Source organism: Pseudomonas sp. Colony2 (assembly GCF_019382755.1).
Classification (GTDB): domain Bacteria; phylum Pseudomonadota; class Gammaproteobacteria; order Pseudomonadales; family Pseudomonadaceae; genus Aquipseudomonas.
Map to the genome: position 1 here is coordinate 5,656,578 of NZ_CP080030.1, position 57,671 is coordinate 5,714,248.

Sequence of the window (57,671 nt, forward strand, 5' to 3'; positions counted from 1 at the left end):
GGCCTTCTTTGGGGCGCGGCATCTTGTCGAATACGGTTGGACGGCCTTCCGGGTCGTCACGGGTGCAGATTTCGCCATCAGGCTTGTTGTACATGATGACGCGGCGCACCGATTCGGCGGCCTCTTCACGCTTGATGACCTTGCCATCAATGGTGATGGCATCGTGCAGGTCGACGCGCTGGCCAAGGGTGGCTTCAACGCCGTTGACCTTGATGCGCTTCTGGGTGATCCAGGCTTCTACGTCGCGGCGCGAGCCTACGCCGATACGGGCGAGGACTTTCTGCAGTTTTTCGCCTGCGGGGCCGATTTCCTGGGTGTCGTTCTGGTCTTGGTCACTCATCTTAAGCACCTCCCGGTGTGTCGATTCAGGCTTGGCCTGAAGATAGTAAAAGCTGGGCTTTTGGCGAACGCATCGCCAAAGGGTCGCGAATCATACGCTCATGGCGCGCGTTGCGCATCAGAGACTAGTCGATAAGTGCAGGCTCATTTGCCTTTCCGCCGACCGGTGGCACCCAGCGCCAGCAGGCGCAGCTCGGCTTCGGCGAGTACCGTGCGCTTGTCGACCTTGTCGAGTTTCTTCCAGGCACGGATCTCGCGCTTGCTGCGCCCGCAGCCCACGCAGATGTCATCGGTGAATTTGCAAATGCTGATGCAGGGGTCTTTGGTGGAGCTCATTCGAATTCTCCTTGCTGGCGACAATCCAAATGTGGGAGCGGGCTTGCTCGCGAATGCAGTGTGTCAGTCGCCGGATGCTTGGCTGACCCACCGCATTCGCGAGCAAGCCCGCTCCCACATTTTGTTCTGCGTCAGTCTTCGAATTGGCGGCGTTCGTTTTCGATGGCTTCGGCCAGGGCGCGGGCTTCGTCTTCTTCGTCGCTCAGCGGCGGTTGTTCGAGCGCTGCGACGGCGGCCAGCAGTTTGGCACGGGCTTCGGCGACGCCGAGGATGTCCTCCTCGGGTTCAGGCTCGGGCTCATCTTCAACTTCGACTGGCAGCTCAACCTCAACGTTCAGTTGCAGCGCAGGCTCCTGCTCACCGTCACTGGCCGCACCATCACGCAGCAAGTCATCGAAGTCAGTCTTGATGCCCTGCTCCATGTCATCCAGTTCCAGCAACAATGTGTGGAAACTGGTTTCGTCCTTCGGCTCTTCCGGCTCGGCGCTGGCGTCGGCCAGCTCCTGCAACCCGGCGGGCACCGGTGCGTCGTCGAAATCCAGGACCGGGTCCGGCTCCATCTCCCGCAGCTCGGCCAGCGGCGGCAAGTCGTCGAGGTTTTTCAGGTTGAAGTGGTCGAGGAACACCTTGGTAGTGGCAAACATCGCCGGCTTGCCGGGCACGTCGCGGTAGCCAACGATCCTGATCCACTCCCGCTCCAGCAACGTCTTGACGATATGGCTGTTGACCGCGACGCCGCGCACGTCTTCGATCTCGCCCCGGGTGATCGGCTGGCGATAGGCGATCAGCGCCATGGTTTCCAGCATCGCGCGGGAATAGCGCTGCGGGCGTTCTTCCCACAGGCGGCCGACCCACGGCGAAAACTTCTCGCGAATTTGCAGGCGATACCCGGAAGCCACTTCCCGCAGCTCGAAGGCACGGCCGTCGCAGGACTTGCGCAGAATCTCCAGGGCCTTCTTGAACACCGGCGGCTCAGGGCGCTCGGCTTCTTCAAACAGTTCGAACAGGCGCTCCAGGGATTGCGGCTTGCCCGAGGCCAGGAGAAAGGCTTCCAGCAGCGGAGCCAGTTCGCGGGGTTCAGTCAGATTCATCGATTCAGCTCTTTATTCGGCTCGCGCCCGCACGTGGATAGCCGCAAAAGGCTCATTCTGGACCAGCTCGACCAAGGATTCCTTGACCAGCTCAAGGATCGCCATAAAGGTCACGACTACCCCCAGGCGCCCTTCTTCCTTGGTAAACAGCTCGACAAACGGCACAAACCCGCCGCCCTTGAGGCGATCCAGCACATCACTCATGCGCTCGCGGGTGGACAGTGCCTCGCGGCTGACCTGGTGGCTTTCAAACATATCGCCACGGCGCAGTACTTCGGCCATGGACATCAGCAACTCTTCCAGGCTCACGTCCGGCAGCAGCTTGCGCGCCCGGGCTTCCGGGGCGTCGAGCTTGGGCACCACCACATCGCGGCCGACCCGGCTCAAACCGTCGATGCCTTCGGCCGCGGCCTTGAAGCGCTCGTACTCCTGCAGGCGGCGGATCAGTTCGGCGCGGGGGTCATCCTCTTCCGCCTCGATAGTCTCCGAGCGCGGCAGCAGCATGCGTGACTTGATTTCCGCGAGCATCGCGGCCATCACCAGGTATTCGGCGGCCAGTTCCAGGCGCACGGTCTGCATCAGTTCGACGTAGCCCATGTACTGGCGGGTGATTTCCGCCACCGGGATGTCGAGGATATTGATGTTCTGCTTGCGGATCAGGTACAGCAGCAAGTCCAGCGGACCTTCGAAGGCTTCGAGGAAGACTTCCAGCGCATCCGGCGGGATGTACAGGTCCAGCGGCATTTCCATCACGGCCTGGCCGTAGACCATGGCAAATGGCAGTTCCTGCTGGGCGCCCGCCTGGCTGTCGACGGCTTCCACGGCCGACATTCAGGCCTCAACCATGAACGGTGCCGGGTCGCCACACCCTACGCGCACCACTTCCGGCTCGCCGTCGGCCAGGTTGATCACGGTAGAGGCCTTGTTGCCGCCGTAGCCGCCGTCGATGATCAGGTCGACGTGTTTTTCCAGCAGCCGGCGCATTTCATAAGGGTCGTACAACGGCTCTTCTTCCCCCGGCAGGATCAGTGACACACTCATCAGCGGCTCACCGAGTTCGGCCAGCAGCGCCAGGGCGATCGGGTGTTCCGGCACCCGCAGGCCGATGGTGCGCTTCTTCGGGTGCAGCAGCAGGCGCGGCACTTCGCGGGTGGCGTTGAGGATGAAGGTGTAGGGCCCCGGCGTGTGCGCCTTGAGCAGGCGGAAGGTGCCGGTGTCGACCTTGGCGAACAGCCCCAGCTGGGACAGGTCGCTGCAAATCAGTGCGAAGTTGTGGTTCTTGTCCAGGTCACGCAGGCGTCTTACGCGCTCGACCGCATTCTTGTCGCCGATCTGGCAACCGATGGCGTAGGACGAATCCGTGGGGTAGATCACCACGCCACCGGCACGAATGATCTCCACGGCCTGTTTGATCAGGCGCGCCTGCGGGTTTTCCGGATGAATCTGGAAGAATTGACTCACGTGTTCTACCTGTTCAGACGGTGGCAATAATGGGGTCATGTTTGAAGCGACACCAAAGGGGCGGCAAATCTTCCGGAACGGCGCGGTACTCGCCAATCTCGGACCAGCCGCCGGGGCCATGAAAATCACTGCCGGCGCTGACCAGCAGACCAAATTCGCGGGCAAGAATCGCCAGGCTGCCTACCTGCTCGGCGGGTTGATGCCCGTTGACCACTTCGATTGCGTGGCCGCCCGCTCCAATATAGTCGCCAATCAGCTTGCGACGCTTGCTGCGGGTGAAATCGTAATGCCACGGATGCGCCAGGCTGACCCAGGCACCTGCTGCCCGCAGTGTGCCAACGGTGTCTTCCAAGGTTGGCCAGTGTTGCTTGACGTCCCCCAGCTTGCCGGCACCCAGCCATTTGCGGAACGCTTCGGCGCGATCCTTTACAAAACCTTCACGCACCATCCAGTCGGCAAAGTGCGGGCGGGCCGGGGCGTTGCCGCTGTCACCCAGTTCCTGCTGGATGGCGCGGGCGCCTTCCAGGCCGTTGGGCATGCCCTTGAGGGCCAGCTTGCGGCTTATTTCTTCGGACCGCAGCCAGCGGCCATCGTGCAATTTGGCGATGGCCTCCACCAGCGGCGGCGCGTTGACGTCGAAACCGTAGCCCAATACGTGGATGGTTGCGCCGCCCCAGGTGCAGGACAATTCAACTCCGTTGACCAGTTGCATGCCCAACGCATGCGCCGCCTCGCGGGCCTCTGCCAGGCCTTCGAGGGTGTCGTGGTCGGTCAACGACAGGACTCGCACGCCTTTTTCAAACGCACGCGCAACCAGGACCGCGGGCGCCAGGGCGCCGTCGGAGGCTGTGCTATGGCAGTGCAAATCAACATTCACGGGAGTGTGTAACCTCAAGTCAGCTGGCGCTTTCGCTACCAAGGATGTTTGTTATTATGCCGCCACATCCAGCTTCTGGCTCTTACTGTGAAACAATTCATCGACTTCATCCCGCTGTTGCTGTTTTTCATCGTTTACAAAACCGACCCTCGCGTTATCGATCTTGCCGGCCACGAGCTGACCCTCGGCGGCATCTACAGCGCCACGGCGGTGCTGATCATCAGCTCCGTGGTGGTCTACGGCGCGCTCTTCATCTCCCAGCGCAAGCTGGAAAAAAGCCAGTGGCTGACCCTGGTCGCCTGCCTTGTGTTCGGCAGCCTGACACTGGCCTTCCACAGCGAAACCTTCCTTAAATGGAAAGCCCCGGTGGTCAACTGGCTGTTCGCCCTGGCCTTTATCGGCAGCCACTTCATCGGTGATCGCCTGCTGATCAAGCGGATCATGGGCCACGCGCTGACCTTGCCAGACCCGGTGTGGACCCGCCTGAACATCGCCTGGATCGTGTTTTTCCTGTTCTGCGGCGCCGCCAACCTGTTCGTCGCCTTTACCTTCCAGAGCTACTGGGTGGACTTTAAGGTGTTCGGCAGCCTGGGCATGACCGTGCTGTTCCTGGTCGGCCAGGGTATCTACCTGTCGCGCCACCTGCATGACACCGACCCTACCACGCCGAAAACCGAGGACTGACATGCTCTACGCCATCATTTCCACCGACGTCGCCAACTCCCTGGAAAAACGCCTGTCCGTACGCCCGGCCCACGTCGAGCGCCTGAAACAGCTGCAAGCCGAAGGCCGCCTGGTACTGGCCGGCCCGCATCCTGCGGTAGACAGCAACGACCCGGGAGACGCCGGCTTCACCGGTAGCCTGGTGGTTGTCGAGTTCGCCTCCCTGGCGGCGGCACAAGCCTGGGCCGATGCTGATCCGTATGTAGCGGCCGGCGTGTACGCCCAGGTGCTGGTCAAACCGTTCAAGCAAGTCCTGCCTTGATTCGTTGCGCGCTGAACCAAATGGCTTCAGCGCACTCCTAAACGCTCATTATTCCCGGTAACCTGCCGACAACGTTCTGAATATTCGTGTGGAATCAGGAGTTCCGATGCGCTTACGTCAGTTGTGTCTGTTGGCAGTGTTAATGATCGGGGCTACGGCCCACGCTGAAGAAACCTCGAACACCGGCAGTTCCACGCCCCTGTCCTTGAGTGCCGGCAGCCAGATCACCGATTTGCAGCAACGTTTGAAAGAAAGCGAACGCCAGCGCGATGAGCTGAGCAAGCAATTGCAAAGTGCTGACGCCACGCGGGAAAGTACCCAACTGAGTAAACTGCGCCAGGAGAACCAACGCCTGGTCCAGCAACTCAAAGAAGCACAGGGCAGTGCCTTGCCACGCTGGCTTACCGAGCAACAACAATGGTTCGTGACCGGCGGGGCAGTCGCACTGATCGCCCTGTTATGCGGGATCTTCGCCAGTGGCGGGCACCGGCGCCGTCGACAATGGCTAAATTGAGTGAGTCATGAGCGAGCTGTTACTGATAGATGATGACCAGGAGCTCTGTGAGCTGCTGACCAGTTGGTTGAGCCAGGAAGGTTTCCAGGTGCGCGCCTGCCATGACGGCTTGAGCGCCCGCAAGGCATTGGCCGAAGCCGCCCCGGCGGCCGTGGTGCTCGACGTGATGCTGCCCGACGGCAGCGGCCTGGAGCTGCTCAAGCAATTGCGCAGCGACCACCCGGAACTGCCGGTGCTGATGCTCTCGGCCAGGGGCGAACCCCTGGACCGGATCCTCGGCCTGGAACTGGGCGCCGACGACTACCTGGCCAAACCCTGCGATCCTCGTGAACTGACCGCGCGCCTGCGCGCCGTGCTGCGCCGCAGCCACCCGGCCGCCGTGTCCACTCAGCTGGAGCTGGGCGACCTGTGCTTCAGCCCGGTGCGTGGCGTGGTCACTATCGATGAACAGGAATTTGCCCTGACCGTGTCCGAAAGCCGCCTGCTGGAAGCCTTGCTGCGTCAGCCCGGCGAGCCGCTGGACAAGCAGGAACTGGCGCAAATCGCCCTGGGCCGCAAGCTGACCCTGTATGACCGCAGCCTGGACATGCACGTCAGCAACCTGCGCAAGAAGATCGGCCCGCACCCGGATGGCCGGCCACGGATCGTGGCGCTGCGTAGCCGCGGCTATTACTACAGCCTCTAGCCCGCGTAGCAGCTGTCGAGCCTCGGCGAGGCTGCGACAGCATCGCCGAGGTACATGTTTCAGACCGCAGCGCCTGCCTCGCAGCCTCGCCAAGGCTCGACAGTTGCTACGGTCGCCAATAGTTTTGTCAGCCCCGCCCAAAATCCTCTTTACCCAAGCTTTACCGTCCCCTGACTGCCGCTGACCTTGATCTCCGTAATCTACTCACATCCGGACTCACCGGAATAGAGACAGGAGAATCACCATGCGCAAGACCCTTATCGCTTTGATGTTCGCTGCTGCCCTGCCAACCGTTGCCATGGCCGCTGCGCCAGAAGGCCCAGGCCCGATGGGCGGTCCTGAAGGCCACATGATGGGTGGCCCAGGTCACGGCGGTGAACACGGCATGCGGGGCAAAGGTGGCCCTTTCAGCCAGCTGGACCTGAGCCCTGAACAGCGCCAGCAGATCGGCAAGTTGATGGGCCAGCAATGGCACGCTCGCAAAGAGTTGGTGCGCAAGTACCTGGACAAACTGCCAGCCGCTGATCAGAAAGCCATGAAAGACGAAATGGCGGCCGCCAAGCAGAAAACCCAGACCGACATCCGTGCCGTGCTGAAACCCGATCAACAGAAGAAATTCGACGAGATCGTGAAGAAACAAGCCGAGCGCCGCGCCGAGTGGAAGGAATTCCAGGCCTGGAAAGCCCAGCAGCCGCAAAAAGCGCAATAATGATCTAGCTTCACTCCCAGCCCAGTGGCCACCGCCGCTGGGCTTTTCCTGTTTGAGGATTTCTTGTGCGTTCATTGTTCTGGCGCGTCCTTGCCAGCTTCTGGCTGGCCATCGCCCTGGTTGCCGGGTTGTCGATCCTGCTTGGGCATATGCTCAACCAGGACGCCTGGATTCTCAGCCGCCACCCCGGGCTCAATAACCTCGCGCAGGAATGGACGCAGCTTTACGAGGCCCAGGGCGAGGACGCCGCCCAGGAGCTGCTGCAGCAGCGCAAGCGTCAGTACCACATTGACGTGCAAGTGCTTAACGAAAGCGGCGAGCCTGTGGTGCGCGGCACTTTCCCGCGCCGCGCCGCCGCCCTCGAAGCCCGGCAAAACGACAGCCAGGACCGCCACCTGCCCTGGCGCCGGCTGACCGCCGAGTACACCAGCGAAAAAACCGGCGACACCTACCTGCTGATCTACCGCATTCCCCACCCGGAACTGGACGCCTGGCACCGCAGCAGCCTGCTCTGGCCGTTGAGTGCCCTGGCGATTGCGCTGGTGGTGCTGACCCTGTTCAGCCTGTTGGTGACGTTGTCCATCACCCGCCCCCTCAGCCGCCTGCGCGGCGCAGTGCACGACCTGGGCCAGACCACCTATCAGCAGAACAGTCTGGCGCGGCTGGCCAACCGTCGCGACGAATTCGGCGTGCTCGCGACCGACTTCAACCGCATGGGCGCCCGCCTGCAAAGCCTGATCGGCAGCCAGCGCCAGTTGCTGCGGGATGTGTCCCATGAACTGCGCTCGCCCCTGGCCCGCCTGCGGATCGCCCTGGCCCTGGCAGAACGGGCCACGCCCGAAGCGCGGGAAAAACTCTGGCCGCGCCTGACCCGCGAATGCGACCGCCTGGAAGCGCTGATCAGCGAAATCCTGGTACTCGCCCGGGTGGACGCTGATAACGCCAGTGCCGAAGACATCGACCTCAACCCGTTGCTCCGGACCCTGCAAAAAGACGCCTTGCTCGGCGCGCCGGACCAACCCGTGCAGCTGGATGCCGAGGCCGGGCTGCACCTCAAGGGCTGGCCGACCATGATCGAACGCGCGGTGGATAACCTGCTGCGCAACGCCCAACGCTTCAACCCGCCCGGCCAACCGATTGAAATGGAAGCCAGACGCCAGGGCGAACGCATTGTGATCAGTGTGCGCGACCACGGCCCCGGCGTGGATGCCGAACACCTGAGCCAACTCGGCGAGCCGTTTTACCGCGCCCCGGGGCAAACCGCCCAGGGCCATGGCCTGGGCCTGGCCATTGCGCGGCGCGCCGCAGAGCGCCATGGCGGCAGCCTGATCCTGGCCAATCATCAAGGCGGCGGCTTTATCGCCAGCGTGGACCTGCCGCTGGAGCCTGGGGTTGTCATTCAACCCTGATGATCTTCTATGATGGTCCTTCTCATTAGGAGGGCCTTTGATGACTGATCTGCTCACCCCCATCCAGGAAGCACTCGATTTACCCGTCACCCCACTGGCCGTAACCGAGGTCGGCGCCCTGCCCTCGACCTTTGCCGTCACCGAACTGGCCAGCGCCAGCATCGGTGCCGCAGGCCAGGCGGTCGCCCAGTTGCTGTTGCAGCAAACCGGGCGCCAGCCCTCGGTGACCGTGGACCGGCGCCTCGCCTCGTTCTGGTTCTCCTCCTCGCTGCGCCCCGACGGCTGGACCACCCCGCCGCTGTGGGACCCGATTGCCGGCGACTACGCCTGCACCGATGGCTGGATTCGCCTGCACACCAATGCACCGCATCACCGTGCCGCCGCCGAGCGCGTACTCGGGCAGGTCGCTGATCGTGACGCGATGGCCGCGAAGGTTGCGCCATGGACCGCTGCCGAGCTGGAACAGGCGATCGTCGAAGCCAACGGCTGTGCGGCGCAGATGCGTTCGTGGCAAGACTGGCAAGTTCATCCACAAGGCTTGGCGGTCAGTCAGGAACCGCTGGTCCATCGCCAGACCTTTGCAGCCCTCAGCGACAAACCCTGGCTGGGCTCGGTGGCAAGGCCGCTGGCGGGCATCAAGGTGCTGGACCTGACGCGCGTATTGGCCGGCCCCACCGCCAGCCGTTTTCTCGCAGGCCTCGGCGCCGATGTACTGCGCATCGACTCCCCTGACTGGAACGAACCCGGCGTGGTGCCGGAAATGACCCTGGGCAAACGTTGCGCCCGCCTGGACCTGAAAAACCCCGACGACCGCCTGATCTTCGAAAACCTGCTCAAGGACACCGACATTCTGCTGCACGGCTACCGCGCCGATGCACTGGAACAGTTGGGCTACGGTGAGGCTGCGCTGCAAGCCCTCGCGCCTGGCCTGATCGACGCCAGCCTCAACGCTTACGGCTGGAGCGGCCCGTGGCGCAATCGCCGGGGGTTCGACAGCCTGGTGCAGATGAGCACCGGGATTGCCGAGGCTGGCAGGCAGTGGAAAAACTCGGACAAACCGGTGCCGCTGCCGTTGCAGGCGCTGGACCACGCCACCGGGTATTTGATGGCGGCCAGTGCGATTCAGGCGTTGAGTGAACGCTTGAAATCCGGCCGCGGCGGTTCGGCACTGTTGTCCCTAGCGCGCACGGCAAAGCTGTTGGTGGACGCAGGACAAGTCCCTGAACAACTACCGCTGCGGGCCGAAGAACCGGGTGATCAAGGCTTGGTGGTGGAGCAAACCGCCTGGGGCCCGGCCCACCGCTTGCTGCCCCCGGTGACCATCAGCGGGACACCGTTGCAGTGGGACTTGCCCGCCGGGGAATTGGGCTCACACCGCCCTCAGTGGTGACCGAAGATCCTGTGGCGAGGGAGCTTGCTCCCGCTGGACTGCGCAGCAGGCCCCAGCTTTTGGGTCAATGGGGCCGCTTCGCGCCCCAGCGGGAGCAAGCTCCCTCACCACAGGTATGCAGAATCAATCCGCGCGGCTCAGTGATGTCCACAAATGCTGCGCCGCATAGGCTCTAAGCGGTCGCCAGGCCTCAGCCCGCGCCAGCAACTGGCGCGGGCTCACCGGCCCGCCTTCCAGCGCCACCAGCGCATTGATCAAACCGATATCCCCCGAGGCAAACGCATCCTGCTCGCGCATCTGGCGCATGGCGATGTACTGCGCCGTCCAGTCACCAATCCCGGGTAATGCGACCAACCGCGCCACGCCTTCCTTCAGGTTCGCCTTCGCCTGGAAAATCTGCGGGTCATCCAGCAACGCCTGGGCCACGCCCGACAAGGTACGCCCGCGACTTTTCGGCATGCCGAGGGTTGCCAAATCCGCGGCTGCCAGCACCTCGGCCGAAGGAAACACATGGGTCACACCGGCATGGGGCGTCACCAGCGGCGTGCCGTACTGCGCCACCAGCTTGCCCGCCAGCTTGATCGCCGCCACCACGGTAATCTGCTGGCCCAACACCGCGCGGATCGCCAACTCCAGCCCATCCCAGGTTCCCGGCACCCGCAAGCCAGGACGCGCCGCCACCAAGCTCGCCATCAAGGGATCATTCGCCAATTGCCGGTTGATCCGCTTCGGGTCAGCCGACAGGTCAAACATGTCCCGTAACCGCCGCTCAATTTCCGGCAACGCAGCCGGGTCAGGAAAATCCACCGTCACCTCAAGCCAATCCCCGGCCCCGGGCGACACACTGAGCCAACCCTGCTGACCGTCGACACTGATACTGCGCGAGTAAACGCCAGCGTCCACCGTCTCCATCCCGCTGATCGCCCGCGCCGACAAAAAGCCCAACATCGCCGCCCAGTCATACGGCGCCTGATACGCCAGCTGCATTCTCACAACGACAATACCCCGCTGTACAACCCATACGCCGCCAGGCTCGCCCCGGCGATCACGCAGGCGAAAATGCCTTTTTCCAGATGGGTAAACAAGGGCTGGCCCTGCTCGCGCTTGGCCAGGGCAAACAGGATCACGCCCGGTGCATACAGCAGCGCCGACAGCAGCAAGTACTTCAGGCCACCGGCGTAGAGCAGCCACACCGCATAGGCCAGGGCGATCAGGCTCACCAGCAGGTCCTTGGTGCGTTCGCCATGGGCGCCTTCGTAGGTTTCACCGCGGCCGCTCAACAGCACCGCATACGCCGCCGACCACAGATAGGGCACGAGGATCATCGACGACGCCAGGTAGATCAGGGTGGTGTAGGTACTTTCCGAAAACAGCGTGATCACCAGGAACAGCTGGATCATCACATTGGTCAGCCACAGCGCATTGACCGGCACCTGATTGACGTTTTCCTTTTTCAGGAACGCCGGCATGGTCTTGTCATGGGCGGTGGCATAGAGAATTTCGGCGCAGAGCAAGGCCCACGACAGCAGCGCGCCCAACAGCGAAACCGCCAGGCCGATGCTGATCAACAGCGCGCCCCACGGGCCAACGATATGTTCCAGCACCCCGGCCAGGGACGGGTTTTGCAGGTTGGCCAGTTCCGGCTGGCTCATGATCCCGAGCGACAGCAGGTTGACCAATACCAGCAGCGCCAACACCCCCAGGAAACCGATGACCGTGGCCCGGCCCACGTCCGAGCGTTTCTCGGCCCGCGCCGAGTAGACACTGGCGCCCTCGATGCCGATAAACACAAACACCGTGACCAGCATCATGTTGCGCACCTGATCCACCACGCCGCCGAAATTCGGATTACTCAGGCCCCAGATATCCCGGGTAAAGATATCGCCCTTGAATGCCACGGCGGCGATCACGATAAACATCACCAACGGCACGATCTTGGCCACGGTGGTGATCTGGTTGATAAACGCCGCCTCCTTGATCCCGCGCATCACCAGGAAATGCACCGCCCACAACAACACCGACGCGCAGCCAATCGCTACCGGGGTATTGCCCTGGCCGAACACCGGAAAAAAGTAGCCGAGGGTACTGAATAGCAACACGAAGTAACCGACGTTGCCCATCCAGGCACTGATCCAGTAGCCCCAGGCCGACGAGAAACCCATGTAGTCGCCAAACCCGGCCTTGGCGTACGCGTATACGCCGGAATCCAGTTCAGGCTTGCGGTTGGCCAGGGTCTGGAACACAAAGGCCAGGGTCAGCATGCCCACGGCGGTAATGCCCCAGCCAATCAACACCGCGCCTACCTCGGCCCGCGCCGCCATGTTCTGCGGCAACGAGAAAATCCCGCCGCCGATCATCGAGCCCACGACCAGGGCGATCAAGGCATTGAGGCGCAGCTTTTCCGAGGATTGGGACATGAACACTCCTGAACAAAACAACCATTGAGCCAACAACTGTGCACTCAACTAACTTATTAAGCCGGCGCAGCGTTTATTAGATATAGTCAATAAAGGCGCCTGCTTCATAACTTAAAGGCATGACAATAAACAGCGTTAAGGCAAATTTATAATTCAAATAACGCTGCGCTGTAAAAGTTTGCATATCTGCAAATACGGGCTAGCTTCAAAGGTCCACGCTAATGAGAAAACCTGTTGTTTGAAACGCAGAACCGCTCTACGACGAGCCTCTGCGAGGCACTTGAGCGCCCGTACCTTTCATCATAAGTCATTAATTCACAATGTAATGTGCCAATGAAGTGATCTGAGTCAGCTGTTTGATTAGCGCACGGATTTATTCTGTGGTCTCTCTTCTCCTGCATTGGAGTCATGCGATGTCTGAATCTCCCGGAAAACTTCGACTCGGCGCACTGGTTGCACTTGTCGTGGGTTCAATGATTGGTGGCGGGATCTTCTCACTGCCGCAAAACATGGCGGCCAGCGCCGATGTCGGCGCGGTACTGATTGGTTGGGTGATCACCGCCGTGGGCATGTTGACCCTGGCGTTCGTGTTCCAGACCCTGGCCAATCGCAAGCCCGACCTCGACGGCGGGGTCTATGCCTACGCCAAGGCCGGGTTTGGCGACTACATGGGTTTCTCATCCGCCTGGGGTTACTGGATCAGTGCCTGGTTGGGCAACGTCGGCTATTTCGTGCTGCTGTTCAGCACCCTCGGTTACTTCTTCCCCATCTTCGGCGAAGGCAACACCCCGGCGGCGGTGATCGGCGCGTCGGTGCTGCTGTGGGCCGTGCACTTCCTGGTACTGCGCGGGATCAAGGAAGCCGCGTTCATCAACCTGGTGACCACCATCGCCAAGGTGGTGCCGCTGGTGCTGTTTGTGTTGATCGCGCTCTTCGCGTTCAAGCTGGACATCTTCACCGCCGACATCTGGGGCGTGAAAAACCCGGACCTGGGCAGCGTGATGAACCAGGTGCGCAACATGATGCTGGTCACCGTCTGGGTGTTCATCGGCATTGAGGGTGCGAGCATCTTCTCGTCCCGCGCCGAAAAACGCTCCGACGTCGGCAAGGCCACGGTGATTGGTTTTATCACCGTGCTGCTGTTCCTGATGCTGGTGAACGTGCTGTCCCTGGGGATCATGACCCAACCGGAATTGGCCAAGCTGCAAAACCCGTCGATGGCCGCCGTGCTGGAGCACGTGGTGGGTCACTGGGGCGCGGTATTGATCAGCGTCGGCTTGATCATTTCCTTGCTGGGGGCGCTGCTGTCGTGGGTGCTGCTGTGTGCGGAGATCATGTTCGCCGCCGCCAAGGACCACACCATGCCGGAGTTCCTGCGTAAGGAAAACGCCAACCACGTGCCGGCCAACGCCCTGTGGCTGACCAACGCCATGGTGCAGATTTTCCTGGTGATCACGCTGTTCTCGGCCAGCACTTACCTGTCGCTGATCTACCTCGCCACCTCGATGATCCTGGTGCCTTACCTGTGGTCGGCGGCCTATGCACTGCTGCTGGCGGTGCGCGGTGAAACCTATGAAAGCGCCCCGGGCGAACGCAGGAAAGACCTGCTGATCGGCGCCATCGCGTTGATCTACGCGGTCTGGCTGCTGTACGCCGGTGGCACCAAGTACCTGTTGCTGTCCGCCCTGCTCTACGCCCCTGGCGTGATCCTGTTCGCCATGGCCAAGCATGAACTGGGCAAACCGATTTTCACCAACGTCGAGAAGCTGATTTTCGCCGCAGTCGTCATAGGCGCCCTCGTGGCGGGCTATGGCCTCTACTCCGGCTTCCTGACCCTGTAATTATTGTTCACTGGAGGATCTGTAATGACCACGGAAAAAGTGAAGTACGGCGTACATTCCGAAGCCGGCAAACTGCGCAAAGTCATGGTGTGCTCCCCAGGTTTGGCCCACCAGCGGCTGACCCCAAACAACTGCGATGAACTGCTGTTCGATGACGTGCTGTGGGTAGCCCAGGCCAAGCGCGACCACTTCGACTTCGTGACCAAGATGCGCGAGCGCGACATCGATGTGCTGGAAATGCACAACCTGCTGACCGACATCGTCGCCATCCCCGAAGCGCTGGACTGGATCCTGGAGCGCAAGATCACCGCCAACCAGGTGGGCCTGGGGCTGGTCAATGAGGTCAGCTCGTGGCTGCGCAGCCTGGAGCCGCGCAAGGTCGCCGAGTACCTGATCGGTGGCGTGTCGGCCGATGACCTGCCGAGCAGTTTCGGTGGCAAGACCATCGAGATGTTCCGCGATTTCCTCGGCCACTCAAGCTTCATCCTGCCGCCGCTGCCCAACACCCAGTTCACCCGCGACACCACCTGCTGGATCTACGGTGGCGTGACGCTGAACCCGATGTACTGGCCGGCGCGACGCCAGGAAACCCTGCTGGCCAGCGCCATCTACAAATTCCACCCCGAGTTCACCAACGCGGACTTCCAGGTGTGGTACGGCGACCCCGACCAGGAACACGGCAACGCCACCCTGGAAGGCGGCGACGTGATGCCGATTGGTAACGGCGTGGTGCTGATCGGCATGGGCGAGCGTTCCTCGCGCCAGGCCATCGGCCAACTCGCCCTGAACCTGTTCAAGCACAAGGCCGTGGAGCGTGTGATCGTCGCCGGCCTGCCGAAATCCCGCGCGGCGATGCACCTCGACACCGTGTTCAGCTTCTGCGACCGCGACCTGGTCACGATCTTCCCGGAGGTGGTCAACCAGATCGTCGCCTTCACCCTGCGCCCGGACGAGACCAAGCCCGGCGGCATCGACATCCAGCGCGAAAAAACCAACTTCCTCGACACCGTCGCCGCCGCCCTGAACCTCAAGGCCCTGCGTGTGGTGGAAACCGGCGGCAACAGCTTCGCCGCCGAGCGCGAGCAGTGGGATGACGGCAACAACGTAGTGGCCGTGGAGCCTGGCGTGGTGATCGGCTACGACCGCAACACCTACACCAACACCTTGCTGCGCAAGGCCGGTGTGGAAGTCATCACCATCAGCGCCGGTGAACTCGGCCGTGGCCGTGGCGGCGGCCACTGCATGACTTGCCCGATCATTCGCGACCCAATCGACTACTGATATTCAAACCCTGGCCGCCGCTCATAAGGCGCCGGCCAGGGGGATAACCTAAACAGAAGGAGATCCACCATGGCTTTTAATATGCGCAACCGCAGCCTGCTGTCGCTGATGCACCACACCACTCGCGAGCTGCACTACCTGCTGGACCTGTCCCGCGACCTCAAGCGCGCCAAATACACCGGCACCGAGCGTCCGCACCTGAAGGGCAAAAACATCGCGCTGATCTTCGAAAAAACCTCGACCCGCACCCGTTGCGCGTTCGAAGTGGCGGCCCATGACCAGGGTGCCCACGTCACCTACATCGACCCGGTGTCGTCGCAGATCGGCCACAAAGAAAGCATGAAAGACACCGCCCGCGTCCTCGGCCGGATGTTCGATGCCATCGAGTACCGTGGCTTTGAACAGGAAATCGTCGAAGAGCTGGCCAAGTTCGCCGGGGTGCCGGTGTTCAACGGCCTGACCGCTGAATTCCACCCCACCCAGATGATCGCCGACACCCTGACCATGCGCGAGCACAGCGACAAGCCGCTGCATGACATCAGCTACGCCTACCTGGGCGACGCCCGCTACAACATGGGCAACTCGCTGCTGATGATCGGCGCCAAGCTCGGTATGGACGTGCGCATCGGCGCGCCTAAAGCCCTGTGGCCCCATGCTGACTTCATCAAGCAATGCCAGGAATTCGCCGAGGAAAGCGGCGCGCGCATCACCATCACCGAAGACCCGAAGGAAGCGGTGAAAGGCGTGGACTTCATCCACACCGATATCTGGGTGTCCATGGGCGAACCGGTGGAAGCGTGGGACGAGCGCATCGAGCAACTGCTGCCGTACCAGGTCAACGCCAAGATGATGAAAGCCTCGGGCAACCCACGGGTGAAATTCATGCACTGCCTGCCGGCGTTCCACAACAGCGAGACCAAGGTCGGCAAGGACATCGCCGCGCGTTATCCAAACCTGGCCAATGGCGTGGAAGTGACCGAAGAAGTGTTTGAGTCCCCGGCCAACATCGCCTTTGAGCAGGCGGAAAACCGCATGCACACCATCAAGGCGATCCTGGTGTCGGCGCTGGCGGATATCTAAACCCACACCGCTCCCACTTTTGACACGCGGTCCAAAATGTGGGAGCGGGCTTGCTCGCGAAGGCGGCGTGCCAGTCGCTATATTTTTCACCGACACACCGCTTTCGCGAGCAAGCCCGCTCCCACATTTGGCCCGGTGTTCACAACGCTGGATTCTGGAAGGACAACCTTATATGCGTATCGTCGTTGCACTGGGCGGCAACGCCCTTCTGCGCCGTGGTGAACCCATGACCGCAGACAATCAACGGGCCAATATCCGCATCGCCACCGAACAGATCGCCAAGATCCACAAAGGCAACGAGCTGGTGATTGCCCACGGCAATGGCCCGCAAGTGGGCCTGCTGTCGCTGCAAGCGGCGGCTTACACCCAGGTGTCGCCGTACCCGCTCGATGTGCTGGGCGCCGAAACCGAAGGCATGATCGGCTACATCATCGAACAGGAACTGGGCAACCTGCTGGACTTCGAAGTGCCGTTCGCCACCCTGCTCACCCAGGTGGAAGTGGACGCCAAGGACCCGGCCTTCCAGAACCCGACCAAGCCTATCGGCCCGGTCTACGCCAAGGCCGAAGCGGAAAAACTCGCCGCCGAAAAAGGCTGGGCGATTGCCCCCGATGGCGACAAGTATCGCCGCGTAGTGGCCAGCCCACGGCCAAAGCGGATCTTTGAAATCCGCCCGATCCAGTGGTTGCTGGAAAAAGGCAGCATCGTGATCTGCGCCGGTGGCGGCGGGATTCCGACGATGTATGGCGAAGACGGCAAGCTCAAGGGCATTGAAGCCGTGATCGACAAAGACCTGTGCTCCTCGTTGCTGGCCGGGCAACTGGACGCCGATTTGCTGGTGATCGCCACCGACGTCAATGCGGCATTTATCGACTTCGGCAAACCCACCCAGAAAGCCATCGGCCAGGCGCACCCGGACGAAATGGAAAAGCTCGGCTTCGCTGCCGGCTCCATGGGACCCAAGGTCCAGGCCGCGTGCGAGTTCGCCCGCCAGACTGGAAAAACCGCAGTGATCGGTTCACTCTCGGACATCGAAGCGATTGTCCAGGGCAGCGCCGGCACCCGCATCAGTACCGCAAAACCTGGCATCACCTACCTGTGAAGTAGAGGAGAAACGCCTATGGCTACCTTTGAACCTGGTCACCTGCACATCGAACGCCACGCGCTGAACAAGGATGACTACAGCTACAACCTGTGCATCGACTACGAAGTCAGCCAGGACCCAAAGGAAGGCAAGGGAATGCTCTTCAAGATGCACGGCACGGTGCAGGGCAAGGAGCTCAAGGAAGAGTTCTTCCTGCCCAAGGACCAGTCGTTCGACTTCGCCCGGCAGGCGATGAACATCGCGCAGAAGTACGGCATGCCGAAGATTGCCGTGCTCAATGGCCAGATGCACAAGCAGTACGATTTGATGTTTGAGGATGTGCGGCATCAGCTGGATGTGAAGCCTGGGGATCCGGTCAAACCCGAACACCTCGAATAACCTGATTTCCCAGGCACCAACCATCAAATGTGGGAGCGGCGGTGCGACGATTCGACTTGCTCGCGAATGCGGTGTATCAGTTGATACATCCGGTGACTGACACACCGCATTCGCGAGCAAGCCCGCTCCCACATTTTGATCTCTATCTTCTCCAAGGCATACTTGCCACCTCTCGCTCGCCAGAACCAAAAACGGCCCCATGCGTATCCACGTCAGCTTCATCGACCGCGTCGGCATCACCCAGGAAGTCCTGGCCTTGCTCGGTGGGCGCAATCTGAACCTGGATGCGGTGGAAATGGTTCCGCCCAACGTCTACATCGACGCGCCAACCTTGAGCGCCGAGGTACTGGAAGAGCTGCGTGATGCACTGTTCAGCGTGCGCGGCGTGCAAGCCGTGACCGTGGTCGACATCCTCCCCGGCCAGCGCCAGCACCTGCAACTCGACGCCCTGCTCGCCGCCATGACCGACCCGGTACTGGCCCTGGACAGCGCCGGCAAGATCCTGCTGGCCAACCCGGCGCTGATCGCCTTGTACGGTCGCGAACCCGCCGGGGAAAGCATCAACGAACTGTTCGACGACCCAACCCTGCTGGCCACCCTGCTGGAACACGGCTTTCGCCTGGCCCTGCGGGAAATCAGCGTCAACGGCCAGACCCTGCTGCTGGACGCCACGCCGATCACCGACGCCGGCGCCCTGCTGACCCTGTACCAACCCAACCGCATCGGCGAACAACTGTCGGCGCTGCACCATGACCACGCCGAAGGTTTCGACGCGTTGTTGGGCGAGTCTCCGGCGATCCGCACCCTCAAGGCGCGGGCGCAACGGGTGGCGGCGCTGGATGCACCGTTGTTGATCCAGGGCGAGACCGGCACCGGCAAGGAGCTGGTGGCCCGTGCCTGCCACGCCATCAGCGCACGCCACAGCGCGCCGTTCCTGGCCCTGAACTGCGCGGCGCTGCCGGAGAACCTGGCCGAGAGCGAACTGTTCGGCTACGCCCCCGGCGCCTTCACCGGTGCCCAGCGCGGCGGCAAGCCGGGGCTGATGGAACTGGCGAACCAGGGCACGGTGTTCCTCGACGAGATCGGCGAGATGTCACCTTACTTGCAGGCCAAGCTGCTGCGGTTTCTCAACGACGGCAGCTTCCGCCGGGTGGGCGGCGACCGTGAGGTGAAGGTCAATGTGCGGATCCTCAGCGCCACCCACCGCGACCTGGAAAAGATGGTCAGCGAAGGCACCTTCCGCGAAGACCTGTTCTACCGCCTCAACGTGCTCAACGTCGAAGTGCCGCCCCTGCGCGAGCGCGGCCAGGACATCCTGCTGCTGGCCCGCTACTTCATGCAGCAGGCCTGCGCGCAGATCCAGCGCCCGGTCTGCCGCCTGGCGCCGGGCACCTACCCGGCGCTGCTGGGCAACCGCTGGCCGGGCAACGTGCGGCAATTACAGAACGTGATCTTCCGCGCCGCGGCCATTTGCGAAAGCAGCCTGGTGGACATCGGCGACCTGGACATCGCCGGCACCTCGGTGGCGCGGCAGAACGATGGTGAAGTCGACAGCCTGGAGCAGGCCGTGGAGGATTTCGAGCGCGGGTTGCTGGAGAAGCTCTATGTCAGCTATCCGTCCACGCGCCAGCTGGCGAGCCGCCTGCAAACCTCCCACACCGCCATTGCCCACCGCTTGCGCAAGTACGGCATTCCCAACAAGCCCTGACTGACTGCACGCGATCAACATGTGGGAGCGGGCTTGCTCGCGAATGCGTTGGGTCAGTCAATACATTCGGCACTGACATACCGCTTTCGCGAGCAAGCCCGCTCCCACATTTGATCTACGGCGCCCTCAAAAGCGACCTCCGCCCGTACTGAAAGCGCTACAGTGGAACGATATCGATACACACCGTCGTAGGCGTCGCCATGCAAGGCTTTGATCCTCATAGTCTTTTTTTCAACGGTCCAGCTGTAGCGATATCGCTACAACCACCTTCCGAACATCACCCGCCATAATCAGTAACTAATTGTTTTATAACGATAAAAAAACATTGGCCGCAATTTTGCTAAGCAACTCCCCATTATTCCAATCCCGTCCACCAGACGAATCTGGCCCTGAGGAGTTTCCATGAGCGAGTTGCGCTTTACTGAAGATCACGAATGGCTGCGCGCCGAAGCCGACGGCAGCGTGACCGTGGGCATTACCGCTTTTGCGCAGAACGCGCTGGGTGATGTGGTTTTCGTGCAACTGCCTGAGCTGCAGTCCTACGACAAAGGGGCAGAAGCCTCCACCGTTGAATCGGTCAAGGCCGCCAGCGGCGTATACATGCCATTGGACGGCGAAGTCCTCGAAGTAAACGACAAGCTGGACGGCAGCCCCGAGCTGGTCAACGAAGACCCGATGGGCGAAGGCTGGTTCTTCCGCTTTAAACCGGCTGATGCCGACGCAGTAGCTAAGCTGTTGGATCAGGATGCGTATGACCGCCTGATCAAAGCCAACGCTGAAGCCTGAGGAGCGCGCCATGACTAATCTGACCACCGCCAACGAATTCATCGCCCGCCACATCGGCCCGCGCCAGGACGACGAGCAACACATGCTCGCCACCCTGGGCTTTGATTCCCTGGAAGCCTTGAGCGCCAGCGTGATCCCGGAAAGCATCAAGGGCACCGCTGTGCTGGGCCTGAGCGACGGCCTGAGCGAAGCCGACGCACTGGCTTCGATCAAGGCGATTGCCGCCAAGAACGAGCTGTTCAAGACCTACATCGGCCAGGGCTACTACAACTGCCACACACCGTCGCCGATCCTGCGCAACCTCCTGGAAAACCCGGCCTGGTACACCGCCTACACGCCGTATCAGCCGGAGATTTCCCAGGGCCGCCTGGAGTCGCTGCTGAACTTCCAGACGCTGATCAGCGACCTCACCGGCCTGCCGATCGCCAACGCCTCGCTGTTGGACGAAGCCACCGCCGCTGCCGAAGCCATGACCTTCTGCAAACGCCTGAGCAAGAACAAAGGCAGCAACGCGTTCTTCGCCTCCGTGCACAGCCACCCGCAAACCCTCGACGTATTGCGCACCCGTGCCGAGCCGCTGGGCATCGACGTGGTGGTGGGCGACGAGCGTGAACTGACCGACGTCAGCGCCTTCTTCGGCGCCCTGCTGCAATACCCGGCCAGCAACGGTGACGTGTTCGACTACCGCGAACTGACCGAGCGCTTCCACGCCGCCAATGCGCTGGTAGCCGTGGCCGCCGACCTGCTGGCCCTGACCCTGCTGACCCCGCCGGGTGAGTTCGGCGCCGACGTGGCCATCGGCAGCGCGCAACGCTTCGGCGTGCCGCTGGGCTTCGGTGGCCCGCATGCGGCGTACTTCTCCACCAAGGATGCGTTCAAGCGCGACATGCCGGGCCGTCTGGTAGGCGTCTCCGTGGACCGTTTCGGCAAGCCGGCCCTGCGCCTGGCCATGCAGACCCGCGAGCAACATATCCGCCGCGAGAAGGCCACCAGCAACATCTGCACCGCCCAGGTATTGCTCGCCAACATCGCCAGCATGTATGCCGTGTACCACGGCCCGAAAGGCCTGACCCAGATCGCCAACCGCATTCACCACCTGACCGCGATCTTCGCCAAAGGCTTGGGCGCATTGGGCCTGGCGGTTGAACAAGCCAACTTCTTCGACACCCTGACCATCAAGACCGGCGCGCAAACTGCTGCCCTGCACGACAAGGCTCGCGCCCAGCGTATCAACCTGCGTGTGGTCGACGGCGAACGCGTTGGCCTGTCGGTGGACGAAACCACCTCCCAAGCCGACATCGAAACCCTGTGGAGCGTGTTCGCCGGCGGTAAAGCCCTGCCGGACTTCGCCGCATTGGCTGCCAGCGTTGAAAGCACCCTGCCGGCCGCCCTGCTGCGCCAGTCGCCGATTCTCAGCCACCCGGTGTTCAACCGTTACCACTCCGAAACCGAGCTGATGCGCTACCTGCGCAAACTGGCCGACAAGGACCTGGCCCTGGATCGCACCATGATCCCGCTGGGCTCGTGCACCATGAAGCTCAACGCCGCCAGCGAAATGATCCCGGTGACCTGGGCTGAGTTCGGTGCCCTGCACCCGTTCGCCCCCGCCTCGCAAAGCGCCGGCTACCAGCAACTGACCAGCGAACTGGAAGCCATGCTCTGCGCGGCCACCGGTTATGACGCGATTTCCCTGCAACCGAACGCCGGTTCCCAGGGCGAATACGCCGGCCTGCTGGCCATCCGTGCCTATCACCAGAGCCGTGGCGAAGAACGCCGCGACATCTGCCTGATCCCGTCGTCGGCCCATGGCACCAACCCGGCCACCGCCAACATGGCCGGCATGCGCGTCGTGGTCACCGCCTGCGATGCACGCGGTAACGTCGACATCGAAGACCTGCGTGCCAAGGCCATCGAGCACCGCGAGCACCTCGCTGCGCTGATGATCACCTACCCGTCCACCCATGGCGTGTTCGAAGAAGGCATCCGCGAAATCTGCGGGATCATTCACGACAACGGCGGCCAGGTGTACATCGACGGCGCCAACATGAACGCGATGGTCGGCCTCTGCGCCCCGGGCAAGTTCGGCGGCGATGTGTCCCACTTGAACCTGCACAAGACCTTCTGCATTCCCCACGGCGGTGGCGGCCCGGGCGTCGGCCCGATTGGCGTCAAATCCCACCTGACGCCGTTCCTGCCCGGCCATGCCGCGATGGAACGCAAGGAAGGCGCGGTCTGCGCCGCACCGTTCGGCAGCGCGAGCATCCTGCCGATCACCTGGATGTACATCAGCATGATGGGCGGCGCGGGCCTCAAGCGCGCTTCGCAGTTGGCGATCCTCAACGCCAACTACATTTCCCGTCGCCTGGAAGAGCACTACCCGGTGCTGTACACCGGCAGCAACGGCCTGGTGGCCCACGAATGCATCCTCGACCTGCGCCCGTTGAAAGACAGCAGCGGCATCAGCGTGGATGACGTGGCCAAGCGCCTGATCGACTTTGGTTTCCATGCGCCGACCATGTCGTTCCCGGTGGCTGGCACCCTGATGATCGAGCCGACCGAAAGCGAATCCAGGGAAGAACTGGACCGCTTCTGCGACGCGATGATCGCCATCCGCGAAGAAATCCGCGCGGTGGAAAATGGCTCGCTGGACAAGGACGACAACCCGCTGAAAAACGCGCCACACACTGCCGCGGAACTGGTTGGCGAATGGAGCCACCCATACAGCCGTGAACAAGCGGTGTACCCGGTGGCGTCGTTGATCGAAGCCAAGTACTGGCCGCCGGTTGGCCGGGTCGACAACGTGTTTGGCGATCGCAACCTTGTGTGCGCTTGCCCGTCGATCGAGAGCTACGCGTAACCTGATGTGGGAGCGGGCTTGCTCGCGAATGCGGAGTGTCAGTTGATACATCTGGTGACTGACCCGCCGCTTTCGCGAGCAAGCCCGCTCCCACATTGGACCGCGTACATCCGATCAATAATAAGAAACCGGAGAACAACCATGTCTTTAAGCGTGTTCGACCTGTTCAAGATTGGCATCGGCCCCTCCAGCTCTCACACCGTCGGCCCGATGCGCGCTGCCGCTCGATTCGTCGAGGGACTGAAGCGCGACAACCTGCTGGGCGCCACCACCTGCGTCAAGGTGGAGCTCTACGGCTCACTCGGCGCCACCGGCAAAGGCCACGGCAGTGACAAGGCCGTATTGCTGGGCCTGGAAGGCGAGCACCCGGATACCGTGAACACCGAAACCGTTGCCGCCCGCCTGTTGGAAATTCGCGGCAACGCACGCTTGAACCTGCTCGGCGAACACAGCATTGCGTTCAACGAGAAAGAACACCTGGCGATGATTCGCAAACCCCTGCCCTATCATCCCAACGGCATGATCTTCCGCGCCTTCGACGCCGCCGGCTTGCAGATTCGCAGCCGCGAGTACTACTCGGTGGGCGGCGGGTTTGTGGTGGATGAAGACGCCGCCGGCCACGACCGGATTGTCGAAGACGCCACGCCCCTGACGTTCCCGTTCAAAAGTGCCAAGGACTTGCTCGGCCATTGCGCCACCTATGGGCTGTCCATCAGCCAGGTGATGCTGACCAATGAAAGCGCCTGGCGCCCGGAAGCGGAAACCCGCGCCGGCCTGCTGAAGATCTGGCAGGTGATGCAGGACTGCGTGGACGCGGGCTGTCGCAACGAAGGGATTTTGCCGGGAGGGCTGAAGGTCAAGCGCCGCGCCGCCGCGTTGCATCGCCAACTGTGCAAGCACCCGGAATCGGCGCTGCGCGACCCGCTGTCGGTGCTGGACTGGGTCAACCTGTACGCCCTGGCGGTCAACGAAGAAAACGCCAATGGCGGGCGCGTGGTGACGGCGCCCACCAACGGTGCGGCCGGGATTGTGCCAGCGGTGTTGCACTACTACATGCGCTTTATCCCGGGGGCCAGCGAAGACGGAGTGGTGCGCTTCCTGCTCACCGCCGCAGCCATCGGCATTCTGTACAAGGAAAACGCCTCGATCTCCGGCGCCGAAGTCGGCTGCCAGGGAGAAGTCGGCGTGGCCTGCTCCATGGCTGCCGGCGCCCTGTGTGAAGTGTTGGGCGGTACGGTTTCCCAGGTGGAGAACGCCGCCGAGATCGGCATGGAACACAACCTCGGCCTGACCTGCGACCCCATCGGCGGGCTGGTGCAGGTGCCCTGCATCGAGCGCAACGCCATGGGTTCGGTCAAGGCCATCAATGCGGTGCGCATGGCCCTGCGCGGCGACGGGCAACACTTCGTGTCCCTCGACAAGGTCATCCGCACCATGCGCCAGACCGGCGCCGACATGAAAAGCAAATACAAGGAAACCGCCCGTGGCGGTTTGGCGGTCAACATTATCGAGTGCTGACGCCTATAAGCGCGTCCGCACGTTTTTCAGGAGCTGAATATGTCCACCGAAACCCTGTTGAAAACCCCGTTGCACGCCCTGCACATCGAACTGGGCGCACGCATGGTGCCCTTCGCCGGCTACGACATGCCGGTGCAATACCCGCTGGGCGTGATGAAAGAACACCTGCACACCCGTGAACAAGCCGGGTTGTTCGATGTGTCGCACATGGGCCAGATCCGCCTGACCGGCGCCGGTGCCGCCAAGGCCCTGGAAACCCTGGTGCCGGTGGACATCATCGACCTGCCGGTGGGCATGCAGCGTTATGCGATGTTCACCAACGAGCAAGGCGGCATCCTGGATGACCTGATGGTCGCCAACCTGGGTAACGACGAACTGTTCCTGGTGGTCAACGCCGCCTGCAAGGACCAGGACCTGGCCCACCTGCGCCAGCACATCGGTGACCAGTGCACCATCGAGCCACTGTTCGAGGAACGCGCCCTGCTGGCCCTGCAAGGCCCGGCTGCCGTCAGCGTGCTGGCGCGCCTGGCGCCGGAGGTCAAGCACATGACCTTCATGCAATTCGCACCGACCCGCCTGCTGGGCGTGGACTGTTACGTCAGCCGCTCGGGCTACACCGGCGAAGACGGCTTCGAAATCTCGGTACCGGCCGCGAACGCCGAGGCCCTGGCCCGCAGCCTGCTGGCCGAAACCGAAGTACAGGCCATCGGCCTGGGCGCCCGCGACTCCCTGCGCCTGGAAGCCGGCCTGTGCCTTTATGGCCATGACATGAACACCGAGACCACGCCGATTGAAGCCAGCCTGTTGTGGGCAATTTCCAAGGCCCGTCGTGCTGATGGCGCACGCGCCGGTGGCTTCCCGGGCGCCGATGCGATCTTCACCCAGCAACAAACCGGCGTCAGCCGCAAACGCGTAGGCCTGTTGCCACGGGAACGCACGCCGGTCCGTGAAGGCGCAGAAATCGTCGACGAACACGGCACCGTGATCGGCAGCGTCTGCAGCGGCGGTTTTGGCCCGAGCCTGGGCGGCCCGCTGGCCATGGGTTATCTGGACAGCGCTTTCATCGCACTGGATACCGAAGTATCTGCGTTGGTACGTGGGAAAAAGGTGCCACTACGTGTAAGTAAAATGCCATTCGTACCACAACGTTACTACCGTGGTTGATTGACTGTTCCTATAAGTAACGCGGTTGCGTTAACGTGCACTAATCTGTAACGCAACCGCCACATTAAAGTGCATTGACGATAGTCAATGTTATGTTCAGTCACCTATAACAAGTGACGAATTCTATCGAATAAACGCGTTCCACATTGTGGACAGAAGTGTAACGAGGCCGAGCAAAACCTGGGGTTTTGCCGGGGCTTGTTTTTTCTGTATTAGTTGGCGTAGAGTTTGCCCACTGTGTTTGCATGGGTCGCTTTGAACCTGGACCTGGGCAGTAGCCAAAGTTTGCTACAACCCGTTCGACGTCTCTTACTTTCCTGCAACCCAGCCCAGTACTCTTTCATGTGAAAGGGGCTGTCATTAATTTTTTTGCGTCAAGGAAATAAGAAAATGGCTGATCGTCAGAGCGGTACCGTCAAGTGGTTTAACGACGAAAAAGGGTTTGGTTTTATCACTCCAGAAAGCGGTCCGGATCTGTTCGTCCACTTCCGCGCTATTCAGGGCAACGGCTTCAAAAGCCTGAAAGAAGGCCAGAAAGTGACCTTCATCGCGGTGCAAGGCCAGAAAGGCATGCAAGCCGACGAAGTACAAGCAGAAGGCTGATCCTTGCTGCGACAAAAAGCCCCTGATATGACATCAGGGGCTTTTTTATGGGCGTTCTTCCGTAAAATGGCTTTTTTCCTGCCGAGAGCCATGCCATGTCGAAACACCTGCTGAGCCCCCAAGGCGAGTTTCCCGCCGTAGGCCTGGGCCGTCGTCTGGCAGCGATGTTCTATGACTTCCTGTTGTGCACCGCCCTGCTGATCGTCACGGCCTTCATCTACAAGCTGGTGTGGATGGGGTTTGTCGGTGAGGCCAAGCTGCGGGCGCTGTCTGAGTCTGGCGCGCTGGATGGTGATCCGCTGTTGTCGACGATTTTGTTTTTTGTGTTGTTTGGGTTTTTTGCCAAGTTCTGGACGCACTCGGGGCAGACCCTGGGGATGCAGGTTTGGGGGGTGCGGGTGCAGAACGCTGATGGGTCGCGGATTAGTCTGTGGCAGGCGTTGTTGCGGTTTGTGGTGTCGATTGCTTCGTGGTTGTGCCTGGGGCTTGGGTTTATCTGGTCGTTGTTCGACAAGCAGAAGCGTGGCTGGCATGACATTTATTCGGACACGCGGTTGGTGCGGGTTCCGAAGAAAAAGAAGTAGGTTTTTAGATTGGGGGCATATCCGTTGCTGCGGTGATGGCCGCTATTGGTTCCGCTCTTACAGCGGCTCACTTTTGAAAAGCGCAAAAGTAAGCAAAACGCTCTTGCCCCACCACTCGGCACCTCGCCTAGGCTCGGTGTGCCCTCACTCCGGCTTTGGACCGTGGGCCGCCGTCATGGGCCATCCCTGGCCCAGGACGGCTAACCCGGCGTCCTGCCGGGTTACCCACGCTCCAAAGCCTGCGTTCGGCCAGCGTGGTTTAACGGGGCGCCTAAGATCAAAATCAAGATCAACAGCAAGAGCACAGCGGCCTCCCGGCCGGCTTGAGTGTTGAAGAACAAAATCAAAAGCTAAAGCGGGCACGGTCCAAATGTGGGAGCGGGCTTGCTCGCGAAGGTCGTTAACGATGACGTGGGCATCCTGATTCAACGCGGCGCTCTCAGGTTTTTCGCGAGCAAGCCCGCTCCCACATAAAAGCAGATCTGTTTTCGCTCTGGTCTTTGCTTTTGCTTTTAACACTCAAGCCGGCCGGGAGGCCGCTGTGCTTTTGATCTGCTTTTGATCTTGATCTGCGGGCCCCGTTAACCACGATGGCCGCAAGTAGGCACGATGGAGCGGGTAAATCGGCAGGGATGCCGATTTAGCCGCGCCGGGCCATGGATGGCCCGTCGCGGCGGCCCGCGGAACCGGGCCGGAGTGCGGGCATGCCGAGCCTAAGCGAGGCACCGAGTGGTGGGGCAAAGACCTTTTGGTTACTTTTGGGGCGTTTGCCAAAAGTGACCCGCTGTAAGAGCGGAACCATAAGCGGCCGTTACCTAAATAACGGATATGTACTCAAACAAGATCAAGCATTCCCCGCCAACCTCAACCGAGCCGCCTGAGTAAAATCCAACATCCGCTTCAGCGGTCTAACCGCCTGCGGAATCACCGAAGGCTCAACAAAAATCTCATTACTCCCCTCACGCAAGCACTGCAGCGTGCGCTCCAGGGTATTCATCGCCATCCACGGGCAATGCGCACAACTGCGACACGCCGCCCCATTCCCCGCCGTCGGCGCCTCGACAAACACCTTGTCCGGGCACAGCTGCTGCATCTTGTAGAAAATGCCGCGGTCGGTGGCCACGATAAACGTCTTGTTCGGCAACCGCTGCGCCGCCGCAATCAACTGGCTGGTAGACCCCACCGCATCCGCCAACTCAATCACCGAAGTGGGCGACTCCGGGTGCACCAGAATCGCCGCGTCCGGGTACAACGCCTTCATGTCCTCCAACTGCTTGGACTTGAACTCCTCGTGCACGATGCACGCACCATCCCACAGCAACATGTCTGCACCCGTCTGACGCTGGATATAGGTGCCCAGGTGCTTGTCCGGCCCCCAGATAATCGTCTCGCCGTTATCCATCAGGCTTTCGACAATCTCCAGCGCACAACTGGAAGTCACCACCCAATCAGCACGGGCTTTCACCGCCGCCGACGTGTTGGCATAAACCACCACGGTGCGCTCAGGGTGCTGATCACAGAATGCCGAGAACTCATCCACCGGGCAGCCAAGGTCCAGAGAGCACGTGGCTTCCAGTGTCGGCATCAGGATGCGTTTTTCAGGCGTGAGGATCTTGGCCGTCTCCCCCATGAATCGCACGCCCGCCACCAATACGGTCTTGGCCGGGTGCGCCGCGCCGAAGCGGGCCATTTCCAGGGAGTCAGACACACAACCACCGGTTTCTTCGGCCAGGGCCTGAATCACCGGGTCGCAGTAGAAGTGTGCCACCAGCACCGCGTCCTGAGCCTTGAGCTCGGCGGCGATGGCGGCGCGGTAGCCCGCCTCTTCTTCGGCGCTCAGCACCTTGGGCTGCTTGGCGTCGAGGTGGGCTTGGACCAGAAGGCGTTCGGAAATTTGCGTCATGTTCGCAAGACCTGCAGGCGCAGTTGCGCGAAAGTCGAGTGTACCACCGGCTCTGGAGCCTTTCGGGCGCCGCCGGACGAAGTGATTGTGTTCATCAAGCACGGTGAAGCTGCGCAAGGCTACAGAATATCGAATGGTTTCAAAAGCCTAATCTGGGATTCGGCCAGGCATGAAAAAGGGAAACCCGGCCAGGGGTTTCCCTTTTTTACAACGACCGGTTTAACCGGGCAAAGCGGACGGATCGTCTTGCAGCAACGCCCACTGATGCATGTTCGCCAGGGCATCCTTCAGGATGGTTTCATCGGCGCCCTTGGCACTCTTGCCTTCCCGCGCCGCATATTCCAGCAGTACCAGGTAGTCGCGATGGCTGGTGGCCTCGTTCGGTACCACGCTGTCTTTAACCAGTCGAGCCATCTCGTATCGCTGGGTGCGGGTGTTCTGGCTGGCGCTTTGGTCCACGGAGGCGTTGGTCAGGAAGCCATCCTTGTAGGTGATGTTCGCCGCACTGCTGGCCTTGTCGTCGACCTGCACATAGAGGTAGTTCTGCGACTCGCGCCTGGTATCGAAAGCCGGCGGCTTCCCGCCATCCAGGCCCTGATGGAAACTGGCCTTGAGGCTTGATCGCTGGACCTGATCGATCGTGCGATTGGAGAGGTCATTGCCGCCGATGCGCGTTTTCTGGGAAATCCCATAGGCAAACGTATCGGTTTCCCCTGGGCGCGCCGGGTTGGGGGAGCTGGCCGCCTGGCTGATGGAGGCCTTGAAATCTGCCAGGCCCGTCAGCAGGCCTTGATCTGCCGCGCTGCGGGTCAGCGGCGCAGGCGCTTTGGCGCCCTGCGGGTAGTTGCTGTTCATGGCGGTAAACGCATCCTTGAACATCGCCATCAGGTCAGCATCGGCTTTGCCCCGCGACTGGGCCTTGTCGAACTGGGCCAGGTAGCTTTTCAGCGCGATTGCCTGTTGCTTGGCGTTGCCGAGGATGCCGGCGTTCTTCAGGTCGACCGAGAGATTCACTTCCCCCGCCGGGCTACTCATGCGCGTGGTGCGGCCCTGGCTGTCCGCATGGAATGCAAGCGTGAGGTCGTCAGTATTGCTCACTTTCAATTTGCCGCTGAGGTCCACCGAAGCCAATACGCTGGAATCAAACTGCGTCAGCTTGCTCAGCTCGAGTTTCGGCGGCTGGGCGGCCAGGCCGTCGATCGCGTCCTGGAAGGCTTCGCCCAACTTGGCGACTTCCTTGAGTTCGGCGGCGCTGAGGGCGCCACCGTCCACCTTCGCCTGCGCGGCCAGGCCTCCCAACTGGCTGGCCAGGCTGAAGGTGACGGTCTTGCCGCTGGCCGTCTTGACGGTCAGGCTGACCAGGTTGTCGGCCCTGCTGTGCAGCAGCGCCTGTTGAACCTTGAGTTCGGCGGGGCTTTGGGTCCTGGAAGAGCTGGTGCTCAGCGCCGACTGGGAAATGTCGGTACCGCTCTTCGCAAATTGCTCAATCAGGGTGGCGCCCAGGCCGCTGAAGCCTGTGCCTCTGGGCAGTGCAGGGAAATTCGTGCTGATCGCTTTGGTGACCGCATCGTCGCTGTCACTTTCCCAGGCATTGATCGGCCCATGGCCGGGCAATTGGCCGTTGCGGGAATACGTCTCGGCTTGAACGTCCACCGTGACATTGCCAAGGCTGACCACCGAGGAAGGTCGCACGGCAGCGGCGTCCGTTTCTGGCGCCTGCGTAGCTGGCGGGGTAACGGCGGGTCGATTGGTAAGGGCGATGGCGGAGCTGATCGGCGAAAGCGTAGTCATGACGATCCCTGTCTTGAGCTGGATTGCAGCCAATTTAACCAAGACAGGGAAGGTTTGGTAGCGCAACCGATACAATTGCTAGCAAAGAGCCATGTCAGAAAACTGACTCTTTGCCCTCTTCCGGTGCATCAGAAGCGGTAAGTCACCGAACCGCCGAAACCGTTGGCGCTGTTTTCATACTTGGCGTCGTAGGTCAGCGCCAGTTGCGGATTATTGTCGCGGACCTTGATCGGCTCTTCTTTCAGGTAGGAATAAGCGACGTCGAAGGTCAGGTTATCCACTGGCGTCCAGCCGGCGCCCAAGCTGAACACCGTGCGATCGCCCGTAGGAATACGTACGGACCGGTCGGTGTTGTTGGTGGGCGTCTGGTCCACCGAAAAGCCGGTACGCAGCACCAGTTGCTTGTTCAACTGGTACGACAGGCCGATGGCGTGAGACCAGGTGTCATGCCAGTGCTGTTCTTCGGTGATGGAGTTCAGGCCGGCCAGTTCGGTGGCGAGGTCAGAGACGCCACTGTTGTTGATCGTAATCTTCTTCAACTGGCTCCAGCGGGTGTAGGTGCTGCCGACGTACAGGGTCCAGTCATCGTTGAGTTTATGGGTGACCGAGAAGTCCACGGACGACGGCGTGGTGACATCCAGCTTGGCGTCATACCGCTGCGGGCCGCCATCCACCAGGTCGGTGAGCACCCCCGAGGCGTTGGTTTTGCCCGACAGGTGATACACAACCTGCGAGTGGTAGGTCACACCAATGCGCGTGCTTTCAATCGGCTGCACCAGGATACCGGCGTTGAAACCGGTGGCGGTGTCGTCGCCCTTGACCTTTACGCTTTCCGTGCCGAGGCCAAATGCCGGGACCTTGGAGTCCAGTTCGCCACTGATGCGGTTGAAGGTCGGACCGAAGCCCACCGAAACCTTGTCGTTGAAGGCATAGCTGACGGTTGGCTGCACCGTGATGACTTGAACCTTGCTTTTGTTGCCAAAGCCATTGCCCTGGAAGCTGTGTTCATAGTCGGTCACGAGGCCGAACGGCGCGTAGATTCCCAGGCCAAACGCCCAGTGTTCATCAATCGGCGTCACCAGGTAGCCCATCGGTACGGCGATGCCGGGGACCATATCGCCTTTGTTGGTGCCGGGGTTGTCCACGCCACCTTGGCTGGAACTGGCGTCCTTGATGTTCGACTTGGCATCCAGGTAGGTCGCCCCGATGCTCACTTCATTCTGCTTGAGGCGAGACATGCCCGCCGGGTTGCCGAACACCGTGCTGGCGTCATCCGCGGAGGAGGAACGCCCGGCGTAACCGGTCCCCATTGAACTGATGCTTTGTTCGTTGAGGGCGAAACCACCGGCAAACAAGGAAGTGGAGGCAAGGGAAATCGACAGCGCCAAAGCGCTCTTGAAGAGTTTTTTATTCATTATTAGAACTCGAATTATTGGGCAGCGATAGGAAGCTACCAATCTTCGAGCGGGCAAATTATGAAGAGTTTTTCATGCGCAAAATTGTCCGACAATCCTATTTCTTTCAAAGACTTCGACGGTTTTTCCAGCACTTATTCAGACCCCGGAACCTGAATATGACTGACGGGTTTTAATCTCGCCGTCACGCTTGCAGCAGGCCGGATTGCCTGCCATCGAATATGCGTGAAGGCGCTGGTGATATAAGTGTCGCAATGACATGATGACGGCCATTTAACACGTGTGGCAGCACTCAAATGAATAGCACTATCGGGACGGGTCCTGAGACAAACAGCCCACCTGAATCTGGCGAGAGTGATTTGTCCGCCGCGGGCCTCAACCACAGCGAAGCCTTCACCGAACGCGTGCTTGCCAGCATCAACGATTGCATCAAGGTGCTGGACCTCGACGCCCGCCTGACCTTCATGAGCGAAGGCGGCAAGCAGATCATGGAAGTCAGCGACTTCAATGCGATCCGCGGCTGCCCCTGGCCCGACTTCTGGCACGACCAGGGCAATCTCGATGCCAAGGCTGCCGTTGAGGCCGCCAAGGCCGGTCGCAATGCCAGCTTTGTCGGCGCTGCCCACACCCTGGCCGGCAACCTTAAATGGTGGCACGTGAACGTCAGCCCGATCATGGGCAGTGACGGCCTGCCGGAGAAAATCCTCTGCGTGTCCCGGGACATCACGCCCCTGCGCGAAGCCGAAGAGTCCCTGCGCAAACTCAACGAGTCCCTGGAACAGCGGGTGGTCGAACGCACTCGCGATCGCGACCGTATCTGGCGCCTGTCGCCGGACCTGATGCTGGTGGCACAACTCGACGGTGTGATCTCCGCCGTGAACCCGGCCTGGACACGCATGCTCGGCCACGCCGAAAACGACCTGGTGGGCAGCCAGTTGCTGGCCCTGGTTCACCCCGACGACCTGGCCGTCTCATCCTCGGCGGTCAGCCGTTTGGGCGATGGCAAGAACTTCCCCAATTTCAAGAACCGTTACCGCCACCAGGACGGCAGCTACCGCATGATCGCCTGGACGGCCGTGCCCGACAGCGACTACATCCACGCCGTGGGCCGTGATATCCAGGCTGAGGAAGAAGCCAAGGAAGCCCTGCGACTGTCGGAAGACGCCCTGCGTCAGTCACAGAAACTGGAAGCCATCGGCCAACTCACTGGCGGTGTCGCACATGATTTCAATAACCTGCTGACGGTGATCAAGTCCTGTGCCGACTTGCTCAAGCCACCTGCCCTGAGCGAAGCACGCCGCGTGAAATACGTGGAAGCCATCGCCAGCACGGTCGATCGCGCGGCCCGCCTGACGGCCCAGTTGCTCACATTCGCCCGCCGCCAGGCTTTGCGACCCGAGGTGTTCAACGTCGGCGAAAGTGTAAAGCGGGTGGGCGAGATGATGGACAGCCTGACCGGTTCACGGGTCAAGGTAAGCATCCAGGTGCCTGACGACGCCTGCTTTATCAACGCCGACGAAAGCCAGTTCGATACCGCGCTGGTCAACATGGTGGTGAACGCCAGGGATGCCATGGCCGGCAACGGGCATTTGACCATCACCGTTTCGACGGCAAGCTGGCTACCCTCGGTTCGCGCTCACCCGGTACGTGTCGCCGATTACGTGACCATCGAACTGGCGGACACCGGCTCGGGTATCCCGCCGGAAAAACTCGACGCGATCTTTGAGCCCTTCTACACCACCAAGGGTATCGGCCAGGGCACCGGCCTGGGCTTGTCCCAGGTGTACGGCTTCGCCAAGCAATCAGGCGGGGAAATCCTGGTACAGAGCGAGTGCGGCAGGGGTAGCCAATTTACGCTGTACCTGCCCAAGGTCGAGCCAAGTGCCATGCCGGTACCTCAAGACACCAGCGCTTCGCCCATCATCTCAGGCTTGTGCGTGCTGATGGTCGAGGACAACGCCGATGTGGGCCTGTACACCTCGCAAACCCTGGAACAGATGGGCTTTCACGTGCTGTGGGTGCCGGATGCGAACAGCGCGCTGGAAGCCCTGGCCCCCAACCCAGAAAGCTTCCAGGTGGTGTTCTCCGATATCTCCATGCCCGGCATGAGTGGCCTGGAGTTGCTGGACGCAATCGAAGCCTTGTACCCATGGCTGCCGGTGGTGCTCACCACCGGCTACAACGACGAATACGCGCGTATCGCCCAGGAAGATGCCAGCCGTTTTGTCTTGCTGCAGAAGCCGTATTCCACCGAGGTGCTGGCCCTGCTGCTGCAAAAAGTCGTCAAGAGCCGCCTGCCCCTGGTCGCACAAGGCTAGACCGCAGGCCGGGTCGCGTCCGGAACATTCCCCATCTCCAGGGCCAGATCCAGCCAGGCCCGCGCCGCCGGTGGCAAGTGCGCCTGTCGCCGCCAGGCCAGGGCGATGTGCCAATCAGTCTGGGGCTCGTCCAGCTGGATCAGGGCGATGCCGGCGTGCAGGTGTTTGTAAGCCAGCATGCTCGGTAGAAACGCGACCCCCAGGCCTGCGGCAACCAGGTCGACGATAAAGTCGATCTGCGCACTGCGGGCGGTGATACGCGGGACTACGCCTCTGCGCTCGCAGGCCGTGAGAATGATCCGGTTAAGCGCAAACCCGGCCTCGAACAGAATAAAGGGCGAGTCAGCCAGGTCGGAAAAATCGACGCTTTTACGCCCGGCCAAAGGATGGTCGATCGGCATCACCACCATCAGTGGCTCGACGCGCACATCCTGATATTCAAATTCTCCCGCCACCGGTACCAGCAACGCGGCCAGGTCCACCTCCCCGGCCTCCAGGCATTCGCCCAACTTCTTGCTGCCATGCTCGATCAGCTCGATCTCGATTTCCGGATAGCGCTGCCGATACAAGGCAAACATCGCCGCAAACAGCACCCCACTGCCCACCGGCGGCAAGCCGATGCGCAATACACCGCGCTTGAGCCCCAGCAAGTCGTTGATCTCGGCCACCAGGTCACTGCGCTCCGCCAGCAACACCAGCGCTCGGCGGTAGGCAATTTCGCCGGCGGCCGTGAGCTCGCTCTTGTGGCCGATGCGATTGAACAGCGGCGTGCCCAATTCATCTTCCAGAGTCTTGACCGCCTTGCTGACGGTAGACTGGGTGAGCGAAACCACCTCGGCTGCTTGTGAGAAGCTGCCCTGGCGAACTACTTCGACAAAGGCCAGCAACGTACGAAGGTTCATGAGTATTCCGTTTGCGACTTGATTCAAGTTGGAAAAGTTGTTTTTACCATGAAAGGCCTTTGTCTATCCTCACCCCACCGTTTTCTTCACTCGGGGCATCACTGTTCATGATCATTTCGTCTGCATCGGATTACCGCGAAGCCGCCCGCCGCAAACTGCCGCGTTTCCTGTTCGACTACATCGACGGCGGCGCCTACGCCGAACACACCCTCAGGGCCAACAGCTCGGACCTGTCGGATATCAGCCTGCGCCAGCGCATCCTGCGCAACGTCGAAAGCCTGAGCCTTGAAACCACGTTGTTCGACCAGCCATTGGCGATGCCGGTGGTCCTCAGCCCGGTGGGCCTGACCGGCATGTTTGCCCGGCGTGGTGAAGTCCAGGCGGCGAAGGCGGCAGCGAACAAGGGCATTCCGTTTTGCCTGTCGACCGTTTCCGTGTGCCCGATCGAGGAAGTGGCGTCCCAGAGCCCGCAATCGATCTGGTTTCAGCTGTATGTGCTGAAAGACCGCGGCTTCATGAAAAACGCCCTGGAGCGCGCCCAGGCCGCCGGGGTGAAAAACCTCGTGTTCACGGTCGACATGCCCACCCCCGGCGCGCGTTATCGCGACGCCCATTCGGGTATGTCCGGCGCCTACGGGCCGCAACGCCAAATCCTGCAGGCCATGACCAAACCGGCCTGGGCCTTCGATGTGGGCCTGCTGGGTCGTCCCCACGACCTGGGCAACATCTCCAAGTACCTGGGCAAGCCCACCCAACTGAAGGACTACATCGGCTGGCTGGCCAACAACTTCGACCCTTCCATCAGTTGGAAAGACCTGGAGTGGATCCGCGAATTCTGGAAAGGCCCGATGATCATCAAAGGCATCCTCGACCCACAGGATGCCAAGGACGCGGTGAGCTTTGGTGCCGACGGCATCGTCGTCTCCAACCATGGCGGGCGCCAGCTGGATGGCGTGCTGTCCACAGCCAAGGCACTGGCGCCTATCGTACAAGCCGTGGGTAGCGATCTGACGGTGCTGGTGGACTCCGGCGTACGCTCGGGGCTGGACGTGGTGCGCATGCTCGCGCTGGGCGCCAAGGGCGTTCTGCTGGGCCGTGCACAGGCTTACGCACTGGCCGCCGACGGGCAGCGTGGCGTGGAGAACCTGCTGGATATCTTCGCCAAGGAAATGCGCGTGGCCATGACGTTGACCGGAGTCACGTCGATCGCCCAGATCGATGAGTCGATCCTGGTGCGCAGCCAGGGTTGATCAGTGCAGCGACCTCGGAGCATCCATTCCGGGGTCGCCCACAGATATTTCTAAATGTTTCTTCATAAAGCCAAACCGTCATTAAACAGACACATTTCAGGAATTAAATCGTCACGTCCCAGGCAGGTGGAGTCCTCCACCTGCCCCCTTCCTTTGAGGTGTCGTCGTGATGTTGCTGACCAAAAAGAGTCTGTCAGTGTTGTTCACTGCCCTGTGCCTGAGTGGTGTCGCTCACGCCACTGACGTCACGGGCGCAGGCTCCAGTTTCGTCTACCCGGTGCTGTCCAAGTGGTCCCAGGAATACAGCAAAAGCTCCAGTGACCGGATCAACTACCAGTCCATCGGCTCCGGTGGTGGTATCGCCCAGATCAAGGCGGCTACCGTGGACTTCGGTGCGTCCGACGCGCCGCTGTCGGCGGATGAACTGAAGGCCGGCGGCCTCGGCCAATTCCCAAGCGTGATTGGCGGCATCGTGCCGGTGATGAACGTCGAGGGCGTTGCAGCTGGCCAGCTGAAACTCGATGGTGATGTGCTGGCGAAGATCTTCCTCGGTGACATCAAGGCCTGGAACGACCCGGCGATTGCCGCCCTCAACCCCGGCTTGAAACTGCCGGGCGCGAATATCACCGTGGTCCACCGCTCGGACGGCTCGGGCACCTCGTACAACTTCACCAACTACCTCTCCAAGGTCAGTGATGGCTGGAAAACCAAAATCGGTTTCGGCACCACCGTGCCGTGGCCGGTCGGTGTGGGCGGCAAGGGTAACGAAGGTGTTTCGGCCTACGTGAAGCAGATCAAGAACTCCATCGGCTTTGTTGAATACGCCTACGCCCTGCAAAACAAGATGACCTACGCCTCACTGAAGAACGCGTCCGGCAAATTCGTCGAGCCCAACGCCAAGGCCTTCCAGGCAGCAGCTGATACTGCCGATTGGGCCAACGCCCATGACTTCAACCTGATCATGACCAACGCACCGGGCGAGAACGCGTGGCCGATCACGGCGACCACCTGGATCATCATGTACAAGCAGGCAAAAAACGCCGAGCAAAGCCAGGCCGCTTTCAACTTCTTCAAATGGTCGTTGGAGAAAGGTCAGCAGCAGGCTGCGGCATTGGACTACGTAGCGTTGCCCGATTCCCTCGTGACCCGGATCGAAGGTTACTGGAAGTCTGACTTCGCCCACTGATCCGCCTCTATAGCCCCCTTCCTCAAGCATGTGCATGCTTGATGGAGGCGGGTGAGCACTTCTGATATGAACGACACCGTGCAACCCCTGGTTATGACTACTCACGCAAGCGACGTGTCGGGTGATAGCCGCGCCGCTCGCGATCAGCGCCACGATCTGTGGTTCAAACGCTCGATGTTCGGGGCCGCGATGCTGGTGCTGCTGCTCTTGGCAAGCATCGCCGCCTCCACCCTGTGGGGCGGTGGCCTGGCCTTCAAGACCTTCGGTTTCGGTTTCATCACCAGCACCGAGTGGGATGCGGTCAACAACCACTTTGGCGCCCTGGTACCGATCTACGGCACCTTGGTCACCTCGTTGCTGGCGTTGCTGATTGCGGTGCCGGTGAGTTTCGGCATCGCGATTTTCCTCACCGAAGTGGCGCCGCCCTGGCTCAGAATGCCGGTCGCCTCCGCCGTTGAATTGCTCGCGGGCATTCCCTCGATTATCTATGGCATGTGGGGCCTGTTTGTTTTCGGGCCCTTTATGGCTGAACACTTGTCACCCTGGATCAATGACTACCTGGGTGCGCTTCCGTTTATTGGCTCGCTGTTCCAGGGGCCGCCGCTGGGCATCGGGATGCTGACCGCCGGCATCGTGCTGGCGATCATGATCACGCCGTTCATCACGTCGGTGATGCATGAGGTGTTCCGCAGTGTGCCGACTCAATTGAAGGAGTCGGCCTACGCACTGGGCAGTACTACCTGGGAAGTGGTGTGGGACATCGTCCTGCCCTACACCCGTTCGGCCGTGGTCGGCGGGATCTTTCTCGGCCTCGGTCGCGCCCTGGGTGAAACCATGGCCGTGACCTTCGTGCTGGGTAACGCGCAACAGTTCTCCGCCTCGTTGCTGATGCCCAGCAGTTCCATCGCGTCCGTCATCGCCAACGAGTTCAGCGAGGCGTACACCGACCTGCATCGTTCGGCGCTGATCGCCCTGGGCTTCCTGCTGTTTATCGTGACATTCGTGGTGCTGGCACTGGCGCGGCTGATGCTCATGCGCCTGTCCCGCAAGGAGGGCCTATGAGCAGCAACGAACGCCTGTACCGCAAGCGTGCCTTGAAGAACCGGGTGGCCATGCTGCTCAGTTGTGGCGCGACAGTCTTTGGCCTGCTGTGGCTGGCGTGGATTCTGCTGACCACCATCATCAACGGCTTTCAGGCGCTCAACCTGCGCCTGTTTACCGAGATGACGCCGCCACCCGGAACAGACGGCGGCCTGGCCAACGCGTTTTATGGCAGCGCCCTGATGTCCGGGATTGCGCTGCTGATTGGCACGCCCATCGGGCTGATGGCCGGTATCTGGCTGGCGGAATTCGCACGGCACTCGCGCCTGGGTACCACGGTGCGTTTCATCAACGACATCCTGCTGTCCGCGCCGTCGATCGTGCTGGGCCTGTTCATCTACACCGGGGTGATCCTGCCGCTGAACCTGCTGACCAATCACCAGGTAGGTTTCTCCGCCATTGCCGGTGCCCTGGCGCTGGCCTTGCTGGTGATTCCGGTGGTGGTGCGCACGACCGACGAGATGCTCCAACTGCAACCTTCCACCATGCGCGAGGCGGCCCTGGCCCTGGGCGTACCCCAGTGGAAACTGACGTTGCAGATCGTGTTGAGAGCGGCCAAGGCCGGCGTGGTGACCGGCATCCTGCTGGCGCTGGCGCGGATTACCGGGGAAACCGCGCCGCTGCTGTTCACCGCCTTCGGCAACCAGTTCTGGAGCAGCAACCTGCTCAAGCCGATTGCCAGCGTGCCGGTGGTTATTTTCCAGTACGCCATGAGCCCCTTCGATGACTGGCACTCCCTCGCATGGGCAGGCGCCTTGGTACTGACGATGTTCGTGCTGGTGCTGAGCTTGCTGTCTCGCCTGATTCTTTTGCGCAATAGGTCCCACTGATGCAATCGACCCGCCTTGATCCTGAAAAAACCAAAATCCGTGTCCGTGGGTTGGAGTTTTTCTACAACAACCAGCGTTCGCTGAAATCCATCGACATCGACATTCCGGAAAAACGCATCACCGCGATCATCGGCCCATCGGGCTGCGGCAAGTCGACCTTGCTGCGGGTGTTCAACCGTATCTACTCGATGTACCCGAAGCAGGAAGCCCGCGGTGAAGTGCTGCTCAATGGCGAAAACATCCTCGCCCCCGGCTACTCGATGAACCGCCTGCGCAGCCACGTCGGGATGGTCTTCCAGAAGCCGGTGCCGTTCCCGATGTCGATCTACGACAACATCGCCTATGCCGTGCGCCACCACGAAAAGCTGTCGCGCCGGGAAATGGATGATCGAGTCGAGCAAGCCTTGCGCGGCGGCGCGCTGTGGGATGAGGTGAAGGACAAACTCAAACAAAGCGCCCAGAGTCTTTCCGGCGGACAACAGCAACGCCTGTGCATCGCCCGCACCATTGCTCTGCGCCCGCAGGTATTGTTGCTGGATGAACCGACCTCGGCGCTCGACCCGATTTCCACCGGCCGTATCGAACAGTTGATCACCGAGCTGAAAGAGCAATACACGGTGATCATCGTGACCCACAACATGCAGCAGGCCGCGCGGGTATCCGACAGCACCGCGTTCATGTTCATGGGCGAACTGATTGAGCATGGCAATACGGATGAGATCTTCACCAAGCCGAAGATGAAACAGACCGAGGACTACATCACCGGGCGGTTTGGCTAGCTTTAACAAAAAAGCCGATCACTCTCTGTCGCGAGAGTGATCGGCTTTTTACTGGGCAAAAAAAAACCCGGAAATCCTCACTTGCGTGGGCCTTCCGGATTTTCTAAACCGCCAAAAATGGTGGGTCGTGTGGGATTCGAACCTACGACCAATTGGTTAAAAGCCAACTGCTCTACCAACTGAGCTAACGACCCGCTGTGTGGTGGCGCGTATAATACTGATTTCTAAGGATTATTCAACACCTTATTTAAAATAAATCAGAAATAACGCGTTGGGTCAGTAATTCCGGCCGCTTGGAAGCCCTCTGCACGCAGTCTGCAGCTGTCGCATTTCCCACAAGCGCGACCATCAGTGTCTGCCTGATAGCAGGAAACAGTCAGCGAGTAATCGACGCCAAGTCCTACGCCTGCCTTCACGATATCGGCCTTGCTACGGTTCTGCAGTGGCGCCAGGATGCGAAAGCCCTGCCCTTCTACACCGGCCTTGGTCGCCAGGTTGGCCATGCGCTCGAACGACTCGATGTACTCGGGGCGGCAGTCCGGGTATCCGGCGTAGTCCAGGGCGTTGACGCCGATGAAGATGTCGCGGGCATTGAGCACCTCGGCCCAGCCGAGGGCCAGGGACAGGAAGACCGTGTTGCGTGCCGGCACGTAGGTCACCGGAATGCCTTCGCTGGGGCCTTGCGGCACGTCTATGGAGCTGTCGGTCAGCGCCGAGCCACCCATGCCGTCGAGATTCAGGCCGATCACCTTGTGCTCAACCGCGCCCAGGTCTCGGGCGACACGGGCGGCAGCGTTCAGTTCGGCACGGTGACGCTGGCCGTAGTCGAAGCTCATGGTGTAGCAGCTGTAGCCTTCTGCACGGGCCATGGCGACCACGGTCGCGGAGTCGAGGCCGCCGGACAGCAGGATCACCGCACGTTTTTGATCAGTCATCTCAGCGCCCCGGCTCGTCGTTCCACAGGTACTTGTGCAGCTGCAGTTGCAGACGCACCGGAAGGTTGTCTGCAACAACCCAGTCGGCCAGGTCGCGAGCATTCAGGTCATGATGGCTGGGGGAAAACAGCACTTCGCCGGCCCGGCGGTCCAGGCCATACTGGATCAGCTTGGAGGTCGCCCAGTCGTAGTCTTCACGGGAACAGATGACGAACTTGACCTGGTCGTTGGCCGTCAGCAGCTCGATGTTCTCGTAGCGGTTGCGGTGCACTTCCTTGGAGCCTGGGGTCTTGAGGTCGACGACTCGGCTGACCCGAGGGTCGACTGCAGAGATATCGAGGGCGCCGCTGGTTTCCAGGGACACCTCGTAGCCGGCATCGCACAACTGCTTGAGCAAGGGAATGGCATTGGGCTGTGCCAGGGGCTCGCCACCCGTGACGCAGACATAACGCGGCCGGTAACCGGCCACCTGCTCAAGGATGTCTTCAAGGGTGCGCACGGTGCCGCCGCTGAAGGCGTAGGCGCTGTCGCAGTACTGGCAACGCAGCGGGCAACCGGTGAGGCGCACAAATACAGTGGGCAGCCCGGCAGTGCGCGTTTCACCCTGCAACGAGTAAAAAACTTCGGTGATACGTAATGTGTCTTGCATAGTCGCCACGGGCGTAACAGCTAAACAGGCTGTCCGCCTCCGTCAGGCACTTCGAGGAATTCCGCCAACGCGTAAACCCCAGGAAGCGTGTTTCATAAAAGGGCGTGGATTCTAACGAAAAAACCCGCGCAGGGCGCGGGTTTCTTCTGAACGGGTTGCGACGCTTACATGCGTTGCAGATCCCGCTGAGCCAACTGGGCCGCAGAGGTACCCGGATACTGGGCCACCACCTGCTGCAGAATGCCTTTGACCTTGTCGGTATGACCCAGGCGGCGTTCTACGTCAGCCAGTTTGTACAGCGAATCCGGCACCTTGGCGTGCTTGGGGTACAGCTGGCTGACCTTGGCAAATGCCTGGCCTGCGCCCTGCAGATCACCCTTGGCCAGGTTCACCTCACCCAACCAGTACTGGGCGTTGCCCGCGTACTGGCTGTTCGGGTATTTGCGCAGGAATGCGGTAAAAGCCTGGCTGGCCTTATCGAAATCCTTGGCTTTGATCAGGTCGAAGGCTGCATCGTAATACAGCTTTTCCTTCGCCGGATCACCCGGTTCGCTGCTGGCGGCAGGGGCTTGGCTCGCAGCCGCGGCCCCTGCCGCTGCACCACCGGCGGCGCTTGCGGCGCCACCGGCAGAAGAATTATCAGGAGTGGCGGCTGGTGTAACGCCGGCTCCAATGCGTCGATCAAGATCCTGGTAACGCTCCAGGCCTTCTTGCTTCAGCTGGTTCACTTGATTCTGCAGAACCTCAATCGTGCCTTGTTGCTGCGACAATTGATCCTGCATGCGTTGCAGCTGGTTGAACAGTTCGCCCTGTGCCGAAGGCGCGGCAGTTGCCGCGCCCCCGGCATAGGCGCCGTTCGTGCCATAACCCGCTGGCGGATAACTGCTCCCGCTATTGTTATAGCCAGAGTTGCTATCTTCCACAGGAACCGCAGCCCACACCGCAAGCGGTGCCAGGCTGAGAGCCAATACAGTTAGAGCACGACGGCACGTTCGCATGACGAATTACTTACGCAGTTCGACGCGACGGTTTTGAGCCCAGGACTGCTCGTCGTGGCCAGTAGCAACTGGACGCTCTTTACCGTAGGAAACCAGTTCCAGTTGGCCTGGAGCAACACCTTGCAGAACCAGGTAGCGCTGAACGGCTTTCGCACGACGCTCGCCCAGTGCCATGTTGTACTCACGAGTACCACGTTCGTCGGTGTTACCTTCCAGAACAACGCGAGCGCCGTTAGCTTTCAGGTCCTTCGCGTGAACGTCCAGAGCGCGCATGGCTTCTGGTTTCAGGTCCGAACTGTCGTATTCGAAGTAGAAAGTGGTGATAGCGCGCAGAGCAGCTTCTTCGCTCAGGGAGCCGTCAACTGCACCAGTGTTAGCGCCGTAACCAGCGTTTGGATCAACAGCTGCGCCTTCACCGGCATTGTCGCCGCCTTTAGACGAGCAACCAACGGCTACGGACAGAGCCAGAGCCAGAGCAGCAAACTTACCAAACTTCAGCATTTCCATCGTGAAACTCCTAATGAACCCCAGTGTGTTAAGTACTTCTTTTTGTAGCGCCGCGTCAGTTCAGGTAAGGGGACCAGGACGGTTCTCTGACTTCGCCTTGAGCGGTAGGAAGCGGGAGCCTTACGCGTCCATTAATGGACACGAGCATCAAGACTCCCCGGCCCTGCTGGCGGGTGGCGTAGATTACCATGGTGCCGTTGGGCGCAACAGTAGCTGACTCATCAAGGTTGGTATCTGTAAGGATTTTTACGGTTCCACGCTGCAAATCCTGGGCCGCAACCCGGAAATTAGTGAAACCATCCTGACGGTGAATCATCACCAACGTCTTTTCATCAGCCGAAAGCTTAGGTGCAGCGTTGTAGTTACCAATAAAGGTCACTCGTTCGGCGCCGCCGCCGTTGACGCTGGTTTTGTAGACTTGCGGCTTGCCGCCACGGTCGGAGGTGAAGTAGATGGTCGAGCCATCCTTGCCCCAGAACGGTTCGGTGTTGATGCCCGGGCCGCTGGTAACACGGCTCAGTTGGCGCGAAGCCATGTTCATCACGTAGATGTCCGGGTTGCCATCCTTGGACAATACGAATGCCAGGCGTGAACCATCCGGCGACCAGGCTGGCGCGCCATTCAGGCCTTCGAAGTTGGTGATCTGCTCACGGCGACCGGTATCGATGTGCTGGACGAAGATCCGTGGACGCTTCTGTTCAAAGGACACGTAGGCGATACGCTTGCCATCTGGCGCGAAACGCGGCGACAGGATCGGCTCACGGGATTGCAGCAACGTCACTGCACGCGCGCCGTCATAGTCGGAACGCTGCAAAGTGTAACGAGTGTTGTCTACCGAAAAACGCTCGGCCGTTACATAGAGCAAGCGCGTGGAGAAGGCACCCTTGATCCCGGTCAGTTTTTCAAACGACTGGTCGGAGATGTAGTGCGCCATGTCCCGCAGCTGATCCGTGGTGCCCGACACGCTGCCGGTCAGCACTTGCTGCTCGGTCGCGACGTTGAACAGGGTGTACTGGATCTGCAGGCGACCGCCGGCGGGCGTGATGCTGCCCACCATCAGGTACTGGGCGTTCAGCGCTTTCCAGTCACGGAAGATGACTTCGCTGGCCTGGGTCGGCTGGCTGATCATGTTGCCTTTGTCGATCGGTGCGTAGTAGCCGGAGTTGCGCAGGTCATCGCTGATGATCTGCGACATGTCGTCCGGCAGCACGCTGCCGCCCTGCCAGCCAAACGGCACAACGGCGATCGGGGTGGCCCGATCGCTACCGCTGGTGACCAGGATGTTCTTTTCATCCGCCGCCGCTATCCCTGCCATGCAGCAAATAACGACAAGCATTCCTCGAAGAAGGTTTCTCACAAGGCTAGATCCTCAGGTGTGAATGTCATCTTGAATGAACGGTAGGGAGCGAAGTCGCTTGGTTTCATTCCCTGCATCTCGGTCAACCGGCCAATGTTCTTGACCGCTGCTACCGCCGAACTGTCGAACGAACCGTCGCCACTGGACTTGGCCACGCTGACCGAAGTCACCGTACCGTCCGGCAACATGCCGATCTGCAGCACTACTGTCATGCCTTTACGTGCCGAAGGAGGACGGGTCCACCCTTCCGCTGCCCGTGAACGAATCAGGTCGTCGAAACTGCCCGCGACTTCATCACCACGTTCATCGGCCAAGGCTTGCTGGCGCTGCGGCGTGTCGGAAAGCAAATCGGCCAAGGCCTGGGCCTTTTTGTCTTCGGTCGATTTACGCGCTGCTTCCTGGGCCTTTTTCTTGGAGGCATCGGCAGCAGCTTTCTTCTTCGCATCGTCGGCGATCTTCTTCTTCGCCTCGTCAGCTTCAGCTTTCTTCTTGGCGTCGTCCGCGGCTTTCTTCTTCGCGTCTTCGACTATCTTTTTCTTCGCGTCTTCAGCGGCCTTTTTCTTGGCCTCTTCTTCGGCAGCCTTCTTGGCTTCTTCTTCAGATTTCTTCTTGGCTATATCAGCCAATTGTTTCTCTTCAGCCTTCTTGGCTTCGGCAGCTTTATCGGCTTTCTTGGCTTCATCAGCCTTTTGCGCCTCTGCAGCTTTCTTCGCCTCGTCAGCCTTTTTCGATTCCTCGGCCTTTTGAGCCGCCTCTTCTTTCTTTTGTTCCGCAGCAGCCTTCACCGCTTCCTGCTCGACCTTCTTCTGTTCCATCTGCTCGACTTCAGTCTGGCGCGCAGCCGACTTCTGGGCCTCACCCGCAATCTTCTGATTGGTCTGGGTGGTGGCCTGGCTTTTCGATTTCAGCTGATACAGGGTCGCCTGCACGATCGGCTTGGCTGGCGGCAGGTCCGGGGTCATGGCAAAGCTGACGAACAGCATGCCAAACACCAGGACGTGCAGGGCAATTGCCCAGACGCTAGGCCAGAAGTAGCTTTCCGAGGCGGACGGCTCTCGCTGTTGGTGCATCAGGGCGCCTCGGTAATCAAGCCAACATTACCGACCCCGGCCTTCTGCAGCCCGCCCATGGCGCCCATGACGGAGCCGTAGTCGACGACCTTGTCGCCGCGAATGAACACCTGGGTGTGCTTGCCACCTTCGTTGCCGGCGCGAATGATCTTGGTCACGGCATCAGTCATCTGCGGCAAGGTCATGGCCTTGTCCTGCTGTTTCTGAGTGTCGACTTCGCTGCCAAGGTTCCAGTAATAGGTCTTGTCAGCCTTGATCGAAATGGTCAGGACCTGGGTGTTGTTGTCCTGCGGCAAGGCTTCGCTGGAAACCTTGGGCAGATCAACCTTCACGCCCTGATTGAGCATCGGCGCGGTCACCATGAAGATAACCAGCAGCACCAGCATCACGTCGATGTAAGGCACTACGTTCATCTCGGCGACCGGCTTGCGCTTTTTGCGAGCTCGAGCGATTAAAGCCATTGGGAATTACCTGCTTATTCTTCGCTGGTGTGCACTTTACGGTGCAGGATCGCCTGGAATTCATCGGCGAAGGTGTAGTAACGGCTGATCAAGGTTTCGCCACGAGCGGCAAAACGGTTGTAGGCGATTACTGCGGGAATAGCTGCGAACAGACCGATGGCGGTGGCGATCAGCGCTTCGGCGATACCCGGGGCCACGGTGGCCAGGGTCGCTTGCTGGGCCTGGGCCAGGCCGCGGAAGGAGTTCATGATCCCCCATACGGTACCGAACAGGCCGATATACGGGCTGACGGAACCTACGGTGGCGAGGAACGGCAGGCTTTGCTCAAGCTTTTCTTCTTCGCGGGAGATGGCGACGCGCATGGCACGGGCCACACCTTCCATGACCGCTTCCGGGTCAACGCCTGGCTGCTGGCGCAGACGGGAGAATTCCTTGAAGCCGGCGCGGAAGATCTGCTCGACGCCCGAATCCGGGTCCGGGTTGCTGCCCGCCTGGCGGTACAGCTTGGACAGGTCGATACCCGACCAGAAGCGCTCTTCGAAGCTCTCCAGGGCACGTCGACCAGCACGCAGCAGGTTGCTGCGCTGAAAAATCATGACCCAAGAGGTAACCGATGCGGCTACCAGGACCAGCATCACCAGTTGAACCACGACACTGGCATTGCTGACCAGGCTCCACATGGAGGAATGGTCGACGACGGTAGGTTCCACGCTAAATCTCCTGCTCTGAATGTTTACCCGCGCCGCTCACGCCGGCAAAGGCCGCGCGTAGAGTTTCGGGAATGGCCCGGGGTTTCAAACTATTGGTGCGAACACAGGCCACCAGGAACTGCCCCTCACAGAGCAGCGTTGCATCCGTAGCCCGCCTGACCTGCTGTTTAAAGCGCAGGCTGGCACGGTTCAATTCGGTTATTTCTGCGCTGACCAGCAGCTCGTCGTCCAGTCGCGCCGGCGCGTGGTAACGCGCCTCGCTGGAATGCACGACAAACAACAGGTCCTCCCCTGCCAGCTGGGATTGGGCAAAGCCCAGCTCCCGTAGCCGCTCGGTTCGAGCCCGCTCCATGAACTTTAGGTAATTGACGTAATAAACGATGCCGCCAGCATCGGTGTCCTCGTAATAAACGCGACAGCGATGTGCGAACGACTGATCCCCGTTTTGCGCGCGCATACTCTAGTGCTTACTCCTCAGGTTGCCAATCCGGCCAGGCAACTGTTTTTCATTCTGTGGCACATTTCTAACGAAAGAATGACGACGCCAGCCACTAGGACAGCACAAACTCCGAATAAATCGAATCGCCAAGCGTTTTTAATCGTCTACTGCATCGAGGAATTCGTCTACTACGGGCATCTCGCCCAATCGTGACGGAATGTTTAACCCAAAGTGCAGATACGCATGCCGGGTGACCACACGCCCCCTTGGCGTGCGCATGATGTAGCCCTGCTGAATCAGATACGGCTCCAGTACATCCTCAATCGTATGCCGCTCTTCGCTGATGGCGGCGGCGAGGCTGTCCACGCCCACCGGGCCGCCGTCGAACTTCTCGATCATGGTCAACAGCAGGCGCCGGTCCTGGTGATCAAAGCCATGCTCATCCACATCCAGCAGGTTCAGCGCCAGGTCTGCCACGGGCTTGGTGATATGCCCCTTGGCCCGCACTTCGGCAAAGTCGCGCACCCGGCGCAGCAAACGGTTGGCAATCCGCGGGGTACCACGGGCGCGGCGGGCGATTTCAAAGGCGCCTTCCGGGTCCAGGGGCAAGCCAAGGATGCTCGCCGAACGGCTGACGATGGTGGCCAGATCCGCCGTGCTATAGAACTCTAGACGTTGAACAATCCCGAAACGGTCTCGCAGCGGGTTGGTCAGCATGCCCGCACGGGTGGTCGCACCCACCAGCGTGAACGGTGGCAGGTCGAGCTTGATCGAGCGCGCCGCCGGGCCTTCACCGATCATGATGTCCAGCTGGAAGTCTTCCATGGCCGGGTACAGTACTTCCTCGACGATGGGCGAAAGCCGGTGGATCTCGTCGATAAACAGTACGTCGTGGGGCTCCAGGTTGGTCAGCAGCGCCGCCAGGTCGCCCGGGCGCTCCAGCACGGGGCCGGAGGTGGACTTGATCGACACGCCCATTTCCTGCGCGATGATGTTGGCCAGGGTGGTCTTGCCGAGCCCGGGCGGGCCGAAGATCAACGTGTGGTCCAGGGACTCGCTGCGCCCGCGCGCGGCCTGGATGAACAGCTCCATCTGCTCGCGCACGGTGGGCTGGCCGATGTATTCGGCAAGGCTCAGGGGGCGAATCGCCCGGTCCTGGATTTCTTCACGATCACGAGGCCCGGTGGCCGCGATCAGACGATCAGCTTCAATCACTTAAATCATTCCCTTCAGGGCGCGGCGGATCATGTCTTCGCTGCTCAGGTTCTTGTCCTTGATGGCTGACACGGCCTTGCTCGCCTCTTGCGGCTTGTAGCCCAGGGAGATCAGCGCGCTGACCGCATCGCTTTCAGCGCTGGCCACCGGCACACCCGGCGCATCAGGCTGGTTGGGCACCAGGGCAAACATGCTCGGCACAACCTCCCAGGCCTTGAAGCGGTCTTTGAGCTCCACCAGCAGGCGCTCGGCGGTTTTCTTGCCAACGCCCGGTACCTTGGTCAGCGCGGACGTGTCCTGGGCCGACACACAGCGCACCAATTCATCCACTTCCAGGCTCGACATCAGCGCCAGCGCCAGCTTCGGCCCCACGCCGTTGAGGCGGATCAGCTCACGGAAAAAATCCCGGTCACGCTTGCCAACGAACCCATAGAGCAATTGCGCGTCTTCGCGCACCACCAGGTGAGTGTGCAGGGTCAGCGGTTCACCGACCGACGGTAAGCGGTAGAGGGTGGTCATGGGCACTTCAAGCTCATAACCCAGCCCGTTTACATCCAGAATCAGGTGCGGTGGCTGTTTCTCAGCCAGGGTGCCGCGCAAGCGTCCAATCACGTTCGAATCCTTAAGAATCGGCTCAAATCAAGGCCTGGCCGGTAATAACGCGGGCATGCCGGCCGACAGCACAGGCCGTTCATGCACCCCACGCAGAATGAATGCGCTGATGCTATCAGAGACGCAGCCGGCCGCCACGACTGCGTGCGGTCCCCAAGCCATGAGGCATCAGGCTGGAACGGGTATGGGCATGGCAAATGGCAATGGCCAGGGCGTCGGAGGCATCGATTTGCGGTTTGGCGGTGAGTTTGAGCATGTGCATGACCATCATCATCACCTGCTCTTTATTGGCAGCACCGGTACCGACCACGGCTTGCTTGACCTGGGTCGCGGTGTATTCAGCGATCTCCATGCCCTCCTCGGCTCCGGCCACAATGGCCGCACCGCGGGCCTGGCCGAGCTTCAGGGCGGAGTCGGCGTTTTTCGCCATGAACACTTTTTCGATGCCCATGGTCACCGGCCCATAGGTCTGGATCACTTCACGCACGCCGCGATACACGATCTGCAAGCGCTCGGCCAACTCGCCGGCGCCGGTACGGATACAGCCCGACGCCACGTACACGCAGCCTCGCGGGGTCTGTTGGACCACGCCAAAGCCGGTGATTCGCGAACCGGGGTCGATACCTAGGATTAGAGTCATAACGCCTGCAGTTGGATAAAAAATTCTTGATATAGCCAAGATCAAAATGTGGGAGCGGGCTTGCTCGCGAAGGCGGTGTATCAGTCACCGTATTGACTGACTGACACGCCGCCTTCGCGAGCAAGCCCGCTCCCACATTAGATCTGCATCATCCTTCAGCCTAGCTGTTCAGCCACCGATTCCGGAATATCGGCATTGGAATAGACGTTCTGCACGTCATCCAGGTCTTCAAGCATGTCGAGCATCTTGAGTACCTTCTGCGCCCCGTCCAGGTCCAGCTCGGCGCTGGTGGTCGGCAGCATCACGATTTCCGCGTCGGTGCCTTTGAAACCAGACGCTTCCAGGGCGTTACGCACCGAATAGAAGCCCGCGAACGAGGTGAACACGTCGATGGAACCGTCTTCGTTGGTCACCACGTCGTCGCCATCGGCCTCCATTGCCGCCTCAATCAGCGCATCTTCATCCACGCCAGGCGCGAAGGAAATCTGCCCCTTGCGCTCAAACAGGTAGGCCACCGAACCGTCAGTGCCGAGGTTGCCGCCACATTTGCTGAACGCATGGCGCACGGCAGCCGCGGTACGGTTGCGGTTGTCGGTCATGCACTCGACCATCACCGCCACGCCACCCGGGCCGTAGCCTTCGTAGCTCAACTCGACCATGTCGTCTGTATCGGCCGCACCGGCACCACGGGCCACGGCGCGGTCGATGATGTCGCGGCTCATGTTGGCGCCGAGGGCTTTGTCCAGGGCCAGGCGCAGGCGCGGGTTGGAACCCGGGTCACCGCCACCCTGGCGCGCGGCAACGGTCAGCTCGCGAATCCACTTGGTGAAGATCTTGCCTTTCTTGGCATCCTGACGCTCTTTGCGGTGCTTGATGTTCGCCCACTTGGAATGGCCAGCCATAACACAACTCCGAAATTCTGTAGAAACCTGTCGATCCCGCCCCAGGCGGGACTTCCCTCTTTAACGTGCAGCCCTTGTAACGCAAAGGCGCATCCGAAGATGCGCCCTTAGCTGACAATGTAAAACCTTATCGCGCTTTCACGCTGCGGCCTTACTCAGCCTTTGGTGTCTCGCGCAGACGGATATGCAGCTCGCGCAGTGCCTTGGCATCCACCACACCCGGCGCTTGCGTCATGACGTCGGCAGCACTTTGGGTTTTCGGGAAGGCAATCACTTCACGGATCGACTGGGCACCGGTCATCAGCATCACCAGACGGTCCAGGCCGAAGGCCAGGCCGCCATGGGGTGGCGCGCCGTATTTCAGGGCGTCGAGCAGGAAGCCGAACTTCTCTTGCTGCTCATCTTCGTTGATGCCCAGCAGGCGGAAGACCGATTGCTGCATTTCCTTGCGGTGGATACGGATCGAACCGCCACCCAGCTCGGTGCCGTTGAGCACCATGTCGTAGGCACGGGACAGAGCGCCAGCCGGGTTGGCTTCCAGCTCTTGCGGCGTGCACTTCGGCGCGGTGAACGGGTGGTGCAGTGCGCTGAAGCTGCCGTCGTCGTTTTCTTCGAACATCGGGAAGTCGACAACCCACATCGGCGCCCACTGGCAGGTCAGCAGGTTCAGGTCGTTGCCGACCTTGATCCGCAGTGCACCCAGCGCTTCGCTGACGATCTTCGACTTGTCGGCACCGAAGAACACGATGTCGCCGTCAACCGCGCCAACACGATCCAGGATCACATTGAGGTTGGCTTCAGGGATGTTCTTGACGATTGGCGACTGCAGGCCTTCGACGCCCTTGGCGCGCTCGTTGACCTTGATGTACGCCAGGCCCTTGGCACCGTAGATGCCAACGAACTTGGTGTAGTCGTCGATCTGCTTGCGCGGCATGCTCGCAGCGCCAGGCACGCGCAGTGCGGCGATACGGCATTTCGGGTCGTTGGCCGGGCCGCTGAACACCTTGAAGTCGACATCTTTCAGTTGGTCTTCAACGTCAACCAGTTCCAGCGGGTTACGCAGGTCTGGCTTGTCGGAACCGTAACGGCGCATGGCTTCTTCGAAGGTCATGTGCGGGAATTCGCCGAACTCCAGGTTCAGCACTTCCTTGAACAGGTTGCGGATCATCTGCTCGGTGATGCCCATGATCTCTTTTTCATCGAGGAAACTGGTCTCGATGTCGATCTGGGTGAATTCCGGCTGGCGGTCGGCCCGCAAGTCTTCGTCACGGAAGCACTTGGCGATCTGGTAGTAACGGTCGAAGCCGGCGACCATCAGCAGTTGCTTGAACAGCTGTGGCGATTGCGGCAGGGCGAAGAAGGAACCGGCGTGGGTACGGCTCGGCACCAGGTAGTCGCGGGCGCCTTCCGGGGTAGCACGGGTCAGGATCGGCGTCTCGACGTCGAGGAAGCCGTTCTCGTCGAGGAAGCGACGGATGCTGGTGGTCATGCGCGAACGCAGGCGCAGCTTCTCGGCCATTTCCGGGCGACGCAGGTCCAGGAAGCGATAACGCAGGCGGGTTTCTTCGCCAACGTCAGAGAACTCGTTCAGCGGGAACGGCGGAGTTTCCGACTCGTTCAGCACTTCCAGTTCGTAACCCAGCACTTCGATCATGCCCGACGCCATGTTGGCGTTGGTGGCACCGGCCGGACGCAGGCGAACCTTGCCGGTGATCTTCACGACGTACTCGCTGCGCACGCGATCGGCGGCGGCGAAGCTCTCGGCGCGGTCCGGATCGAACACCACCTGGGCCAGACCATCACGATCACGGATATCGAGGAAGATCACCCCGCCGTGGTCGCGGCGACGGTGAACCCATCCGCAAAGGGTGATTTCCTGACCTTCCAGGGTCTCGTTCAGTTGGCCGCAATAGTGGCTGCGCATCATGATAGTGGTTTCGCTTCTCGTAATTCGAAATTCGGTGGAGGCCCGCCTCATCACCGTACAGCTAAGTCAGGTGACGGATAATGCAGGAGCCTGCGCGTAGAGTTCAACTCAGTCTGCTTTGTCGCCGCCGGCCAGATTCTTCTTCGAACCGGTCTTGAAGTCGGTCTCGTACCAACCGTTGCCACTCAGGCGAAAGCCCGGCATGGACAACATCTTCTTGAGCTCCGGTGCCTGGCAGGCAGGGCAATCGACCAGCGGCGCTGCGCTGATCTTTTGAATGGCTTCCAACTGATGACCACAGGAAGCGCATTGATAGTCGTACATGGGCATGGAGATGTCTCGGCGATCAGATCATTACTGCGCCACGCCCTGCCCTGGCTCTATCCTGTGGGAAAGTCCCGGCATGCGCAGCAAAGCCCGGGATTATATCTGGTAAATCGAGGCTGTGCAGCCGTAGCGGCGCGCTGCTCTTTATATAGATGACTGCAGCAGGCTTCTGCCGGGCGCCCGAGCCGGGGCAATCCCGGGACGGGCGCCCGGCACAAGGTTCATGCAGGGTCCGGCTGGACACTGGGCGCGACAAGCCGCCCTTTCAATACATGCACCACGCAAACCACCCTGACCAGACCGCTGAAGTTCTTTACACCGCCATAACGCAAGTGCACTTCCCGGTCCACGTAAGACAGCAGCGCACTGACCGAACACGTATTGATCCTGGCGATCTCCGCGAGGATATTCCAATACACCTCTTCGAGCCGCAAACACGTCGAAAAACCATTAAGCCGAACCGATCGGGACAATGGCCTGGCCAAGTTCATATCGAACCCCTTGGCAAAGGGATCTACCTTTATCTTGTGCAATCCGCACGTTTCCATAACTCCATTACCTGCTCCGCGTGACATACACTTGACACTCCATTGCCTGACGGCCACTCATGTTCTCGTTGGCCGTTGAGCTATAAAACATCAAGACGACAAGTGCAGCCAGAAGACAGGGAGCCGATCACCGTAGGACAAGCCAACGCGCGTATCAGGAAGCTCGCGGAATCACGGAAATCGCCGGGAAGCAGGCATGCGAGGGGCGTCAGCTCGACGCCCTCCCGCCACCGGTGTTATTTGTTTTCGAGCAGGGAACGCAACATCCATGCGGTCTTTTCATGCACTTGCATACGCTGGGTCAGCAAGTCCGCCGTCGGTTCATCACTGACTTTATCCAACAACGGGAAGATACCCCGGGCTGTGCGAGTCACCGCTTCCTGGCCTTCGACCAGTTGCTTGATCATGTCTTCAGCGCTCGGCACACCCTCTTCTTCCTTGATCGAAGAAAGTCGCGCATACACCGAGTAGGCACCCGGTGCGGGAAAGCCCAGGGCACGAATACGCTCTGCGATTGAATCCACCGCCAGCGCCAGTTCGTTGTACTGCTCTTCAAACATCAAGTGCAGTGTACGAAACATGGGCCCCGTTACGTTCCAATGGAAGTTGTGGGTCTTCAGGTAAAGTACATAGGTATCGGAAAGCAGTCGCGAAAGTCCATCAACGATTGATTTACGGTCTTCTTCACTGATACCAATATCGATTGCCATGTGTTTCCCCTTCAATTGATAAAAATTCATTGATCAGGTGCAGGACAACTCTAGCAAGAGTGCCGGCCGTGCGCAGCCTGGCTGACCCTTTCGAGGTGCGGCAAATCGCCCCTTGCAGAGCGGGCTTGCCCGACAGGCAAGGCTTCAACAGCTACCGGAAAAATTACCCAGCACCTGCGAAAAAGCCTGCACCTGTCTAGGACAAGTGTTTGACGCAGAAATGCCGTGCCCCTTGTAACAGCCTGAAATGCTTGATTTGAGTAGGCACAGGCTTTGCTGTTAAATAGGCAGCGTGTCGCCGCCGATATTTTTCGCGGCAAGCGGCATAGGCTGATACCCGTGCACGTGCCCAACGCCTCCCATTGTTCAGAAGCGAACCGTGCCCGTCAGCTCTTCCTTGTGATCCGTCTTAACGTGAGTTAATCAAAATGTTGAAAATCGTCCACCTGCTAACGGGCGCTGCAGCTTTGCTGCTGTCCTTTATCCCCAGCCTGCGATCAGAGACCCTGCCTTACCTGCAGCAACCTGACGCTCTCTACCTGACCTTCTTTGGTCTTCTTAACCTGACACTGGCTCCAGTCATTCCATACTGGAACAAAGGCCCGCGTCATCAACTGCAAAACCTGGTCAGCGCCCTGCTGGTCCTGGCTGTTGTCGTGCAAACCCTCACCCTGCTGGCGCCTATGCCTGAAGTGGGTGGCCACCCGGCCGTCCTGCTCAGCCTGGCAATAGCACTGGTAGCCATCGTTCTTCATCTGGCCATCAGTTTTTACCGCTCCTCCCCGGCCGCTGCGTCGCAAAGCTACGACATGACCAACCGGGATACCGGGACCGTCAAGTGGTTCAACACCTCCAAGGGCTTCGGCTTTATTTCCCGGGATTCGGGCGACGATATCTTCGTCCACTTCCGGGCGATTCGCGGCGAAGGCCATCGCGTACTGGTGGAAGGCCAGCGCGTGGAGTTCTCCGTCATGAACCGTGACAAGGGGCTGCAAGCTGAAGATGTGATCGCCGCATTGCCGCGTCGCTGATTCCAGCACCCCGAAAAAAAGAAACCGCGATGCAGCCTGGCTGCATCGCGGTTTTTTTATGCCCGGGGGGTCAACCCCTGCCTTATTAATAATGAGGCGGCGGCGCCTCTTCCTCGGACGACTCGAACTGGCCGCCCATTTCTTCCTGGCGCTTGAGCAACGCAGTCATCTGCAACTGCAGGCGTTCCACGGCACGCTGCTGGGTGACCAGGATGTCATTCAGGGTCTCGATGGTGTCGTCCTGAAAGGCCAGGCGGCTTTCCAGGTCGGTCACGCGGGCTTGAAGATCCATGGCTCAAGCCTCCAGGAACGTGAAGTCGGCCGGCAGGATCTCGCGCAGGCGCGCACGAATTGCCACCACTTGCTCGTCACTGTAGGGCTTCGCCGGGTGCTTGCCCCAGACCGGCGCAGGCCAGGCCGCGTCGTCGCGCTTGCGTACGATCACATGCACGTGCAGTTGGCTGACCACATTACCCAAGGCACCGATATTCATTTTGTCGGCGCCGAACCCTTCGTTCAGCCACTGTGCCAGCGCCGTGCTTTCCTGCCACACCCGCTGCTGGTCGGCGACATCCAGTTGAAACACTTCGCTGATACCGTCGATGCGCGGCACCAGGATGAACCAGGGGTAATTCGAGTCATTGGAAAGCAGCAGCCGACACAGGGGGAAATCCCCGATAGGCAAGGTGTCTTGTTGAAGACGTGGATCTAAGGCGAACACAGCAGTCACTCCCGTTCGGCGGGTCAGGTTTCAGGCGCCCAGCATACCTGCGAATGCCGGTCGCTTCACGGCGAATGCGCGTGGCCGAATACGCGCCCAAACAGGACGCCACGAAAAAAAGCGCACCATTTCGAGACAGGCCAATATTTCAGCTACGCTAAATGACCAATGTATCCAATTCTGGTCAAAGTCGGGACGCGGAACATGCTTCAAGACCTTGAGCCAGACGGCTTTCAAAAGGCCAAGGCTGAACGGGAGCAGAAACGCAGTCAGCGAAGCACTGCACCAAAATGACCCATTTGTGCTTCAAAGGGATCCGCCAACTACCCACCGAACGGGGTGAACCGGTAACGTTTTGCTCTGGTACAGGTTTTATGCGCCACCGAACCGGAGTACGGCAGGCGCGTCAAGGCCAAACCAAACGGCGTAAAAAGCCCGTGCTTATGCGGTTTTTACAGGCCGTTGACACTTTTCACGAAAAAATCACATTCGGTTACGGGTTTGTGCACGCTTGTTGCATTCACACCCATATCGTCGACAACGGCACCGGCGGGAAGCAGGTGTTTCGCGACGGAAAATAACAGCGGTTCAATGCCTGGCAGGGATGAGTTGAAACTTTCAGGGGTGACTTTTCCACCCCGCTTCCAAGGTTTTAAAACAGCATTGAAGTTGTCAGTCCGGTTACAAGTGGACTGTGAATTTGCGACATGGAGCTAGCAATTTACGACAGGCCCGTAAAGAAGCTGAAAGGATAGATGTGCAAGTATCGTCAATAATGTCTGCGTGATATAACTTTGCGCCGACACAAAAAAGAAAGAGCCGCCCAGACAAAAATATAGGTGGGACGGCAGTACTCTTCCTAAAACCAAAGGAGCAAATCACGATGCGCGTGATGAAGTGGAGCATGATCGCCCTGGCTGTTTCAGCAGGCACCTCGCAGTTCGCAATCGCGTCCTCCCAGGACGATGCCAAGGGCTTTGTTGAAGACAGCACTTTCAGCATCAACACTCGCCTGCTGTATTTCAGCCGCGACTTCCGTAACAATGACACCGGCCAAAGCCGTCGCGAAGAAACCGGTCTGGGCTTCAACGGCCTGTACCAGTCGGGCTTCACCCAAGGCACCATCGGTGTCGGCTTCGACGCCATTGGCCTGCTGGGCGTCAAGCTCGACAGCGGCAAGGGTCGCGCCGGTACCGGTCTGTTCCCTAATGGTTCAGACGGTCGCGCGCAGGATGACTACTCCAAAGGCGGCGGCGCCATTAAATTCCGTATCTCCGATACGGTATTGAAAATCGGCGACCAATACACCACTGCGCCTG

General features: G+C 60.4%; 58 protein-coding genes and 1 tRNA gene (2 of these 59 cut by a window edge). 27 read left to right on the top strand and 32 right to left on the bottom strand.

Features of this window, described 5'->3' with window-relative positions:
• From rluB to JV201_RS22755, 6 genes are all read right to left on the bottom strand, one after another.
• Positions 1–340, bottom strand: partial view of a 23S rRNA pseudouridine(2605) synthase RluB gene (gene rluB, locus JV201_RS22730; RefSeq protein WP_003220080.1) — the 5' portion only. It extends 908 nt beyond the left edge of the window; the window shows 340 of its 1,248 coding nt (coding positions 1–340); the start codon lies at positions 338–340; its stop codon lies beyond the left edge, outside the window.
• Positions 341–483: 143 nt separating this feature from the next.
• Positions 484–675, bottom strand: coding sequence for a DUF1289 domain-containing protein (locus JV201_RS22735; RefSeq protein WP_003220079.1), 192 nt, complete (start codon positions 673–675; stop codon positions 484–486).
• A gap of 131 nt (positions 676–806) precedes the next feature.
• Positions 807–1,766, bottom strand: coding sequence for an SMC-Scp complex subunit ScpB (gene scpB / locus JV201_RS22740; protein ID WP_102369771.1), 960 nt, complete (start codon positions 1,764–1,766; stop codon positions 807–809).
• Between the two features lie 12 nt (positions 1,767–1,778).
• Positions 1,779–2,477 (bottom strand): ScpA family protein, encoded by a 699-nt coding sequence (locus JV201_RS22745; RefSeq protein WP_173406103.1) that lies wholly within the window; start codon positions 2,475–2,477, stop codon positions 1,779–1,781.
• Between the two features lie 120 nt (positions 2,478–2,597).
• The gene (locus tag JV201_RS22750; RefSeq protein ID WP_003220075.1) at positions 2,598–3,227 is read right to left on the bottom strand and encodes an L-threonylcarbamoyladenylate synthase; all 630 of its coding nucleotides are present in this window, start codon (positions 3,225–3,227) and stop codon (positions 2,598–2,600) included.
• A 13-nt stretch (positions 3,228–3,240) separates the two neighbouring features.
• Positions 3,241–4,104 carry a PHP domain-containing protein gene (locus JV201_RS22755; protein ID WP_003220073.1) on the bottom strand — a complete coding sequence of 288 codons (864 nt, stop codon included), beginning with the start codon at positions 4,102–4,104 and terminating at the stop codon, positions 3,241–3,243.
• Positions 4,105–4,191: 87 nt separating this feature from the next.
• Here JV201_RS22755 and JV201_RS22760 point away from each other — a divergent pair, with 87 nt between their 5' ends.
• From JV201_RS22760 to JV201_RS22790, 7 genes are all read left to right on the top strand, one after another.
• Complete coding sequence (locus tag JV201_RS22760; protein ID WP_003220071.1) at positions 4,192–4,788, top strand: septation protein A; 597 nt, start codon at positions 4,192–4,194, stop codon at positions 4,786–4,788.
• 1 nt (position 4,789) lies between these two features.
• The gene (locus JV201_RS22765; protein ID WP_003220069.1) at positions 4,790–5,089 is read left to right on the top strand and encodes a YciI family protein; all 300 of its coding nucleotides are present in this window, start codon (positions 4,790–4,792) and stop codon (positions 5,087–5,089) included.
• Positions 5,090–5,195: 106 nt separating this feature from the next.
• Positions 5,196–5,603, top strand: a complete 408-nt coding sequence (locus JV201_RS22770) for a hypothetical protein (protein WP_003220067.1) — start codon at positions 5,196–5,198, stop codon at positions 5,601–5,603.
• Between the two features lie 7 nt (positions 5,604–5,610).
• Complete coding sequence (locus tag JV201_RS22775) at positions 5,611–6,288, top strand: response regulator transcription factor (protein ID WP_003220065.1); 678 nt, start codon at positions 5,611–5,613, stop codon at positions 6,286–6,288.
• A gap of 244 nt (positions 6,289–6,532) precedes the next feature.
• Positions 6,533–6,997 (top strand): Spy/CpxP family protein refolding chaperone, encoded by a 465-nt coding sequence (locus JV201_RS22780; RefSeq protein WP_087692654.1) that lies wholly within the window; start codon positions 6,533–6,535, stop codon positions 6,995–6,997.
• 65 nt (positions 6,998–7,062) lie between these two features.
• Positions 7,063–8,406, top strand: a complete 1,344-nt coding sequence (locus JV201_RS22785) for a cell wall metabolism sensor histidine kinase WalK (RefSeq protein ID WP_003220063.1) — start codon at positions 7,063–7,065, stop codon at positions 8,404–8,406.
• 40 nt (positions 8,407–8,446) lie between these two features.
• A complete protein-coding gene (locus JV201_RS22790) occupies positions 8,447–9,796 on the top strand; it encodes a CoA transferase (protein WP_219406073.1) in 1,350 nt (449 codons plus the stop codon).
• Positions 9,797–9,919: 123 nt separating this feature from the next.
• Here JV201_RS22790 and JV201_RS22795 read toward each other — a convergent pair whose 3' ends face one another.
• On the bottom strand, positions 9,920–10,783 hold the full coding sequence (locus JV201_RS22795) for a DNA-3-methyladenine glycosylase (RefSeq protein ID WP_008433096.1): 864 nt from the start codon (positions 10,781–10,783) through the stop codon (positions 9,920–9,922).
• A 2-nt stretch (positions 10,784–10,785) separates the two neighbouring features.
• Entirely contained in the window at positions 10,786–12,213 is a 1,428-nt protein-coding gene (gene arcD, locus JV201_RS22800; protein WP_087692651.1) for an arginine-ornithine antiporter, read from the bottom strand.
• Between the two features lie 413 nt (positions 12,214–12,626).
• Between arcD (JV201_RS22800) and arcD (JV201_RS22805) the strand changes: the two genes are divergently transcribed.
• From arcD (JV201_RS22805) to JV201_RS22860, 12 genes are all read left to right on the top strand, one after another.
• Complete coding sequence (gene arcD, locus JV201_RS22805) at positions 12,627–14,054, top strand: arginine-ornithine antiporter (protein ID WP_003220056.1); 1,428 nt, start codon at positions 12,627–12,629, stop codon at positions 14,052–14,054.
• Between the two features lie 24 nt (positions 14,055–14,078).
• Positions 14,079–15,335, top strand: a complete 1,257-nt coding sequence (gene arcA, locus JV201_RS22810; protein WP_003220054.1) for an arginine deiminase — start codon at positions 14,079–14,081, stop codon at positions 15,333–15,335.
• 69 nt (positions 15,336–15,404) lie between these two features.
• Positions 15,405–16,415, top strand: coding sequence for an ornithine carbamoyltransferase (locus JV201_RS22815; RefSeq protein WP_010169901.1), 1,011 nt, complete (start codon positions 15,405–15,407; stop codon positions 16,413–16,415).
• A 172-nt stretch (positions 16,416–16,587) separates the two neighbouring features.
• Positions 16,588–17,517 carry a carbamate kinase gene (arcC, locus tag JV201_RS22820; protein WP_219406074.1) on the top strand — a complete coding sequence of 310 codons (930 nt, stop codon included), beginning with the start codon at positions 16,588–16,590 and terminating at the stop codon, positions 17,515–17,517.
• An 18-nt stretch (positions 17,518–17,535) separates the two neighbouring features.
• Entirely contained in the window at positions 17,536–17,898 is a 363-nt protein-coding gene (locus JV201_RS22825; protein ID WP_003220051.1) for a DUF5064 family protein, read from the top strand.
• 199 nt (positions 17,899–18,097) lie between these two features.
• Positions 18,098–19,606, top strand: a complete 1,509-nt coding sequence (locus JV201_RS22830; protein ID WP_102605962.1) for a sigma-54-dependent transcriptional regulator — start codon at positions 18,098–18,100, stop codon at positions 19,604–19,606.
• Between the two features lie 402 nt (positions 19,607–20,008).
• A complete protein-coding gene (gene gcvH / locus JV201_RS22835) occupies positions 20,009–20,392 on the top strand; it encodes a glycine cleavage system protein GcvH (RefSeq protein ID WP_003220049.1) in 384 nt (127 codons plus the stop codon).
• 10 nt (positions 20,393–20,402) lie between these two features.
• Positions 20,403–23,249, top strand: a complete 2,847-nt coding sequence (gene gcvP / locus JV201_RS22840) for an aminomethyl-transferring glycine dehydrogenase (protein WP_219406075.1) — start codon at positions 20,403–20,405, stop codon at positions 23,247–23,249.
• A 141-nt stretch (positions 23,250–23,390) separates the two neighbouring features.
• On the top strand, positions 23,391–24,767 hold the full coding sequence (locus JV201_RS22845) for an L-serine ammonia-lyase (protein ID WP_003220047.1): 1,377 nt from the start codon (positions 23,391–23,393) through the stop codon (positions 24,765–24,767).
• 39 nt (positions 24,768–24,806) lie between these two features.
• Positions 24,807–25,931 (top strand): glycine cleavage system aminomethyltransferase GcvT, encoded by a 1,125-nt coding sequence (gene gcvT / locus JV201_RS22850; protein WP_219406076.1) that lies wholly within the window; start codon positions 24,807–24,809, stop codon positions 25,929–25,931.
• A 390-nt stretch (positions 25,932–26,321) separates the two neighbouring features.
• Complete coding sequence (locus tag JV201_RS22855; protein WP_003220045.1) at positions 26,322–26,534, top strand: cold-shock protein; 213 nt, start codon at positions 26,322–26,324, stop codon at positions 26,532–26,534.
• 95 nt (positions 26,535–26,629) lie between these two features.
• Positions 26,630–27,118 carry an RDD family protein gene (locus tag JV201_RS22860; RefSeq protein ID WP_003220044.1) on the top strand — a complete coding sequence of 163 codons (489 nt, stop codon included), beginning with the start codon at positions 26,630–26,632 and terminating at the stop codon, positions 27,116–27,118.
• 844 nt (positions 27,119–27,962) lie between these two features.
• Here JV201_RS22860 and nadA read toward each other — a convergent pair.
• The 3 genes from nadA to JV201_RS22875 all read right to left on the bottom strand — a co-directional run bounded on the left by nadA (position 27,963) and on the right by JV201_RS22875 (position 32,227).
• Positions 27,963–29,021 carry a quinolinate synthase NadA gene (gene nadA, locus JV201_RS22865; protein WP_003209852.1) on the bottom strand — a complete coding sequence of 353 codons (1,059 nt, stop codon included), beginning with the start codon at positions 29,019–29,021 and terminating at the stop codon, positions 27,963–27,965.
• A 219-nt stretch (positions 29,022–29,240) separates the two neighbouring features.
• The gene (locus JV201_RS22870; RefSeq protein WP_257903255.1) at positions 29,241–30,812 is read right to left on the bottom strand and encodes a lactate dehydrogenase; all 1,572 of its coding nucleotides are present in this window, start codon (positions 30,810–30,812) and stop codon (positions 29,241–29,243) included.
• 128 nt (positions 30,813–30,940) lie between these two features.
• Positions 30,941–32,227, bottom strand: coding sequence for an OmpP1/FadL family transporter (locus JV201_RS22875; RefSeq protein WP_008432395.1), 1,287 nt, complete (start codon positions 32,225–32,227; stop codon positions 30,941–30,943).
• 359 nt (positions 32,228–32,586) lie between these two features.
• Between JV201_RS22875 and JV201_RS22880 the strand changes: the two genes are divergently transcribed.
• Positions 32,587–34,545, top strand: coding sequence for a PAS domain-containing sensor histidine kinase (locus tag JV201_RS22880; protein WP_219406077.1), 1,959 nt, complete (start codon positions 32,587–32,589; stop codon positions 34,543–34,545).
• On the opposite strand, the gene JV201_RS22885 is transcribed toward JV201_RS22880, so the two are convergent.
• Positions 34,542–35,447 (bottom strand): LysR family transcriptional regulator, encoded by a 906-nt coding sequence (locus tag JV201_RS22885; protein ID WP_219406078.1) that lies wholly within the window; start codon positions 35,445–35,447, stop codon positions 34,542–34,544. The two genes, JV201_RS22880 and JV201_RS22885, sit on opposite strands and share 4 nt — an antisense overlap.
• 107 nt (positions 35,448–35,554) lie before the next feature.
• Here JV201_RS22885 and lldD point away from each other — a divergent pair, with 107 nt between their 5' ends.
• The 5 genes from lldD (at position 35,555) to pstB (ending at position 40,593) form a co-directional block, all read left to right on the top strand.
• Positions 35,555–36,697 (top strand): FMN-dependent L-lactate dehydrogenase LldD, encoded by a 1,143-nt coding sequence (gene lldD / locus JV201_RS22890; RefSeq protein WP_003209842.1) that lies wholly within the window; start codon positions 35,555–35,557, stop codon positions 36,695–36,697.
• Positions 36,698–36,866: 169 nt separating this feature from the next.
• Complete coding sequence (pstS, locus tag JV201_RS22895) at positions 36,867–37,883, top strand: phosphate ABC transporter substrate-binding protein PstS (RefSeq protein ID WP_003209841.1); 1,017 nt, start codon at positions 36,867–36,869, stop codon at positions 37,881–37,883.
• Between the two features lie 66 nt (positions 37,884–37,949).
• Complete coding sequence (gene pstC / locus JV201_RS22900) at positions 37,950–38,945, top strand: phosphate ABC transporter permease subunit PstC (protein ID WP_003209839.1); 996 nt, start codon at positions 37,950–37,952, stop codon at positions 38,943–38,945.
• The gene (gene pstA / locus JV201_RS22905) at positions 38,942–39,814 is read left to right on the top strand and encodes a phosphate ABC transporter permease PstA (protein ID WP_003209837.1); all 873 of its coding nucleotides are present in this window, start codon (positions 38,942–38,944) and stop codon (positions 39,812–39,814) included. Before pstC ends, pstA begins: the two co-directional genes overlap by 4 nt.
• Positions 39,814–40,593, top strand: coding sequence for a phosphate ABC transporter ATP-binding protein PstB (gene pstB, locus JV201_RS22910; protein WP_003209835.1), 780 nt, complete (start codon positions 39,814–39,816; stop codon positions 40,591–40,593). Before pstA ends, pstB begins: the two co-directional genes overlap by 1 nt.
• Positions 40,594–40,711: 118 nt before the next feature.
• On the opposite strand, the gene JV201_RS22915 is transcribed toward pstB, so the two are convergent.
• From JV201_RS22915 to JV201_RS23000, 18 genes are all read right to left on the bottom strand, one after another.
• Positions 40,712–40,787 (bottom strand) — tRNA-Lys (locus JV201_RS22915).
• Positions 40,788–40,850: 63 nt separating this feature from the next.
• A complete protein-coding gene (gene queC, locus JV201_RS22920; protein WP_043225928.1) occupies positions 40,851–41,528 on the bottom strand; it encodes a 7-cyano-7-deazaguanine synthase QueC in 678 nt (225 codons plus the stop codon).
• A gap of 1 nt (position 41,529) precedes the next feature.
• Positions 41,530–42,177 (bottom strand): 7-carboxy-7-deazaguanine synthase QueE, encoded by a 648-nt coding sequence (queE, locus tag JV201_RS22925; protein WP_003209831.1) that lies wholly within the window; start codon positions 42,175–42,177, stop codon positions 41,530–41,532.
• 164 nt (positions 42,178–42,341) lie between these two features.
• A complete protein-coding gene (gene ybgF / locus JV201_RS22930) occupies positions 42,342–43,175 on the bottom strand; it encodes a tol-pal system protein YbgF (RefSeq protein WP_023659229.1) in 834 nt (277 codons plus the stop codon).
• A 6-nt stretch (positions 43,176–43,181) separates the two neighbouring features.
• Entirely contained in the window at positions 43,182–43,682 is a 501-nt protein-coding gene (gene pal, locus JV201_RS22935) for a peptidoglycan-associated lipoprotein Pal (RefSeq protein WP_003209827.1), read from the bottom strand.
• A gap of 55 nt (positions 43,683–43,737) precedes the next feature.
• Positions 43,738–45,018: a Tol-Pal system beta propeller repeat protein TolB gene (gene tolB, locus JV201_RS22940; protein WP_032868196.1), complete on the bottom strand. Its 1,281-nt coding sequence runs from the start codon at positions 45,016–45,018 to the stop codon at positions 43,738–43,740.
• Positions 45,019–45,035: 17 nt separating this feature from the next.
• Entirely contained in the window at positions 45,036–46,109 is a 1,074-nt protein-coding gene (gene tolA / locus JV201_RS22945) for a cell envelope integrity protein TolA (RefSeq protein WP_003209823.1), read from the bottom strand.
• Complete coding sequence (gene tolR / locus JV201_RS22950) at positions 46,109–46,561, bottom strand: protein TolR (RefSeq protein ID WP_161635741.1); 453 nt, start codon at positions 46,559–46,561, stop codon at positions 46,109–46,111. The genes tolA and tolR overlap by 1 nt, the downstream gene beginning before the upstream one ends.
• 23 nt (positions 46,562–46,584) lie before the next feature.
• Positions 46,585–47,280, bottom strand: a complete 696-nt coding sequence (gene tolQ, locus JV201_RS22955; RefSeq protein ID WP_003209819.1) for a protein TolQ — start codon at positions 47,278–47,280, stop codon at positions 46,585–46,587.
• Between the two features lies 1 nt (position 47,281).
• The gene (gene ybgC / locus JV201_RS22960) at positions 47,282–47,737 is read right to left on the bottom strand and encodes a tol-pal system-associated acyl-CoA thioesterase (protein WP_008432379.1); all 456 of its coding nucleotides are present in this window, start codon (positions 47,735–47,737) and stop codon (positions 47,282–47,284) included.
• Between the two features lie 138 nt (positions 47,738–47,875).
• A complete protein-coding gene (ruvB, locus tag JV201_RS22965; protein ID WP_003209815.1) occupies positions 47,876–48,934 on the bottom strand; it encodes a Holliday junction branch migration DNA helicase RuvB in 1,059 nt (352 codons plus the stop codon).
• Positions 48,935–49,546: a Holliday junction branch migration protein RuvA gene (gene ruvA / locus JV201_RS22970; protein ID WP_003209814.1), complete on the bottom strand. Its 612-nt coding sequence runs from the start codon at positions 49,544–49,546 to the stop codon at positions 48,935–48,937.
• A 115-nt stretch (positions 49,547–49,661) separates the two neighbouring features.
• The gene (gene ruvC, locus JV201_RS22975) at positions 49,662–50,186 is read right to left on the bottom strand and encodes a crossover junction endodeoxyribonuclease RuvC (RefSeq protein WP_003209812.1); all 525 of its coding nucleotides are present in this window, start codon (positions 50,184–50,186) and stop codon (positions 49,662–49,664) included.
• 155 nt (positions 50,187–50,341) lie between these two features.
• The gene (locus JV201_RS22980; protein WP_219406079.1) at positions 50,342–51,088 is read right to left on the bottom strand and encodes a YebC/PmpR family DNA-binding transcriptional regulator; all 747 of its coding nucleotides are present in this window, start codon (positions 51,086–51,088) and stop codon (positions 50,342–50,344) included.
• A 151-nt stretch (positions 51,089–51,239) separates the two neighbouring features.
• Positions 51,240–53,015 carry an aspartate--tRNA ligase gene (gene aspS / locus JV201_RS22985; protein WP_003209808.1) on the bottom strand — a complete coding sequence of 592 codons (1,776 nt, stop codon included), beginning with the start codon at positions 53,013–53,015 and terminating at the stop codon, positions 51,240–51,242.
• 108 nt (positions 53,016–53,123) lie between these two features.
• Complete coding sequence (locus JV201_RS22990; protein ID WP_003209804.1) at positions 53,124–53,345, bottom strand: FmdB family zinc ribbon protein; 222 nt, start codon at positions 53,343–53,345, stop codon at positions 53,124–53,126.
• Between the two features lie 218 nt (positions 53,346–53,563).
• Positions 53,564–53,917 carry a ribbon-helix-helix domain-containing protein gene (locus JV201_RS22995; protein WP_043225921.1) on the bottom strand — a complete coding sequence of 118 codons (354 nt, stop codon included), beginning with the start codon at positions 53,915–53,917 and terminating at the stop codon, positions 53,564–53,566.
• Between the two features lie 209 nt (positions 53,918–54,126).
• Entirely contained in the window at positions 54,127–54,600 is a 474-nt protein-coding gene (locus JV201_RS23000; RefSeq protein ID WP_003209800.1) for a Dps family protein, read from the bottom strand.
• A 428-nt stretch (positions 54,601–55,028) separates the two neighbouring features.
• Here JV201_RS23000 and JV201_RS30110 point away from each other — a divergent pair, with 428 nt between their 5' ends.
• Entirely contained in the window at positions 55,029–55,631 is a 603-nt protein-coding gene (locus tag JV201_RS30110; protein ID WP_003209798.1) for a cold-shock protein, read from the top strand.
• Positions 55,632–55,716: 85 nt separating this feature from the next.
• Here JV201_RS30110 and JV201_RS23010 read toward each other — a convergent pair whose 3' ends face one another.
• Complete coding sequence (locus tag JV201_RS23010) at positions 55,717–55,923, bottom strand: SlyX family protein (protein WP_003209796.1); 207 nt, start codon at positions 55,921–55,923, stop codon at positions 55,717–55,719.
• A 3-nt stretch (positions 55,924–55,926) separates the two neighbouring features.
• The gene (locus JV201_RS23015) at positions 55,927–56,352 is read right to left on the bottom strand and encodes an HIT domain-containing protein (RefSeq protein ID WP_003209794.1); all 426 of its coding nucleotides are present in this window, start codon (positions 56,350–56,352) and stop codon (positions 55,927–55,929) included.
• Positions 56,353–57,235: 883 nt separating this feature from the next.
• Here JV201_RS23015 and JV201_RS29950 point away from each other — a divergent pair.
• On the top strand, positions 57,236–57,671 hold part of the coding region annotated (locus JV201_RS29950) for an OprD family porin (RefSeq protein ID WP_257903256.1) (this coding region is incomplete at its 3' end). 87 nt of the annotated region lie beyond the right edge of the window; 436 of 523 annotated nt are visible.

Coding starts and splice junctions, on each gene's coding strand:
- arcA (WP_003220054.1), top strand. CDS start 14,079: ATGACCACGGAAAAAGTGAAGTACGGCGTACATTCCGAAGCCGGCAAA.
- pal (WP_003209827.1), bottom strand. CDS start 43,682: ATGGAAATGCTGAAGTTTGGTAAGTTTGCTGCTCTGGCTCTGGCTCTG.
- ybgC (WP_008432379.1), bottom strand. CDS start 47,737: ATGCGCGCGCAAAACGGGGATCAGTCGTTCGCACATCGCTGTCGCGTT.
- lldD (WP_003209842.1), top strand. CDS start 35,555: ATGATCATTTCGTCTGCATCGGATTACCGCGAAGCCGCCCGCCGCAAA.
- JV201_RS22815 (WP_010169901.1), top strand. CDS start 15,405: ATGGCTTTTAATATGCGCAACCGCAGCCTGCTGTCGCTGATGCACCAC.
- JV201_RS22870 (WP_257903255.1), bottom strand. CDS start 30,812: ATGACTACGCTTTCGCCGATCAGCTCCGCCATCGCCCTTACCAATCGA.
- gcvH (WP_003220049.1), top strand. CDS start 20,009: ATGAGCGAGTTGCGCTTTACTGAAGATCACGAATGGCTGCGCGCCGAA.
- arcD (WP_003220056.1), top strand. CDS start 12,627: ATGTCTGAATCTCCCGGAAAACTTCGACTCGGCGCACTGGTTGCACTT.
- gcvP (WP_219406075.1), top strand. CDS start 20,403: ATGACTAATCTGACCACCGCCAACGAATTCATCGCCCGCCACATCGGC.
- arcC (WP_219406074.1), top strand. CDS start 16,588: ATGCGTATCGTCGTTGCACTGGGCGGCAACGCCCTTCTGCGCCGTGGT.
- JV201_RS22845 (WP_003220047.1), top strand. CDS start 23,391: ATGTCTTTAAGCGTGTTCGACCTGTTCAAGATTGGCATCGGCCCCTCC.
- JV201_RS22765 (WP_003220069.1), top strand. CDS start 4,790: ATGCTCTACGCCATCATTTCCACCGACGTCGCCAACTCCCTGGAAAAA.
- ybgF (WP_023659229.1), bottom strand. CDS start 43,175: ATGCGAACGTGCCGTCGTGCTCTAACTGTATTGGCTCTCAGCCTGGCA.
- tolB (WP_032868196.1), bottom strand. CDS start 45,018: ATGCTTGTCGTTATTTGCTGCATGGCAGGGATAGCGGCGGCGGATGAA.
- JV201_RS22790 (WP_219406073.1), top strand. CDS start 8,447: ATGACTGATCTGCTCACCCCCATCCAGGAAGCACTCGATTTACCCGTC.
- JV201_RS22990 (WP_003209804.1), bottom strand. CDS start 53,345: ATGCCCATGTACGACTATCAATGCGCTTCCTGTGGTCATCAGTTGGAA.
- JV201_RS22770 (WP_003220067.1), top strand. CDS start 5,196: ATGCGCTTACGTCAGTTGTGTCTGTTGGCAGTGTTAATGATCGGGGCT.
- aspS (WP_003209808.1), bottom strand. CDS start 53,015: ATGATGCGCAGCCACTATTGCGGCCAACTGAACGAGACCCTGGAAGGT.
- JV201_RS23000 (WP_003209800.1), bottom strand. CDS start 54,600: ATGGCAATCGATATTGGTATCAGTGAAGAAGACCGTAAATCAATCGTT.
- JV201_RS22995 (WP_043225921.1), bottom strand. CDS start 53,917: ATGTCACGCGGAGCAGGTAATGGAGTTATGGAAACGTGCGGATTGCAC.
- pstS (WP_003209841.1), top strand. CDS start 36,867: ATGTTGCTGACCAAAAAGAGTCTGTCAGTGTTGTTCACTGCCCTGTGC.
- JV201_RS22775 (WP_003220065.1), top strand. CDS start 5,611: ATGAGCGAGCTGTTACTGATAGATGATGACCAGGAGCTCTGTGAGCTG.
- JV201_RS22780 (WP_087692654.1), top strand. CDS start 6,533: ATGCGCAAGACCCTTATCGCTTTGATGTTCGCTGCTGCCCTGCCAACC.
- ruvC (WP_003209812.1), bottom strand. CDS start 50,186: ATGACTCTAATCCTAGGTATCGACCCCGGTTCGCGAATCACCGGCTTT.
- nadA (WP_003209852.1), bottom strand. CDS start 29,021: ATGACGCAAATTTCCGAACGCCTTCTGGTCCAAGCCCACCTCGACGCC.
- JV201_RS22980 (WP_219406079.1), bottom strand. CDS start 51,088: ATGGCTGGCCATTCCAAGTGGGCGAACATCAAGCACCGCAAAGAGCGT.
- scpB (WP_102369771.1), bottom strand. CDS start 1,766: ATGAATCTGACTGAACCCCGCGAACTGGCTCCGCTGCTGGAAGCCTTT.
- JV201_RS22855 (WP_003220045.1), top strand. CDS start 26,322: ATGGCTGATCGTCAGAGCGGTACCGTCAAGTGGTTTAACGACGAAAAA.
- JV201_RS23010 (WP_003209796.1), bottom strand. CDS start 55,923: ATGGATCTTCAAGCCCGCGTGACCGACCTGGAAAGCCGCCTGGCCTTT.
- JV201_RS30110 (WP_003209798.1), top strand. CDS start 55,029: ATGTTGAAAATCGTCCACCTGCTAACGGGCGCTGCAGCTTTGCTGCTG.
- JV201_RS22825 (WP_003220051.1), top strand. CDS start 17,536: ATGGCTACCTTTGAACCTGGTCACCTGCACATCGAACGCCACGCGCTG.
- JV201_RS22885 (WP_219406078.1), bottom strand. CDS start 35,447: ATGAACCTTCGTACGTTGCTGGCCTTTGTCGAAGTAGTTCGCCAGGGC.
- JV201_RS22735 (WP_003220079.1), bottom strand. CDS start 675: ATGAGCTCCACCAAAGACCCCTGCATCAGCATTTGCAAATTCACCGAT.
- JV201_RS22860 (WP_003220044.1), top strand. CDS start 26,630: ATGTCGAAACACCTGCTGAGCCCCCAAGGCGAGTTTCCCGCCGTAGGC.
- JV201_RS22830 (WP_102605962.1), top strand. CDS start 18,098: ATGCGTATCCACGTCAGCTTCATCGACCGCGTCGGCATCACCCAGGAA.
- queC (WP_043225928.1), bottom strand. CDS start 41,528: ATGACTGATCAAAAACGTGCGGTGATCCTGCTGTCCGGCGGCCTCGAC.
- pstC (WP_003209839.1), top strand. CDS start 37,950: ATGAACGACACCGTGCAACCCCTGGTTATGACTACTCACGCAAGCGAC.
- tolA (WP_003209823.1), bottom strand. CDS start 46,109: ATGCACCAACAGCGAGAGCCGTCCGCCTCGGAAAGCTACTTCTGGCCT.
- pstB (WP_003209835.1), top strand. CDS start 39,814: ATGCAATCGACCCGCCTTGATCCTGAAAAAACCAAAATCCGTGTCCGT.
- gcvT (WP_219406076.1), top strand. CDS start 24,807: ATGTCCACCGAAACCCTGTTGAAAACCCCGTTGCACGCCCTGCACATC.
- pstA (WP_003209837.1), top strand. CDS start 38,942: ATGAGCAGCAACGAACGCCTGTACCGCAAGCGTGCCTTGAAGAACCGG.
- JV201_RS22875 (WP_008432395.1), bottom strand. CDS start 32,227: ATGAATAAAAAACTCTTCAAGAGCGCTTTGGCGCTGTCGATTTCCCTT.
- queE (WP_003209831.1), bottom strand. CDS start 42,177: ATGCAAGACACATTACGTATCACCGAAGTTTTTTACTCGTTGCAGGGT.
- arcD (WP_087692651.1), bottom strand. CDS start 12,213: ATGTCCCAATCCTCGGAAAAGCTGCGCCTCAATGCCTTGATCGCCCTG.
- JV201_RS22795 (WP_008433096.1), bottom strand. CDS start 10,783: ATGCAGCTGGCGTATCAGGCGCCGTATGACTGGGCGGCGATGTTGGGC.